The organism is Aliiroseovarius pelagivivens, assembly GCF_900302485.1.
Taxonomy (GTDB): domain Bacteria; phylum Pseudomonadota; class Alphaproteobacteria; order Rhodobacterales; family Rhodobacteraceae; genus Aliiroseovarius; species Aliiroseovarius pelagivivens.
This window is the reverse complement of sequence record NZ_OMOI01000001.1, coordinates 339665-396755: the sequence shown is the minus strand read 5'-3', so window position 1 is coordinate 396755 and position 57091 is coordinate 339665. Positions and strand designations below refer to the sequence as shown.

The following is a 57091-nucleotide window of genomic DNA, read 5'->3' as shown; positions in this document are numbered from 1 at the left end:
GGCTTCGATGCGCCAACGCTGTTCAGGCGCAAGCGCCGCCATTGCCCGCGACGACATCGCCAAGACGCGCCCGTCCCTGCCCTGCAATTCAATGGCATTTCCTGCAAAATCGGCGACCTGTTTTTGCGTCAAAGCGATCACTTCCCGCCCACCATGCGCAAGCCGATCGCGCACAACTTCGCGCCGCGCGGTATCAAGGATTGTGTCCAACCCGATCAGCGCCACATCCGTCCCGATGCACATCAGCACGTTGGTGTGATAGATCGGCACCCCGTCTGCATCATGGGCGTCAAACACCATCGGTTCATAGTTGAAATGGGTGCAGAACCTCTCCAGCAGCACCTCGCTGGTGCGTTTCGAACGCGCGGCATAGGCGACGCGCTCCACGTGATCCAGCACCATCGCACCGGTGCCTTCCAGAAACAGATCATCCTGCTCTAGCCCCGAATAGTCGATGATGTCTTGTACGCGATAACGTGCCTTGAGCATCTCAAGCACGTCTTGGCGGCGTTCGATCCGGCGGTTCTGGGAATACATCGGATAGACCGCCACATGGCCGCCAGGGTGGGTCGAAAACCAGTTGTTTGGAAAGACCGCATCAGGGCGATCATCACGGGGATCTTCGAACAAGTTCACCTCGATCCCTTCGCCGCGCAGCGCTTCGACCATGCCTGTCACTTCGTCATACGCACGCTTGGAAAGGTCGTGCGCCGAAGCGTCGACGGCTAAGGTCTGAAACCCATTATCTTGCGCCGTTTCCGTGTTTGGCTGGAAATTGCGTGGGCGGATCATAATGACGGCATCCGGTGCCTGAAGCGATGTCTGGGGCATGATTGGCTTTGTTCATGGTGGGTGTTCTGAACAGTTTAACAATCTCAATATTTTATAAACTAGGATACTATTGATCATTCAAGTCTATGATTTTTGACAATCTGATAAGTATTATCTATCATATTGCTATGCATATCTTTGACGACCTCGACCGCGAGCTGATTGCCATCCTACGAGAAGACGGACGCGCACCGATCTCGAAACTGGCCACGATCCTTGGCGTCTCGCGCGCCACAGTACAGTCCCGGCTGGACCGGCTTCAGGACAGTGGTGCCGTGCTTGGGTTCACCATCCGTGCCCGCGAGGATCACGGACCAGACGGGGTGCACGCCATCATGATGATCGAGGTTTCGGGCCGGTCGACCACGGCCGTGATCAAACGTCTGCGCGGCCTGCCCCAGCTGCGATCGCTGCATTCCACAAATGGCAAATGGGATCTGGTCGCACAGCTGACCGCAGACAGCCTGACGGATTTTGACCGCGTCCTGCGCGAGGTGCGTGTGGTCGAGGGGATCACCAATAGCGAAACCAGCATTCTTCTCAGCACCGTTTGATCTTGACCCGCAAGCACACAGATCACATATGCAAATTACAGAATATTAATGGAGCCCGTCATGTCCAATGCCCTGAAAGTGACCTGCCTGGAATGCAGTGCCGTGAATCGCGTACCGAAAGACAAATTGTCGGCGGGGCCAAAATGCGGGACCTGCGGATCCAAGCTGAATGACGGCAAGGTACGTCAACTGGATCCAGCCACACTGGCCAAAGCCCAGCGCAATGACGATACCCCGCTTCTGGTGGATTTCTGGGCACCGTGGTGCGGGCCTTGCCGGATGATGGCCCCTGCTTTCGAACAGGCTGCACGTTCGATTGCACCGCATGCCCGCTTTGCCAAGATCAACACGGAAGACCATCCCAATGTCTCGCGCAAGTTTGGCATTCGCGGCATTCCGGCGTTGATCCTGTTTCAGAATGGCAAAGAAGTTGCCCGCCAAGCAGGCGCCATTCCCGCCCCCGCCATCGAAAAATTTGTGCGGTCGAAGGCGCGTCTGTAACCCGCTATTTGCCCAGGTGCGCCAAAACCGCTTCAGCGGCCAGACGTGCGCCCAATGCATTGAAATGTGAATCCGCTGCATATGCGGATCTGGGCGATTTCTGGGCCTCGATCAACGGCACCAGATCGACAAAATCTAACCCTGCCTGATCTGCTGCGTTCCGCACTCGATTGCGCAACTCATCATAGACCGAGGCACTGGGCAACAGGCCCACGAAACGGTCCACCTGTGGGATATAGACCAGCGTCAGCTTGCCTTCCCACTGATCCACCGTTGAACGGGCTGCGTGCAGAATCTGTAGGTATTCCGGTTTCTCCACTGTGGCCTTGGGATAGTGAATTCCCATCACCAATGCCGATTGCTGGAGGGCAAAAAAGTTGCGGCGCCACGATCTGCGGCCCAGAAACCCTTCAAGCGATTGGCTTTGTTCGCCCCACCAACCGTCCAAGATCTGGTTGATGGCGTCGGGACTGTTCACGGCGCTGGCCACAGGCCCCACAGGCTTCGACGGATCCAGCGCGTCGGTTAGAAAAGGAAACGTCAGCTCTTTCTTGATATTCTGCCAATCATTTCCTTCGAAGAAAAAGATGACGGTGTGTTCAGGACGTAGCTTCATGCCCCAACGGCGCAGCACAGCAAGTTCGTAGAGCGGCCCAGCCCCGCGCGTCCCAGTGTTCACCATGGCAGGTTCTTCGGCGCGGATTTGGCTGGCAATGTCCTCGCCCTCGGGAAGGCAAATGCCTTCAGTGAAGGAATCGCCCAGAAGCAACAGTTCGACCGGCGCGTCATGCACGTCGTCCGGGTTCCTCAACCCATAACGATCCGCGACATAGGAAACCGGCTGCCCGTCCCGTGTGCACAACAGCACCTCTTTCCCTGGGATGGCACCCATCTGCATCTCGGCCAGGCTGGGCACGCCCAGATCACGGTTCAGCGCCTTCAGCGTGTAGGTCGGCGGAAGGGTCTGCTGATAGCGTTCATACGAGGTGTCTTCGCCTTGGATAAACCCAGCAAGCCCAATCGACCCCTGAATGGACCGCCATGTCAGAAAAGCCTCGAATGCAAACAGCGCAACCAAGGTTGAAAAAGCATAGATCCCAATCAGAAGTCTCCGGTCGCTTTTTACAAAAAGCGCAACCAGCAGAAAAATCAGTCCAATGGCGCCCGGTGCAATCACATAGCGCATCACTCGCGCCGTCCCCACCGCATAGCTTGACGCGTTCATCAGGGCGTAGCCTGCGGTCGCCAGAAAATACCCTGCGACCATGATGCACAGAACTGATCCAATCCGCGTAATCATATCAAGACACCTTTTCCTTCACACCTGCGCATCCTCAATCCAGCTCGTATTTCGATGTGTAGTCCTCTTTCAGCGCGGGATCCTGAACGGGCTTTCGCAGGATCACATTGCCGATGGCCAACACATCCATCTCGGTCCCCATGAAGCAGCGAAACGCATCCTCGGGCGTACAAACAATCGGCTCGCCCCGCACATTGAACGAGGTATTCACCACGACCGGGCACCCGGTTAGCTGTTTGAACCGCGAAATCAACTGGTGATAGAGCGGGTTGGTCTCGGCATGAACCGTCTGAACGCGTGCCGAGTAATCCACGTGCGTGACCGCTGGAATCTCGGACCGCGGGACGTTCAGCTTGTCGATCCCAAAGAGCGCCTCTTCCTCGGCGCTCATGGGTTTTTTGTGCTCTTCAGCCACATCCGCGACGATCAGCATATAGGGGCTGTCGTCCTCTAGCTGGAACCAGTCACTGACATCTTCACGCAAAACGGATGGGGCGAAGGGTCGGAAGCTTTCGCGGTATTTCACCTTTAGGTTCAGGGTTTTCTGCATCTCGGACGACCTTGGATCGCCAAGGATCGACCGCCCACCCAAGGCACGCGGCCCGAACTCCATCCGTCCCTGAAACCATCCAACAGCCTTTCCATTGGCAATGGCAGCGGCGGTTTCTGCGATCATCTCGTCTTGGGACATTTTGGTATAGACCGCGCCCAGCTTGTCCAATTCGGCACAGATCTGGTCCGTGTCGTAGGACGGTCCAAGATAGGACCCCTTCATCCGATCCCCTTCATGGGACAGGCTGGGCTCGCCAAGTTCCTGATGCCACGCGGCCAGAGCCGTTCCGACAGCCCCGCCGGCGTCCCCTGCGGCGGGTTGAACCCACAGCCGCTTGAATGCGCCGTCACGCAGGATCTTGCCGTTTGCCACGCAGTTCAGCGCGACACCGCCCGCCATGCACAGGTTGTCGATCCCGTATTCCTTCGCCGCCGCACGGGTCATGCGCAGGACAATTTCTTCCGTGACCGCTTGGATCGAGGCCGCGATGTCCATGTGGAACTGCGTCAGCTGGTCGGTTTCTGGCGCACGATGGGGTTCGCCAAACACCTTGGCAAAGGCGTTGTTGGTCATCGTCAGACCGGCGGTATAGTTGAAATAGGTCTGGTCCAGCTTGAACGACCCATCCTCTTTCACATCCACCAGCGTCTCGAGGATCAGATCCTTGTACTGCGGCACGCCATAAGGCGCCAATCCCATCACCTTGTATTCGCCCGAGTTCACCTTGAACCCGGCGTAGTGGGTGAAGGCCGAGTACAGCAGGCCCAAGGAATGCGGAAAATGGATTTCCTTCAGGATCTCCAGTTCGCTTCCGCGTCCGATGCCCAAAGTTGTCGTCGCCCATTCGCCCACGCCATCAATGGTCAACACCACCGCTTCGTCAAACGGAGACGGATAGTACGCGCTGGCTGCGTGGCTGATATGGTGCTCGGAAAACAAAAGCTGTGACATGTCGAAATCAGGTGACAGTTTTTGCAGCTCTTTCACCAAGAAGCGGCGCAAAAACAGCTTTTCCTTCAGCCAGATTGGCATCGCAACGCGGAACGAGGCAAACCCCCTTGGGGCGGTCGCCACATAGGTTTCCAACAGCCGTTCGAACTTCAAGAAAGGCTTGTCGTAGAACGCCACGTGATCGACGTCGGACAGGCTGATGCCCGCCTCGTCCAACACGTACCGTATCGCGCTTTCGGGAAACCGCGCGTCGTGTTTTTGTCGTGTAAACCGCTCTTCCTGCGCCGCCGCCAAAATGTCGCCATCACGGATCAGGGCCGCAGCACTGTCGTGATAAAGCCCCGAGATGCCAAGGATATACGTCATGCTACTCCTAGAACAGAGGATACAGGAACGGTGCAATCGCCGAGCCTTGGCTCAGCACGATCAAGCCCCCGAAGATCACAAGGATCAGAAAAACCGGCGCCAGCCAAAACTTCTTTCTGGCCCGCAAGAACGACCAAAGCTCTCCTAAAAATGACATTGTTTCCCCTCCACCCATTGAAACAATCTGCGTTAATACTGCCGGGACATACTCTCCGGTTTGGTTGTCCGAGGCTTCCAATATGTCTGTGCCGAACGATCGAGCTGCCGCTCCAAGGGATCAGTGCCCTTCAGCCGGAAAACCAACGCGATCGGTACGAAAGCAATCACAAAGACCAGAAACATCACCACCGGCGAGATGATCGAATGCAGCAGAAGGCCGAATCTGAACCACAACTTGTTCAGCGGATTCAGAAGCGCGGGGCGGACAAACGCCAACGCAAAAAAGCCAACAGCCAGCAACGCGGTGATCGGCCAATAAGACCCACCTCGGATCAGCAAATACAAGGTGATTAGCCCGGTGGCTCCCCCAAAGACCAAGCCAAAGCTCTTATCGGACCCCATGGTCACGTTTGTTTTCGAAATATGTTCAGACATAAAAAATTGCCTCGTAATCTGGATCGAGCGTAAACCATTTCTTTGAAATAGCAAAATCCCACTCGAAGATGTGTTTTACCCGCCTCTCGCACCTAAAGTCAGAGTATTTTAGTCAACTACTTTACCTCACCTTCATGACCTCCTAGAACGTCTGCGAAATAGGAGCGGATTCGATGCGCGTTGCGGCATTCCTTGTGGCATTGACGATAACAGCCGGCACACCCACTTTGGCGGATGATCTTGGCCCCTGGGGCGAGCCGCACCTGACCCTAACACCCCGCACCGAAGCCGAACGTGTGCGCATCCAGACCGTCCTTGCACCGCCCAGCGATTTCTCGGTCCCAAACACGTTCGAGCCCCGTAGCGCCGGGGCGGCCACGCAGATAGACCCACAAACGCGCGCACTGTTTTCCACGCCATTCCCCAACCTTCCCGCAGATCAAAAGCTGGATTTCGCATTGGGCGAGGCCTTGTTCGAGAAGTTCTGGGTGCAGGCTCCGGCCTCGACGATTTCTTCAGATGGACTTGGACCGCTCTATAACACGCGCGCCTGTTCGGCCTGTCATGTGCAAGACGGTCGGGGCATGGTGGTCGGCCCGGATGAGCACACCGGCTTGGTGCTTCGACTGTCCATCCCCGGAGATGGGATGCAGCCCGAACCGAACTATGGGTTCCAATTGCAAGACCGCGCGATCTCGGGCCATCAGGCCGAGGGGAAGCTAGGCATCACCTATAAGGACAGGCCTGTCACGCTTGGCGATGGGGCTATCATCACCCTCCGCGCCCCGCGGTATTCGGTTCAGGACGGCACCCAAGGCGATCTGGCAGAGGGTACTATGACTTCACCACGGATCGCGCCGCAGATGATTGGACTGGGTCTGTTGGAAGCCATCCCAGAGGCTGACATTCTGGCGCTGGCCGACCCCAACGATGTGGATGGTGATGGAATCTCGGGCCGCCCCAATGTGGTCTGGTCGCGCGAGTTCGACCGCCCCATGCTGGGCCGTTTCGGCCACAAGGCAGGCAACCCGACCCTGCGCCAGCAATCTGCCGACGCGGCAAACGGGGATATCGGCCTGTCCTCGACCCTCTTCCCGGCCCATTGGGGCGACTGCACGAAGGCGCAAACCGATTGCCGCGATGAACGCCACGGCGGGACCGAGGCTCAGGACAGGGTTGAACTGGGTGACAAAGCACTCGACCTGCTGACCACCTATGTCGCCGCACTGGCCCCGCCCGCCCGCCACAACGCGAACGAGCCACAGGTTCTGCACGGCAAGGAACTGTTCCACCATTCAGGCTGCACCGCCTGCCATACGCCCGCCTTTGTCACCCATCGCCTGCCCAGCGATCCTGCACGCTCGTTCCAACTGATCTGGCCCTATAGCGACATGTTGTTGCACGACATGGGGGAGGATCTGGCGGATCAGCGCCCCGAGTGGCAAGCTTCGGGACAAGAGTGGCGCACGCCGCCTTTGTGGGGCATCGGCCTGACTGCCGAGGTTAGCGGCCAGACCAGTTTTCTTCACGACGGGCGCGCCCGCACATTACTTGAAGCCATCTTGTGGCATGGCGGAGAAGCCTTCAGCGCACGCGAAACCGTGCGCAGGATGGATGCGCCCGATCGTGCCGCGTTGATTACATTTCTGGAGTCACTCTGATGCGTCTATTCTCATTTGTTGCCAGCTGCTTGCTGCCTGCTCACATTCTAACCGCACAGACTGCACATCCCGTGGATCATTCCGAAATTTCGGACCGCGTTCTGGCCGTGATCGAAAACCAGTTCAGTGCATTTCGGAATGAAAGCGCCACACTTGCGCAGACTGCGACGGATCTTTGTGACGGCGGTGCCCGCGACCCGGTGCTCGATGCGCTGGAAGCGACTTGGCTGGCTTGGGCGCCGCTGGACGCCTATCAGTTTGGCCCCATCGAACAACAGGCGGCAGCCCTGACTGTGAACTTCTTCCCTGACAAGAAGAATTTCACGGGGCGCGCCCTGTACCAGCACCTGAAACGGCCCGAGGCGGAACAGGGTGACCCGGCCGTCGTCGCAAGCTCGTCCGCCGCTTTGCAGGGGCTGCCGGCCATCGAGCGTCTGTTGTTTGAAGACCTACCCACGTGCCCGTCACTTGTCGGCATCACCGGAAATCTGGCCCATATATCTCAAAGCCTCTATGACGGCTGGTTCGCGGCAGACGGCTGGGCTGATCTGGTGCGTGGGGCGGGACCAGACAATCCGGTTTATCTGTCGGGCGGCGAATTTACCAAACAGGCCCTTACGGCGATTGATTTTTCGATCCTGCGGCTGAATGACCACCGCCTTGGACGCCCGCTTGGCACGTATGCGCGCGCCTTTCCGAAACGGGCTGAGGCATGGCGTTCCGGGCTAACCAACCAGATCATGATTGCGCAGCTCGAGGGTATAATTGTCCTCATTGATCATGGCTTTGCCGAAGCAATCTCAGAACCCGCGCGCGTTGAAGCGGTCAAAACCCTTAAGGAACTGCAAGCCCGGATTGACGCCATTGGGGCACCTCTGGCCGTGGCCGTCGAGGACCCTCTGATGCGCGTTCGGATCGAAGGCATCATGTCCAAACTCGACTATCTGAAAACGCATGTGGACGAGGAGTTTAGCCCGAATCTGGGCGTTCAATCCGGTTTCAGCGCAGGCGACGGGGACTGATCCGATGCAACGCCGCGATTTCTTTGGCAAAGTGTTGGCCGGGCTTAGCACAGCCACCCTGCCCCTTCCGGTTTGGGCCGACGCGGGCGCACCGGATTTTGTGACCGCTGGGAACAAACCAGACAACTCGACATGGCTTGTGGGGCTGAGTGTTGCGGCGGACGTACGCTTTCAGATCCCGATCCCCGGACGCGGTCACGCCGCGGCTCTGCACCCCACCCGGCCCGAAGCCGTGGCGTTTGCCCGCCGCCCGGGACGGTTTGCCGTCATCATTGATTGCACCACTGGCTCCGAGATCGCCCGTTTGGACAGTCCCGACGGGCGGCATTTCTATGGCCACGGGGCTTTTTCACCTGATGGTGCTCTGCTGTTCACCACGGAAAACGACTATGACGCACCGGCGGGTGTATTGGGCATCTGGGACGCCGCCGATGGATATAAGCGCATCGGAGAGATCACATCCGGCGGCATCGGCCCGCATGAGGTTCTAACCCTGCAGGACGGAGGGCTGGTCGTCGCAAATGGCGGCATTCAAACCCATCCCGACATGGGTCGCGCCAAACTGAACCTGCCGACCATGCAAACCAATCTGACCTATCTGGACACACACGGCGCGATCACCGAGCAGGTCGCGCTGACGGGTGGCATGCACCAGAATTCAATCCGTCACATCGCGCTGGATCATCGGGGCAACGTGGTCGCCGCATTGCAATGGCAAGGGTCGCCCACCCGCCAAGTGCCGCTGGTCCTGCGCCACGCGCGAGGCACAGCCCCAAGCTTCCTGCCTCATCCGGACGCGCAGCACCTGAAGCACTATGCCGGGTCCATCGCCACTTGCATCGAAAGCGGAGAGATTGCCGTGACCGGCCCCAAAGGCAGTCACGTGCTGTTTTTCAACGCCGATGGAACGCCAAACGGATCTGCCCGTCATGGGACCGCAGCCGGCGTCGCGCGATCCCCATCCGGAGGGCTGATGATCACCCGCGACGGTGGGCTTTTGCATCGCAAAAACGGGATTGAAAAGCTGATCCCCGTCGCCGGTGACTGGTCATGGGACAATCATCTGGTTCCCATCTCGTCCACCTGATCGACACCGTGCATCGGATACGGGTGGTTACGAAACCATCCTCTTTCCCCTTATGCGACTTCGGCTCTCACGCCATTCTGACCGCAACTTTTACAAGGAGAACGACATGTCCCTTTTGCAACTTCTTCAACAAGCTCAGAACGGTCAGGGCCTGTCGGCTTTGGCCGAAAAGGTCGGTTTGGACCAAGCCCAAGCCGGTGACCTGACGAACCTATTGGCCCCCGTGATCGGAAAAGCTGCCAAACAGCAGGCCGAAAGCGGTGGGCTGGAATCCATTTTGGGCGCGCTGAAAGGCGAAGCGCAGGCCGGAATGTTTGACGACGCGGCTCAGGCCGCCAGCCCAGAAGGCGCAGCACAAGGCGCAAGTTTTCTGAACGGCCTGTTGGGCGACAACGGCACCAACGCGCTGGCTGAACAAGCGGCTGAGCGCACCGGGATCGACATGAGCCAAATCATGGCCTTCCTTCCCGCACTTGGCGCCATGGCCCAAGGCGGTCTGCAAAAGCAGGTTCCCGACGCGTCCATTGACGCGCTGCAAGCGGTGCAGTCGCAAGGCGCTGGCGGCGGGCTGATGGGTCTTGTCGGCGGCCTTCTGGGCGGCGGAAAAGAGGGCGGGCCGGATTTGTCGGCGCTGACCTCGCTTCTGGATGCGGATGGTGATGGGTCCGTGGTGGACGACATCATGGCAAAGCTGACGAAGTAAAGCAGCTGGGGCACCGATCTGCCCCAAATGCTTAGTCCAAAAACTCCCAACTGTCCGCCCCGTCAAAGTGGCGGACAGTCAGCGCGTTCATCACCTCAAGCGGTGCCATGCGCAGGTTGACCGCAAACCGGTCTTGGTCCGCATTTTCCCCCGGCCCCCAGTGGGTGATGCAACCACATGTCTTGCAGGCGTGGAAATCGATCATGTGATCGCCCCAACTATAGATCTTGGTGTGATCCTGCCCGGTCAGGATCGCGCCTTCATTCGGCGGGCAATGGGCCCACAGCGCGCCATAGCGGCGGCACATCGAACAATTGCAGGACACCACAAATTTTGGTTGGCTCACTTCAAACGTGACAGCACCGCAGTGACACGCGCCTTGAATTTTCTCTGACATATGGGACCTCCGGCCCCGACACTTGCACAAAGAAAAAGGCCCCGCAATCGCGAGGCCTTTCCAAGTGTTCCGAACTGATCAGCCGTTCACGCGGATCGTTTCGTTTTTCGGATCATAGGGGCTGTCCACGGTGACCTCAGCGTCATAAAGCGCGCCCATGATTTTGACCTTCAGCTTTGTACCCGGCACAGTAAGCTCCGGCGGCAGATAGCCCATGCCGATCGACTTCTCGAACGCGACCGAGTAGCCACCCGAGGTCAGACGACCCACTTTCTTGCCATCCAAGAACAGCGCCTCGCGGCCCCACGGGTCGGCATCATCCGGACCGTCGATCAGAAGCGTGCAGCATTTCGAGCGCACACCGGTTGCCACCATGGCGTCCTTACCGTGGAAATCTTTCTCAAGATCGATAAAGCGCGGCAGATCGGCCTCGGCTGGGGTCGCGTCGCGGCCCAGCTCGGTGCCAAATGCACGATAGGATTTCTCCTGACGCAGCCAGTTTTGCGCACGGGCGCCAACCAGCTTCATGCCGTGCTTTTCGCCAGCGTTTACCAGCAGATCCCACAGATAGTTTTGCATCTCAATCGGGTGGTGAAGTTCCCAACCCAGCTCGCCGGTATAGGCCACACGGATCGCGTTGACCGGGCACATGCCCAGTTCGATCTGCTTGGCCGACAGCCACGGGAACGCTTTGTTGGTCAGCGCGTTTTCCGGGTCTGCATCAACGATGATCTCTTTCAGAACATCACGCGATTTCGGGCCTGCGATGGCGAAGACGCCCCACTGAGTGGTCACGTCCTGGATCTCGATATAGCCGAACTCGTCCATCTTGTCCTCGGCCGCCTTACTCAGGAAGTCGGCGTCATACTCGGTCCATGCACCGGCAGAGACGAGGTAGTAGTTGTTCTCGCCATTGCGCACGATGGTGTATTCGGTGCGGGTGGTGCCTGCGGAAGTCAGCGCATAGGTCAGATTGATCCGACCAACGCGCGGCAGTTTGTTACAGGTGAACCAGTCAAGGAACTGGGTCGCACCGGGGCCTTTGACGACGTGCTTGGTGAACGCGGTTGCGTCGATCAGGCCAACGCCTTCACGCACAGCTTTCGCTTCATCCACGGCATATTGCCACCAACCACCGCGACGGAACGAGCGGGTCTGTTCGTCAAAGTTCGAGGGCGCATCAAGCGGGCCGTAGTAGTTCGGACGTTCCCAACCGTTGACCCAGCCGAACTGTGCGCCTTTTTCTTTCTGGCGATCAAAGGCAGGCGATGTGCGCAGCGGGCGTGCCGCAGGGCGCTCTTCGTCCGGGTGGTGCAGGATATAGACGTGCTCGTAGCACTCTTCGTTCTTGCGCGCGGCGAACTCGGTGGTCATCCAGTTCGACGAGTAACGCTTGGGGTCCAGCGATGCCATGTCGATTTCGGCTTCGCCATCGACCATCATCTGAGCAAGGTAATAGCCGGTGCCGCCAGCGGCGGTGATCCCGAAGCTAAAGCCTTCTGCCAGCCACATGTTGCGCAGGCCGGGGGCCGGGCCAACCAGCGGGTTACCGTCTGGGGTATAGCAGATCGGGCCGTTGAAATCGTCTTTCAGGCCGCTTTCGGCACAGGACGGCACGCGCTCGGCCATCGCCATGTACTGATCCGCGATGCGGTCCAGATCCAGCGGGAACAGGTCGGCGCGGAAGCTGTCCGGTACGCCGTGTTCAAAGCGGGCCGGTGCGCCGCGTTCGTAGATGCCAAGGATCCAGCCGCCACGCTCTTCACGGGCGTAGCTCTCGTTGTCGGCGTCGCGCACAACGGGGTGCTCGGGGTTGCCAGCTTCGCGCCATTTGACCAGCTCGGGGTCTTTATCCATGACGATGAAGGTGTGCTCGACCGGAATGGCGGGCATCTTGATGCCCAGCATCTTGGCGGTGCGCTGTGCGTGGTTGCCCGAGGCAGTCACGACGTGTTCGGCGGTGATCACCACCTTCTCGTCGCTCTCGATCAGGTTGCCGCCTTTTTCCACCATCTTGGTGCAGGTGACTTCCCAGTGGGTACCGGTCCAGTGGAAGTCGTCCGCCTGCATTTTACGCACGATCTCAACGCCGCGCTGACGGGCGCCTTTGGCCATCGCCTGCGTTACGTCTGCCGGGTTAATATAGCCGTCTTCGGTGTGATAGAGCGCGCCCTTCAGGTCCGAGGTTTCAATCAGAGGCCAACGCTCTTTGATCTGATCCGGGGACAGGAATTCGTAGTTGATGCCGACGGTATCTGCGGTCGAGGCGTACAGCTGGTATTCGTCCATACGCTCGTCGGTCTGCGCCATGCGCAGATTGCCCACAACGGCGAAGCCCGCGTTCAGACCGGTTTCGGCCTCAAGCTCTTTGTAGAACTTGACCGAGTAGTCGTGGATGTGGGTCGTCGCGTAGGACATGTTGAACAGCGGCAGAAGACCGGCAGCATGCCAGGTCGAGCCCGAGGTCAGCTCGTCACGCTCGATCAGCATCACATCATCCCAGCCAGCTTTGGCCAGGTGATAGGCGATCGACGTACCGACGGCACCACCGCCGACGACAAGCGCTTTTACATTGGTTTTCATGGGGCGACTCCCTTGGGAAAAATCTGTTGCATCATAGATGCCGAAAGGCGGGGCCAAGGTCCGAACCTGCCCGACCTTACACAGATTGAAAACGACATACCTGCCGGAATCAACGCCCCAGCGCATCCGCAAGTTGGCCCACAGGGATCACCGGCGCGATCAAAGCTTCAAGCTCTTTGCGGCGCGGATGATCGGGGACGAACAGCGTCATGCACATATAGTCTTCGACCAAAGCCGCCTGCGCTTCGAAATTGTAGGACAGATAGGCGCCGGGCTCGCGTCCCGGCCAGTAATAGGGATCACCCGGCTGAAAGCTCTCGGCCCCTGATTTGAAAGGCGTATATCCCGTGCGGTCGCGGTTTTGCCACTGCCAGACATGCACGAGCTCGTGCGCCATCAGAAGCGCGTGTGGCATGGGCAGGCTTTCGGGCCAGCCGTCGAACATATCATCGCGATAAAACTCGCGCTTCAGGTAGATCTGATTCCACAGAACGAATCCCGCCGGGTAGGTCCATTTTTGATCGGGTTGGGGCACGCGATCGCACACGGTTTTTGGAATGTCCCGCGGTGCGGCCTTCGCAACGTCTTCTGGAATCGGATCGGGATTCGGAAGTGGCAGAGCACCGACCCCGGCACGCAAGCGGACCTTGCTGGTATCGAGAGTATCGCCAAACAAGGTCTGCGACATCTGAACCTCGTTCTCGGACAGGGGCCGCGAGCATGCAGCTAGACAGACCAAGACGACAAGGGCGACGTGTTTCAGCATGCTATTGCCCCTCAGAGGGCGCCTCGAAAGCTTTCCGACGTGCTGCGCGCACTTGCGCGCCAACATAGATCAGCCCGACCACCAACCCGATCATCCCCGCCGTATACGAAGTGTCATGCAGCATCGCTGCGCGCCCGTATCCGATCGGATCCTTGGCAGCAGTGGGCACCGGAATATGCTCCATCGGCGGATCAAAGGCCAAGCTGACCAATCCCAGCGCAAGCGTGATTGCAACCACCAGCACTGCTGCCTGAAGAAACACGCGCCGCGCCTGTTTGGGGGACGGGATGCCCAAAGACATGACTGCAATCGGAATGCCGATCACCAACCCCATCCACCAGCTGGCTTGCCAGCCGACATAGGCCGCGCCAACGCGGCTTTGCAAAAGCTCAGGGATACGGAACTGCGGAAACTTCAGCGCATAGAAATAGTCCGGCCCGACTGTAAAACTGATCTGGTTGTGTACAACGCCATAGACCCCGGCCAGCACACAGGCAAAGCCAATCATTATGGGAAGGGCCAGAAGGCGGCGCATGGCAGATCAGAGCATTCCGGGCACGACCTGATCGGGCGGACGGTGGCCGTCGGCGAAGGTCTTGATGTTGATCAGAACCTTCTCGCCCATCTCGATGCGCCCTTCAAAAGTCGCCGAGCCCATATGCGGCAAAGCAACCACGTTGGGCAGATCACGCAGGCGGGGATTGATTTCATTCCCGTGCTCGTAAACGTCCAGACCGGCACCGGAGATTTCGCCTGCGCGCAGCATGCGGGTCAGTGCGTTTTCGTCGATCACTTCGCCACGCGAGGTGTTCACGATCACCGCTTCTGGCTTCATCAGCTTCAGGCGGCGCGCGTTCATCAGGTGGAAGGTCGACGGCGTGTGCGGACAGTTGATCGAGATGACGTCCATCCGTGCGACCATCTGGTCAAGGCTTTCCCAAAAGGTCGCCTCGTACTGCTCTTCGATCTGCGGATGCAGACGTCGACGGTTGTGATAGTGGACTTGCATGCCAAAAGCGCGCGCACGGGCAGCGACGGCCTGACCGATGCGGCCCATACCCAGAATACCCACTCGGCGACCCTGAATGCGGTGCCCCAGCAAGGCGGTCGGCGACCAGCCCTGCCATTCGCCCGAGGCCATAGTGCGGATACCTTCCGGGAAGCGACGGGTGACGGCAAGAATCAGGGCAATGGCCATGTCCGCTGTGTCATCGGCAGATACGCCCGGCGTATTGGACACCAAAATGCCTCGCTGACGCGCGGAACCGACATCAATGTGGTCCACACCTGCGCCATAGTTGGCGATCAGGCGCAAGCGTTCGCCCGCACCTGCCAGCATATTGGCATCAATCCTGTCATTAATTGTTGGGACCAGCACATCGCAACGCTTCATCGCGTCTGCAAGCTCGGCCTGGCTCATCGGTCGGTCATCGTCCCGAAGCTCGACATCGAACAATTCCATCATCCGGGTCTCGACAACCTCGGGCAACCGTCGCGTCACGACAACACTTAGACGTTCAGCACTCATGCCAGCTCTCCCTGCGGGTTTTCTTTTGCGCGTGTCCCTGACAAAGTGACAAGGAACGAGGCAAGGTACAAGCTCTCTCCGGATCGCAGACGAAATAAAATTGCGCGGACGGTGTCGAGCAGCAGGAGATCGGCGTGAAGAATCGATTTGGCATCCGTTTTGCGGCATCCATATTGGCTGCAGTTCTGACTGTGCAGATCAGTTATGCACAGACTGATGCAGAACCCGGGACCCGCGTGGAACGCGGTGCGGTCACCAACCTGCCGATTCCGCGTTTTGTGTCTTTGAAAGGGTCCGAAGGCAACGTGCGCCGTGGCCCTTCGCTGCGCCATCGGATCGACTGGGTGTACAAGCAGCGCGGGATGCCACTGCGCGTCATTGGAGAGTTCGAGCACTGGCGGCAGGTACAAGACCGTGACGGCGTTGGCGGCTGGGTCCATTACTCGCTTCTGTCCGGCGCACGTACGGCGATTGTGGATCAGGATCTGATGCCGCTTTACAGCCGCGCGGACCCGGAAAGCCAGATCAACGCCTATCTGGAAGCTGGCGTGATTGCGCGGATCGAAAGCTGCGGACCGGTTTGGTGCCGCCTGAAAGCCGACGGCATTCGAGGCTGGACCACGAAAGAAATGATCTGGGGCGTTGGCCCGGATGAAGAGATCAAATAGCCACCAAAACTTGCGCCCCCAGCCCCTGTGAGCTAGCCCAGAACCATGAGCAGACCCGAGAACACCAGACTGAACCTGTCCGCAGGCGCCGCCTCGGCGCTTGTTGCGGTGATGCTTGTGGCGTTGAAGCTGTGGGCGTTGGGCGAAACGCAGGCGCTGTCGGTGGCAGCCTCGCTGGCCGACAGTGCGATGGATCTGATGGTGTCACTTGGGGCGTTGGCTGCGATTTGGTACGCTTCACGCCCCGCAGATGAAGATCACGCCTTCGGGCATTCCTCGGCCGAGGATTTGGCAGCACTGGGGCAGAGCCTATTCATTCTCGTATCCGCCGGGATCATCGCGTGGGCGGCTGTTGCGCGTCTTCTTTCAGGCGAGCCGGCACCGATCATGTCCCATGAAAGCGGCATCTTCGTCATGGTCGTGTCCATCGTGCTGACACTGGCGCTGGTGTTGTGGCAGCGCCACGTAGCAACCCGCACCGGGTCTGCGGTGGTGAAGGCCGACAGCCTGCATTATCTGGGCGACCTCATCCCCAATATCGGCGCAATCCTATCCCTATGGGCCGCCGCGTGGTTCGGGATGGAGCAAATCGACAGTGTCGTCGCCATCGGTGCCGCGATCATGCTGGCAGTCGGGGCCTTGCGCATCTTCAAGACCGCATGGGACGCGCTGATGGACCGCGCCGCAGATCCAGCCGTGATCGAAGGGGTCGAGGCCATCGCCCGCGACCATCCCGGCATCCACGGCTTTCACGATCTGAAGACCCGTCGGGCGGGCTCGATCACCTTTATCAACCTGCATATCGAGCTGGACGGCACACAAACGCTGGACGAGGCGCATGCGATCGGCGCCAGCCTGCGCCGCGCCATTCTGCGGGCCTTTCCGAACACAGATGTGTTGATCCACAAGGATCCGGTGGGGGTCGAAACGCATCCGGACGACCCCCAGAAAGCTTAAGCCAACCCGCGCCCTTTCAGAAGCGGATCAACGCCGGGCAACCGACCCCGGAACGCGGTGTACAGGTCTGCGGCATCCACCGATCCGCCTTTCGACAGGATATGCTCTTCCAGTTTCACGGCCATTGCCGGGTCGAAGGCGTCGCCCGTTTCCGTGAAGGCGTCAAAAGCATCGGCGTCCATGACCTCGGACCACATGTAGCTGTAGTAGCCCGACGAGTATCCGTCGCCCGCGAAGACATGGGCGAAATGCGGTGTGGCGTGGCGCATTCGAATGGCCGAGGGCATGCCAATTCGTTCCAATGTCGCCGCCTGCGCCTCCATCGGGTCGGCAGGCGCAGCCCCGTCATGGAAATCCAGATCGACAATGGCCGAGGACAGGAATTCAACTGTCTGGAACCCGGTGTCATGGGTCGACGCAGCCAGCAGCTTGTCCAAAAGCGCCTTCGGCATCGCCTCGCCGGTTCTGGCGTGGGTGGCGAACTTGCCCAGCACTTCGGGCACTTCCAGCCAGTGTTCGTAAAGCTGGCTAGGCAGCTCGACGAAATCACGCGCGACCGAGGTGCCGGAAATCGACGAATAGGTCACATCGGACAACATCTGATGCAGCGCGTGGCCAAATTCGTGGAACAGCGTGCGGGCGTCATCCCAAGACAGCAAGCCGGGCTGGCCGTCTTCCGGTTTGGCGAAGTTGCAGACATTCACCACGATGGGGCGGATGTCCCCGGCCAGCTTCTGCTGGCTGCGCATCGCCGAACACCACGCGCCGGATCGTTTCGAGCCTCGGGCAAAATAGTCGCCGACGAAGACCGCGACATGCTGGCCATCGCGTGTGACCTCCCACGCGCGCGCGTCAGGGTGATAGAGCGTCACATCCAAGGGCGCGAATTCCAGCCCGAACAGGCGGTTTGCAGTGTCAAACGATGCCTCGATCATGCGGTCGAGTTGCAGGAACGGCTTGATCTCGGCCTCGTCCAGATCATGCTCGGCCTCGCGCCGGCGTTCCGCGTAAAAGTGCCAATCCCACGGTTCCAGTTCACCATTGTGACCGTCCGCGTGCAGCATCTCGGTCATACGGACCGCATCCTTATTGGCGGCCTCGCGGGCGGGTTCCCAGACCTGCATCAGCAAATCACGCACCCGGTCGGGGGTGCCCGCCATCTCGGTTTCCAACTTGAAAGCGGCGAAGCTGTCATACCCCAACAGACGCGCGCGTTCTTCCCGCAGAGACAACGTTTCGGCAGCAATTGCGCGGTTGTCCGTGTCGCCGCCATTCGCGCCACGCGCGGTATAGGCCTCGTACGCTTTCCGGCGCAGATCGCGGCGGGTGGAATGCTGCAAGAACGGCGTGATAACGGACCGAGACAGCGTCACGGCAGGCCCGTCCACGCCCTTTTCCGTCCCGGCGGCACGGGCGGCATCGGTTACAAATTCAGGCAAACCGTCCAAGTCGCCTTCGGCCAGAGGCATGAACCAACTGCGTTCGTCCGCCAGAAGGTTCTGGGTGAACTCGGTCCCCAATGAAGCAAGACGTTCCAACACTTCTTTCAACCGATCCCGATCCGCACCCTCCAAAAGCGCGCCAGAGCGCACGAACCGGCGACGGGTCAGCATCAGCACGCGCGCCTGTTCATCGGTCAATCCCAGCGTATCGCGCGCCTGCCACAGCGCTTCAATCCGCTGAAACAGATCCGCATTCATCGTCACCTCGGACGAGAACGCCGCAAGCAAGGGCGAGAACATGCGCTGCAATTCCTCGCGCGCAGGCGTGCTGTCCGAACCCGCCACGTTGTAGAAAACACCCAACACCCGGTCGAGCGGCGCGTCTGCAAGCTCCAACGCCTCGACCGTATTGGCGAATGTGGGCGCGTCCGGGGTGTCGGTGATCGCCGCAATCGCCGCGCGGGTGTCGTCTAATGCGGCATGAAAGGCCGGTTCGAAATCGGCGTCCGTGATCCGGTCAAACGGCGGCAGCTCAAAGGGCGTGTCCCAAGCGGACAGAAGCGGGTTGGTCATGGGGGTCTCCTTTGAGGGGAAGCTAGGGGGAGAGGGTGGGGAATGGAAGGGGGGTCAGCTTTGCGACATTTCCCTTAAGGCGTTCATGGCGTCCTGCTCGCGCCCATCCGGCACAAACAAGTGGTCGTGAAAGAATCCAGAGACGGGATTTACGCCCATGTCGCGCTTTGCAAGCTCAGTGGCAATTCGTGCCATGAAGCCAACCGCGTCAAGCGACGAGTGAATATTTAGAGTGATCATTCGGCACGGAAATTCATAGGCCAACCCAAGCTTGTCCGCTTCGGATTTCAATAAGATAAAAGTGGTGCCTTCCGACTCTCTAAAAATCATTCGAGGTTCGATGTCGGGAAGTGGTTGATCCGATTGGACAGTTGCAAACACATACAATCCTTCAGCAAGAACTGCCGAAAGGGATCTGATCAGTTCGTCCAGATTGGTCTCTCCGCTCATTCTGAACTACCTCCGTTTATTTGATTTGGTACTAACAGTAGCGGATTAACGGGCGCGTCGGACGGCATGGCGGTCGCTATTGAGATCAATTCTATGGTGCTCACCACAAACACTGTCTCCCCCGGAAACGCCGGCAGGCATCACAAGCTCGCTCCTCCACAACACTCACACCCCTCGCGCCGCTTGGTCTTGATCACCCGCGTTTCCGCATACATCGCGTCATAGATCAGCATCCGGCCACGCAGGCCCTCGCCCGCGCCGGTGATCTCTTTCACAGCTTCAGTCGCCATGATGCCGCCGATGATAGCAGGCAACGGGCCGACGACGCCGGCCTCGGAACAGCTCGGGGCCAGGCCCGGTGCGGGGGCTTTGGGGAAAATGCATTGATAGCAGGGCGCGCCGCGCGCGGGATCGAAAGTCGAGACCTGCCCCTCCCACTGGCTGAGCGCGCCGCCGATGACGGGTTTGCCCAACTTGGTGGCGACGCTGTTCACCAGATATCGCGTTTCGAAATTGTCCGAGCCTTCAAGGATCAGGTCATACTCGGACAGCAGCTCGTCCGCGACGTCGTCGGTCAGACGACGGTGATAGGGGCGGACCTCGATGGCAGGGTTTTGCGCGCGCATGGCGGCTTCGGCCGAGAACACTTTGGGCACACCAATATCGGCATCACGGTGGATCACTTGTCGTTGCAGGTTCGAATTATCCACCACGTCGTCGTCAATCACGCCAATGGTGCCAACGCCCGCCGCCGCCAGATAGAGCAGCACCGGCGAACCAAGCCCACCTGCGCCAACAACCAGCACCTTGGCGTTCTTCAAAGCGACCTGCCCCGGCCCGCCGATTTCCCGCAACACGATGTGGCGGGCATAGCGATCCAGTTCAGTATCCGTGAAGGGGCCATCATCCGCGTCAGACGTCGGGGCGTCAGACACGCGGGACTTCAGCCACACCAGCCCGCGCCCGTAAAGCGCGGCCAAACCGATCGCTACAAAAAACACCGCCCAGATGGTGAAGTTTCCGCCCAGACCGGCAGTGATGGGGTTGCCCGCAGGCAGGACAGCAAAACTCAGCAGAACGACGGCGGCCAACAGTCCGGTCAGATACCAGCGTTGCGATCTAGTGAACCGCAGATAAGCGCCGCCCAACCAGATCAGAGCCAATGTCAGCAGAACCCAAGACATCTTAGCCGCGCCCCGTAGACCCGAAGCCACCTTCACCGCGCGTGGTGCCACCAAGCGCGTCCACCTGCACATAGTCCGCCTGCACCACAGGAGCGATCACAGCCTGCGCGATGCGCTCGCCATGGCCGACGGTGAAGGGATCGGCTCCAAGATTGATCAGGATCACCCCAAGCGGCCCACGATAGTCGCTGTCGATGGTGCCCGGCGCATTGGCCAGCGTCACACCCTGCTTTGCCGCCAAACCAGACCGAGGCCTGATTTGCATCTCGTATCCCTCGGGGATTTCGACGCGCAGACCAGTGGGCACGATACGACGTTCCATCGGGGCCAGAACCCAACCCTCGGCGCGATCCCCATCGGGCAGGTTGGCGCGCAAATCGGCACCCGCAGCCCCGGACGTTTCATAGGATGGCAACGCCACGGACGCATCTGAGCCCTCTTCGCGAACGACATTGATCTGTGGCATCGGCCCTCTCATTTTCTTACTTCAAATATCCCTGCCGGAGGCATGAACTCTATTGCACCAACGCGTCCGCAATCCGTGCGGCCAGTTGACGGGCAACGTCATCCTTGCCCATGCGCGGCCAAACATCCGCGCCGCCTTCGGAAATCAGCGTCACGGCATTTTCAGTCCCGCCCATGATCCCGGTTTCCGGGCTGACATCATTGGCCACGATCCAGTCACAGCCCTTGCGTGCGCGCTTGGCGGTGGCATTGGCCATGACGTCATCCGTTTCGGCGGCAAATCCCACAACCAGCGGGGGCCGACCTTTCTTCATCTGGCTGACGGTCGCAAGGATGTCTGGGTTCTCGGCGAATTTCAGCACCGGCAGGCTGCCCTTAGCGTCTTTCTTAATTTTGCTGTTCGACGCCGAAGCGACACGCCAGTCGGCCACGGCGGCGGCAAAGACGGCAGCATCGGCGGGCAATGCAGCTTTCACGGCTTTCAGCATCTCTTGCGCAGATTGCACCTTCACCACGTTCACGCCGTCAGGCGGGGGCACATCCGCAGGCCCGGTGACAAAGGTCACATCCGCCCCAAGCGCAGCCAAGGCGCTGCCCAGCGCCGTGCCTTGCGCCCCAGATGACCGGTTAGCGATATAGCGCACCGGATCAATCGGTTCGTGCGTCGGGCCCGAGGTTACAAGCACATGCTTACCCTTCAAGGGACCGTCCATCAAAGCGGCTTCGACGGCGGATACGATCTCAAGCGGCTCGGACATGCGGCCCGGGCCGAACTCGCCACAGGCCATTGCGCCTTCGTTTGGGCCGACGAACAGAACGCCGTCACCTTTCAACGTTTCCACATTGCGCTGACAGGCCGGATGTTCCCACATGCGCACATTCATCGCGGGCGCGACCAATACGCGCTTGTCCGTCGCCATCAACAGGGTCGAGGCCAAATCGTTCGCAAGCCCCCCCGCCATCTTGCCCAAAAGGTCCGCGGTTGCAGGCGCAACCACCACCAGATCGGCAGCGCGCGACAGCTCGATATGGCCCATCTCGGCTTCGTCCGTCAGGTCAAACAGGTCCGTATAGACCTTGTTCGCCGCCAACCCGGACGCAGACAGAGGCGTCACGAACTCTTGCCCGGCTTTGGTGATCACGGGCGTGACCTCGGCCCCGCGTTCGCGCAGGCGACGGATCAGGTCCAAGGATTTGAAGGCCGCGATGCCGCCGCCGATGATCAGAAGGATGTGTTTGCCAGCCAGCATGGGGATCCCCTTTGAAGTACAATCAAACAGTTACGGGAGCACGGCCTGCCTTTCAATGGGCAGGTTCTATTTGAACTGCGCACACGGATCAGGGCGATCTGGCGATAGAGCATCCAAAACGATGTCGAACCCGCCTTCAGGCGGCACACCATCCTCGCCCTGTCCGACCGAAATCACCGTCAATTCCGGCGCAACCCGCGCCAGATAGGCAGGCACGCCCCAGTCTTTACGTGCGTGGCCATTTCCGGTGATGACCACCACCGACCCGTCCGCGTCGGCGACGGCCTGAACCACACCTGCCGCCAGCGTGGCGTCGCGCAGCCGCTGCACCTCGATCATGCCGCCCATCATCTCGCGCGGCATGGCTTCGCAATGGGCCTGAAACTGAAGCTCGACCCTTTGGGCTTGCTGATCCTCTGGCAATGCATCGGTCAAGCCATAGGCCACCGCATTCCCCTGAAAATGCGCCTCAACCCCGTCCGCATAGGTCGCGCGTGCCACATCACGGGGGACCGCTGCGCCAATGATCGGGCCGTCATGCGCCTGAAAGATCGGCAAATACATCCGGAAGTCGGGCCAGCCGGTTGCTGCCCAACGATCCGCAAACCCTGCGGGATCAGCGGCCAACGCTTCGGCATCCTCCTGCCCCAACATCTCAATCACAAGTGCGACCGGAGCCACGGCTTCTACGATCTGAGATTGCGTCGCGTGATGGGTCGGATTGTCGTGTACCTCGCCCACTATGATCACATCGGCAGCCTTCAGACGTGTCAGGTCGGCCGAGGTCAGCGTGGCCTGCTGCGCAAAGGCGGGTGCGGCAATCAGGGTCAGGGCAAGCAACAATTGTTTCATGGGGCGAGGCTAGGACGGGCGGGCAAGCGCCTCAAGCGCTTTCGCCTTGACGCGTCATAGGTCACAATGCCACGTCAGAGGGATGAGCATGACACTTCCCCCTTTGACCCTCGTGCTGGGCGGCGCGGCATCCGGCAAGTCGGATTATGCCGAACGGCTGGTCACGGCCACCGAGCGTCCGATGCTGTATATCGCCACGGCGCAATCTTTTGACGCGGAAATGGACGACAAGATCGCCCGCCACCAAGCGCGGCGGGGGGACGGTTGGCGCACAATCGAAGCACATTTGGAAGCCGCTGACGCCTTTACCTGCGCGCGGGAAGACGAGGTCGTTCTGTTCGACTGCGCAACCATGTGGCTGTCGAACCAATTGTTTGCCGAGACAAATCTGGGTGACGCCGAAGTCACCCTATTTAAAGCTATGTCTGATTGCGTGGCCCCGGTCGTCGTCGTCTCGAACGAAGTCGGCGCGGGCATCGTACCGGAAAACGCACTTGCGCGGCGATTTCGCCAGGCGCAGGGCGAGCTGAACCAGCGCATCGCCCAGCGTGCAGATCTGGTCGTCACTGTGATGGCTGGGCTGCCCCTGCCGTTAAAAGGACACCTGCCCGAGGGCGCTCCATGAGCACTCCGGTAACTTGGTGGTGGGTGCGTCACGGCCCGACCCATGCCAAGAATATGGTGGGTTGGCGAGATCTGCCGGCGGACCTGTCGGACACAGCGGCCTTGGCGCGGTTATCAAATCATCTGCCGGATAGCGCAGCGGTTATCTCAAGCGATCTGATCCGTGCCTCGGCTACGGCAGACGCGATAGGGGATGGGCGGACACGGCTGCCGCATCACCCCGACCTGCGCGAGTTTCATTTCGGAGAGTGGGATGGTCTGGGCTGGCAGGAGGTCTCGGATCGCGATCCAGACCTGTCGCGCGCCTTTTGGGAAACGCCGGGGGATCATATGGCGCCGAAGGGCGAAAGCTGGAACCAATTGGCGGCGCGGGTGTCGGGCGTGGTGGACGGACTGAACGGCGCGGGTCACAGCAACATCATCGCGGTGGCCCATTTCGGTGTAATCCTGACCCAGATTGCGCGGGCGGGTGGTATGACGGCCTATCAGGCGCTTGGTCACAAGATCGACAACCTGTCGGTCACGCGACTTCTTTGGGACGGGACGGCTTGGTCGGTCGGGGATATCAATCACCTGCCGTGAACAGCAGCGTCACAAATTGGAAATTGCGCGCGGGTCACGTCACGTTAATCTAAGCGCATGAGTTATGATCTTTATATCGGCGACCAGACATTTTCGAGCTGGTCCCTGCGCGGATGGCTGATGTTCGAAGCGTTCAACATCCCCTTCCGCACCCATTTGGCTGGCCTCTATAGCGGCACGTTGAAAGAAGATTTGGCAGAACTGGCCCCGGCGCGGTTCGTGCCAGTCATGAAGACACCGGACGGCATTCCGGTGGGCGACACTCTGGCGATGGCCGAGACTTTGGCCGAGCGTCACCCCGATGCTGGTCTTTGGCCCGAAGCCCCCGCCGCCCGTGCGCTGGCGCGGTGGCTGGTGGCCGAGATGCACTCTGGCTTTGGCGCGTTGCGCAGCGATTGCCCGATGCAGCTTCTAGGCGTGGTCGAGGGATTTGAGCCGTCCGAGGCGGTTTTGGCCGATCTGACCCGCATCGAAGAACTCTGGTCGATTGCACGTGCAAAATCTGGTCGTGACAACAGCCCGTGGCTGTTCGGGGACTATTCGCTGGCGGATGTGTTCTATGCCCCCGTCGCCGCGCGGATTGCCGGGTTTGGCCTGCCGGTCGGCACGGATGCGCAGGCCTATGTGGCGGCGCATTTGGCAGATCCGGCCTTTCGCCGCTGGCGTGCGATGGGGCTTTTGAAATCCTATGATCCCGTGCCCTATATCGACGGGTTGCCTCTGTCGACTTGGCCCGGCCCCGCCCCCTTGGCGGCCGTCGCCTGTGATGGCCCATCGCTTAACGACACCTGCCCCTATTCCGGCGATCTGGTCACGGATTTTCTGAAGCTGGACGGCCAGGTCTGGGGCTTCTGCAATCCGGGGTGCCGCGACAAGACGGTGAACGACCCCGAAGCATGGCCTGCCTTCATGGACATGGTCGCGACACACAACGGTTAGCCCCGCGATTAACCTTTTGCTAACCATGCCGGTCTAGCCTGCCTGAAAAGGGGCAGGCTAGATCATGGTGGCACGCATCAGCACGGTGGCGTTCGAAGGCATCGACGCCAAAATCGTCGAGGTCGAATGCGCCCTCTCGCCCGGTTTACCCGGCTTTGCCATCGTGGGTTTGCCGGACAAAGCCGTGTCCGAAGCGCGTGAACGGGTGCGCGCAGCACTAGCGTCGATGTCCGTCGCCCTGCCCCCACGCAAGATCACCATCAACATGTCGCCTGCGGATATGCCCAAGGAAGGCTCACATTTCGATCTGCCCATCGCGCTGGCTCTTTTGGCCGAGGCCGGGTTGGTCAGTCGCGAGGAATTGGCGGGGACAATGGCCATTGGCGAGCTATCGTTAGATGGATCGCTAATCCCGGTTCTGGGAGCGCTACCCGCAGCTTTGGCCGCAGCCGAACACGAATTGGATTTGATCTGCCCAAAAGCCTGTGGAGCCGAGGCCGCGTGGATCGACGCGACCAAAGTGCTTGCGGCAGACAGCCTTGCTGGTGTGCTTCAACATTTCACCGGACAATCGCCCATCGTGCCGGCCACCGCCGGACAGGTCACAACCGAGACCACTTCCAAAGATTTAGCCGAGGTGAAAGGGCAAGAACGGGCCAAACGCGCGCTAGAGATCGCCGCCGCCGGGCGTCACCACCTGCTGATGGTCGGCCCTCCCGGATCAGGCAAGTCGATGTTGGCCGCACGCCTTCCGGGGATTCTTCCCCCCCTATCGGCACGCGAAGCGCTGGAAACCTCGATGATCCATTCCGTGTCCGGCTTGTTGGATGCGGGTGGAATTTCGCAGACGCGACCTTTTCGCGCGCCACACCACACGGCTTCGATGGCCGCAATTGTCGGCGGTGGGCGTGGTGCGAAACCCGGAGAGATCAGCCTTGCCCACAACGGCATCTTGTTCATGGACGAATTCCCCGAGTTCAACCGCCAGACGTTGGAAACCTTGCGCCAGCCGCTAGAGACCGGCGATGTGACCGTGGCGCGCGCAAACGCCCATCTGCGCTATCCCAGCCGCTTCCTGCTGGTGGCCGCCGCCAACCCTTGCAAGTGTGGGTATCTGACCGACGCCGGACGCGCCTGCAACCGAGCACCCAATTGCGGGGCGGACTATATGAGCAAGATCTCGGGACCCTTGCTAGATAGGTTCGACCTGCGGCTCGAAGTGCCTCCGGTCAGCTTCCAAGATCTTGACCTGCCCGCGACGGGCGAGCCGTCATCCGCCATCGCCGCCCGCGTGGCCGATGCCCGCGCGCGTCAGACGGAACGCTATGCCCACCAGCCCGAGGTCACGACGAACTGCGATATCGAAGGGGATTTGTTGGCACAGGTGGCCACCCCCGATCAAGAGGGACGCGAGATTCTGAACAAGGCAGCTGATCGCTTTGGCCTGACTGCACGCGGATATCACCGCGTGCTACGCGTGGCGCGTACGATTGCGGATTTGGACGGGGCCGATCACCTAGGCCGCAGCCATGTGGCCGAGGCGCTGGGATACCGGTTGGCTGGTCAAGCTGCGTGATCCGCAAGCGCCTGTGTGATGGCCTTTGCAATGCGGCGTATAGATTGATTGGCCTCGGGCAATTGCCCTGCGAACATCTGCCAAACATGGGGCAGGCCGTCAGCCTCTTGCAGATCAACGGACACGCCCTGATCGCCTAAAGCTTTTGCCATACGCTGGGCATCATCCAGAAAAATCTCGGACCGGCTGACGGTAATCAGAACAGATGTCGCCCCTTTAAAATCAGCAAAAAGCGGACTGGCGCGGGGATCGCGGGGATCAGCACCGTCAAGATAGTATTTGGCAAGCTCGTTCATTCGTTCTGCCGGCAACACCACTTCGGTCGCGTCATTGTCACGGATCGAGGCACCGCTGGTGGTCAAATCGGTTAGCGGCGAAAGGGCGATGGTGAGCGCAGGTTTCGGAAGCTCCAACAACACAATCTGCGACAGCAGCACCAACGCGAGACCACCACCCGCGCTGTCTCCACCCAGAATGATGGGGCGTCCAGGATAGGTCGCGATCACGTCCCTGTAGACGGCAAGCGCATCGTCAGGGGCCGCGGGAAATGGGCGCTCGGGCGCCAGCCCATAGACGGGCAGAAGCGCCCGCACCCCAGAAGCCCGTGCAATACGCCCAACCATATTGCGCACGGTATTAGGAGAGCCGAAAAAATAGCCGCCACCGTGGAAATACAGCAAAATAGGTGCGTCATCGGCCACGCCGGGATCAATCTCCATCACCGGGCGGGCCATGTCATGCCATGCGTATCGCAACCCTCGTGGAGGATGCAGCGACAGGCGCGTCACCCGTTCGAACCTTCTGCGCACGCGATCCACTGTCTGGGGCGTAGCGCGAGTCAGCGCCGGACGTTCAGTCAGGCGCAGCCAAAGGTTCAGCGGACGACGCAGCCAGCTCATGCGTGGCGGGCTTCGATGGCCTGCCAGATCTTCTCGGCGACATTGGTGCCGTCAAAACGCTCCAACTCTTGAATGCCGGTGGGCGAGGTCACGTTGATCTCGGTCAGATAGTCGCCGATCACGTCGATGCCGACGAAAATCTGGCCTTTCTCACGCAGAAGCGGGCCGATGGCAGCGCAAATCTCAAGGTCGCGGTCGGTCAGGCCGACCTTCTCGGGACGACCGCCCACATGCATATTCGAACGCGTTTCGCCCGCCGCAGGCACGCGGTTGATCGCGCCGACGGGTTCCCCATCCACAAGGATGACACGTTTGTCGCCGTTTGACACATCAGGCAGGAATTTCTGCGCGATCAGCGGCTCGCGATTGATGCCGGCAAAAAGCTCGTGCAGCGAGGCAAGGTTGCGGTCGTTTTCGTCCAGACGGAACACGCCCGCACCGCCATTGCCGTAAAGCGGCTTCAGGATGATGTCACCATGAGCGTGTTTGAACGACTTCAGGGTTTCGAAATCGCGGGCGATCATGGTGGGGGGTGTCAGGTCGGGGAACTCCAGAACCAGAAGCTTCTCGGGGTAGTTCCGCACCCAAAACGGGTCATTAACCACCAGAGTATCCGGATGGACCATGTCCAGGATATGGGTCGTGGTGATATAGCCCATGTCAAATGGCGGATCTTGGCGCAGCCAGACCACGTCCATCTCGGCCAGGTCCATGTCTTGAAGTTCACCCAAGGTGAAATGGTTGCCTTGTTCCCGACGAACAGTCAGTGGCCAACCGCGCGCGATGACGCGACCTTCACGATAAGACAGCTGGTCAGGCGTATAATAAAACAGGCTATGCCCGCGCGCCTGCGCTTCTTCCGCAATGCGAAAAGAACTGTCGGCGTTGATGTCGACATGGTCGATCGGGTCCATTTGAATGGCAACTTTAAGCGACATGGGGGGCTCCGTCTGAATTCAGTCCCCCATAAATGGGGCAGAGCGGCCCGTGGCGCAATGGGGTCAGTCCCCCATTTCAATAGCCCAGCGCATTTTCAAGGATTTGGATTTCGCCTGCCCCATTCACCAAGGCCACGTCAAAACGGCTGGGCGTAAGATCCCCTTTGGGCTCACCGCACAGGAATTCCGCGGCTGTTTGATAAAGCCGCTTAATCTGCGCTTTGGACAGTGCTTCGCCGGCGCGGAGGAAATCGCTGGATTTCTTCACCTCGACAAAGATCACTTCATCGCGATCGCGCACGATCAAATCAATCTCGCCGCGTTTACCCCGCCAACGACGAAACGCTACCTGCCGCCCGTTCTGCTGATAGGCGCGGGCCACACTGTCTTCGGCGGCGATGCCGGACAGATAGGATACCATCCCGCTCAAGCGTCGCGCTCCATGGCCAGAGCAGCCTGATATACTTTGCGTCGCGGCAGACCAGTGGCCTGTGTCACCATGGCCACGGCATCTTTCATGGTCATGTCCTTCAAGGCATTGCCCAGCATCTGTTCAAGATCCACTTCTTCCTCGCCCGCTTCGGCCTGCCCCAACACAAGGGCGATTTCGCCCTTCAAAGTCATATCCGCAATCTGATCGCTTAGTTCCTGCACCGTTCCGCGCCGGATCTCTTCGAATTTCTTGGTCAGTTCCCGACATACGGCAGCAGAGCGGGATTTCGCCTCAGTCGAACACAATTCGGCTAACAGACGGTTAATACGTTTGGGGCTTTCGTAGATGATCAGAGTTGCGGGGATCGCCAGAAGCTCGGTCAGCCATTTCTGACGTGCACCTTTGGCCGAGGGGGCAAAACCTGCAAAGCAGAACCTATCGGACGGCAGACCTGAAAGGCTGAGTGCTGTGATAGCGGCGGTTGCCCCAGGCAGTGCCGTCACGAAGCCACCGTCTTGTGCGGCATCCCGCGCCAGAGCAAAGCCGGGATCCGCGACCAGAGGGCTGCCTGCTTCGCTGGCATAGGCCACAGATTTACCTTGCCCAATCAGCTTCATGATCCCATCGCGACCTGCCTGCCCCGAGTGGTCGTGATAGGCAATCAGCTTGCGGTCCCCCAGCGAAATCCCGTGAATCTCAAGCAGTTTGCGCGTCGTCCGAGTGTCTTCTGCAGCGATCACGTCAGCCGAGGCCAATACATCCAGTGCGCGCAGCGTAATATCGCGTGCATTTCCGATGGGAGTCGCGACCAGATAAAGTCCGGGATCAAGGGGAGTAATCAAGGGTTTCACACTGGACCTGTCTGTTCTGAGGGTTATTATGTAGCGGTCTGTCGGGGGGCGTTCTGCCTCGCCCGGGAAAGGATATTGTATGTTTGCCGTTTTCTCACGCACCCGCAAGGCGCTGGGTGCCCTTACCATCGTTGCGTCTCTTTCCGCCCTCGTTGCATGTACCCCCACCGGATCGCAAGTGGGGCAGAACATCAACACCTCGAAGCCCGTACCCGTTGCCCTTCTGGTACCGTCGGGATCGGGATCGGCCAATGACGCAAGCCTTGCGCAATCGCTGGAAAACGCTGCCCGTCTGGCCATGTCAGAATTGTCGGGGGTCACAATCGACCTACGTGTCTATAGCACCGCCGGCAATGCGAATCAGGCGGCCTCGATGGCGACGAAGGCGGTGAATGATGGCGCGAAAATCATCCTTGGCCCGGTCTTTGCGCAAAGCGCCAATGCTGCCGGGATCGCCGTGTCCCGCCGTAACGTGAATGTGCTGAGCTTCTCGAACAATCCCAGCATCGCGGGCGGCAACGTTTTCATTCTGGGCAACACGTTTCAAAATACCGCCGACCGCCTGACACGCTATGCCACACGTCAGGGCAAGGGCCACATCATGATCCTGAACGGAAATGATCAGGCCGAGGTGCAGGGGCGCGCAGCGATCGAAGCTGCCATCCAGAATTCTGGCGCCACGCTGGCGGGGACATCTACATTTGAGCTGTCACAAAATGGTATCGTGAACGCCCTGCCGGGCATCAGCTCGCAAGTGCGCAGCTCGGGTGCCCAGTCGGTCTTCCTGACCTCGGGCACGTCGGGCGCGCTGCCCTTCTTGGCGGGTCTGATGCCGGAAAACGGCGTTGATCCTGCCAGCACGCAGTATATCGGCCTGCAACGCTGGGACATCCCGGCCAACGCTCTGTCGCTGCCTGGCTTGCAAGGCGGTTGGTTCGCTATCCCGGACCCAGCACTGAGCAGCCGTTTCTCGGGTCGCTATCATGCCAAATATGGCGCCACACCGCATCCGATTTCGGGGCTGGCCTATGATGGCATCGCCGCCATCGGCGCGCTGGTTAAAGCCGGCAAAGCCAACGCATTGACCACCACCGCACTGACACAGCCACAGGGCTTTGTGGGTGTAAACGGCATCTTCCGCCTGCGCGGCAATGGCACGAACGAGCGTGGCCTAGCCATCGCTCAGATCCAGAACGGTCAGGTCGTGATCATCGACCCCGCACCCAGAAGCTTTGCCGGTGCCGGATTCTAAGGTCGACCGGCCTGAGCCGGATCAATTGGTGGGGCAGCTTGTTTGCCCTGCCGAAGAAATTCTCGATGAACAGGCCCTTTGGCAGCGGCTTGAGCTGGCGTTTGAAGATGCCAAGGATGCCGCAGCCATCCGCAAGCTGACCGTCACTGAGCTGCGCGGCGCCATGAAATCGGGCCGTGCAAAAATCGCCGACGCTCTGTCGCAAGCCCCGCTTGACGCCCACCCCGCCATTGCCGCCTATAGCCATCTGACCGATTGCGTGGTGCGCTGCGTGCATCGGGTCGCGACCGAACGCCTGCACCCCCTGCCCGTCCCCACCACCTCCGAGAGGATCGCCGTGATCGCGGTGGGCGGCTATGGACGCGGAGAAATGGCCCCGCAATCCGATGTGGATTTGCTGTTTCTGACGCCCTACAAAATCACCGCTTGGGCGGAAAGCGTCATTGAAAGCATGCTTTATATGCTGTGGGATCTGCGGCTGAAGGTGGGCCATGCCTCGCGCACGATCGACGACTGTCTGCGATTGGGGCGCGAGGATTACACCATCCGCACCGCCCTGCTGGAGCAACGCCCCGTTTGCGGTGACGCCGAACTGGCCCACGAACTGGATGATCGCCTGTGGGCAGATCTGTTCGACGGCACTTTGGCAGAGTTCATCGAAGCCAAGCTGGCCGAGCGTGACACGCGCCATATCAAACAGGGGCAGCGCTATGTGGTCGAGCCCAATGTGAAAGAGGGTAAGGGCGGTCTGCGTGACCTTCAGACGCTCTTTTGGGTCGCAAAGTACCAGCACCGTGTGGCGCATCCCTCGGAACTTGTGTCCAAAGGTGTCTTCACCGAGGACGAGTTCGAAACCTTCCGCGACGCCGAAAGCTTCCTGTGGGCTGTGCGCTGCCAGTTGCACCTTTTGACCAATCGCCCCTCGGACCAGCTGTCGTTTGACCTTCAAGTCGAGGTCGCAGACCGCTTGGGCTTCAAGGACACTGAAGGCCGTCGCGCGGTCGAGCATTTCATGCAGGTCTTTTTCCGCCACGCCACGCAGGTGGGCGACCTGACGCGGATCGTGTTGACGGCATTGGAAGCACAGCATCTAAAGCAAGTGCCGCGCCTGATGCGCCTTTTGAAACGTCGCCGCAAACTGAAGCATGGCTTCGTGGAGCAACAGGGCCGCCTTGATGTCCCGGACGAGACCGCGTTCCTGTCCGACAAGCTGAACCTCTTGCGCATCTTCGAAGAAGGTCTGCGCACGGGCATGTTGATCCATCCCCATGCCATGCGATTGGTTTCGCATAATCTGCATCTGATCGACGACGAGGTGCGCGAAAACAAGGAAGCCATCCGCATCTTCCTTGATCTGCTGTTGAAACACGGCAACCCGGAACGCGCTCTGCGCCGAATGAACGAGCTGGGCGTCTTGTCCGCCTTCATCCCTGAATTCGAGCCCATCGTGGCGATGATGCAGTTCAACATGTACCACTCGTACACGGTGGACGAACACACGATCCAGGTGATCTCGAACTTCGCACAGATCGAACGGCACGAGCTGGAAGTTGAGCTTCCGATCAGCTCGGAGATCATCAGCAAAGGGATCAATCGCAAAACCCTGATGGTGGCAATGCTCTTGCATGATATTGGCAAAGGGCGGCCGCAGGATCACTCGGTTCTTGGGGCGAAAATTGCCCGCAAAGTCGCCCCCCGGCTGGGGCTGACCGCGAAGGAATGCGAGACGGTCGAATGGCTGGTGCGCTATCACCTGCTGATGTCTGATATGGCGCAGAAACGTGACATCTCTGACCCGCGCACCGTGCAGGATTTTGCCAAGGCGGTGCGGTCTGTCCGGCGTTTGGATCTGCTGACGGTCCTAACCGTCTGTGACATTCGCGGCGTCGGACCGGACACGTGGAACAACTGGAAAGCCACGCTGATCCGCACGCTTTACAACCAAACGCGCCGGGTCTTGGAAGACGGAACCGAGGCCCTGAACCGCGAAAGCCGTGGGGCTGACAGCAAGCGCGCCTTGCGCAAAGAGCTGGCAGACTGGACACCCAAGAATCTGAAGACCGAAACCGCCCGGCACTATGATGCCTATTGGCAGGGGCTTCATGTCTCGGCCCACGCGGTCTTTGCACGGCTTCTGCGCGACATTCAGGACAACGAAGTCCGGATTGAACTGGAACCGGATCAGGACCGCGACGTCACACGTGTCTATTTTGTGTTGGCCGACCACCCCGGCATCTTCTCGCGCCTTGCGGGCGCACTGACGTCGGTTGGGGCCAACATCGTGGATGCACGTACCTATACGTCGAAGGACGGCTATGCGACGGCGTGTTTCTGGGTACAGGACGCAGATGGCAGTCCGTTTGACGTGGCCAAGCAAAAACGCCTGACCCAGATGACCCACAAAATCCTGAAGGGCGAAGTCGTCGCGCGAGATGCCATTGCCGGACGCGACAAGATCAAGAAACGCGAACGCGCTTTCAAGGTGCCCACCACGATCACCTTCGACAATGAAGGGTCCGAGATCTATACGATCATCGAAGTCGACACCCGCGACCGTCCAGGCCTTCTTTATGACCTGACGCGCACGTTGGCCGACGCGAATGTCTATATTGCGTCCGCTGTGATTGCGACCTATGGCGAACAGGTGGTCGACAGCTTTTACGTCAAGGATATGTTTGGCCTGAAATTCTATGCCGAGCACAAGCAGGATCTGCTGGCAAACAAGCTGCGCACGGCAATCGAAAAGGGCGTGGAAAGGGCGACCACATAATGGCATCACGATTGGCCAGGGGCTTCATGACCGTCGGGGGCTGGACCATGGCCAGCCGCATCCTTGGGTTCGTGCGCGACATTATGATCGGCGCGTTCCTTGGATCCTCTGCCGTGGCCGAGGCATTCCTGATCGCCTTTTCCCTGCCCAATATGTTCCGCCGCTTCTTTGCGGAAGGAACGCTGAACGTGGCCTTTGTGCCAATGTTCGCCAAGAAACACGAGAGCGGAGACGGTGCGCTGGAATTCGCGCGCGATGCGTTTGCGGGGCTCGCATTCATCCTTGTGATCTTCTCGATCATCGCACAGATCTTCATGCCCGCGCTGGTTTATGCCATGGCGTCCGGCTTTACCGAAGACAATCGCTTTGATCTGGCCGTCACCTATGGACGGATCGCCTTCCCCTATATCCTGTTCATCTCGCTGGCCGCACTTCTGTCAGGCGTTCTGAATGCCACCGGACGCTTCATGGCCGCTGCCGCCGCCCCGGTGCTTTTGAACGTGATTTTCATCGCCGCCATGCTGATCGCTGACCTGATGGGTGGCGACATCGGCTTGGCCATGACATGGACCGTGCCTGTCGCCGGTATTGCGCAGGTGGTTCTGGTCTGGATCGCTGCCAGCCGAGCTGGATATCGCCTGATCCCGCGTATGCCGCATATGACGCCCGAATTGAAACGGCTCGCCATCATCGCAGCCCCTGCTGCACTGGCGGGAGGTGTGACCCAGATCAATCTTCTGGTGGGCCGTCAGGTTGCTAGCTTCTTTGAGGGCGCCGTGGCGTGGCTTTACTATGCGGATCGCCTCTATCAACTGCCATTGGGCGTGGTCGGCATCGCCATCGGCATCGTGCTTCTGCCCGAACTGTCGCGCAACCTGCGCGCAGGCGACATGGCCGCCAGCCGCGATGCACTCAGCCGCGCGGGCGAGATGTCGCTGGCCCTGACCATCCCCGCCGCAGTCGCGCTGGTGGTGATCCCGCTCCCGCTGATCGAAGTGCTTTTCCAACGTGGCGCGTTTACAATCGATGATGCGAAATGGACCGCACTGGCCACGGCAATCTACGGCGCGGGCCTGCCAGCCTTCGTGTTGCAAAAAGTGCTCTCATCTGTGTATTTCGCCCGTGAAAACACCAAAGCCCCCTTCCATTTCGCCCTTGTTGGCATGGTGGTAAACGCAGCCATTGCCATCGGCCTAAGCTACCATCTGGGCTTCATCGCTGCTGCGATTGGGACAACGCTGGCAGGCTGGACCATCACCACACTGACATGGATCGGCGCTGTCCGCATGGGCGAGGAAACCCGCTTTGACGCGCGCTTCTGGTCACGCCTTTGGCGCATCATCGCCGCGAGCGCCGTCATGGGTGCCGCCCTTGTGGCGATGGCCTTCATCATGGCCCCGCTCTTCGCCATCTCGGGCGTCAAAATCGCGGCACTTGCCGTGCTTGTTCTGGGCGGGATCGCAATCTACGGGCTGGCCGGACAAATGCTCGGCGCGTTCCACATGTCGGAAATCAAGTCCGCCTTCCGCCGAGGCTAACCCCGCACGCGTTTTCTTGTCTCAAGTATCTTGGGGTGAAGCGCGCAGCGCTGAGGGGCAAGGCCCCTTAAGGCTCATGAAATGAGCCGCCGAAAGCCTCTACCGCTGACGCAACCGCTGCACCACGCGCGACCAGCCGCCCGGGCTGACCAGAAAGCTCAGCCCGAAGCCCGCGACAAAGCCCGAAACCTCACTGACCCAGTTCAGCCCTGCCCCAAACAGCAGGCTGAAGATCAGCTGAATGCCAAGAAGAAACGCGATGATCCGGAAGGCAGACAGCTGGTTACCACCAGTTGCACCCAGCTCCGCCCACAGGATGAACGTGTAGGCTCCGATCAGGCCATAGACCGCCGGATAGCCTCCGAACAGCACGACGCCCGTGTCCCAAACCAGCCAATAGACCAACGCGCCGACAATGGCCGAGCCGAAGAAGACCACCAGAAAGGCAAAGGTCGAAAAGACCTCGCCCACCATTTTTCCAAGTGCCAGAAGGAAGACGAGCACGAACAGAAGATGGGTGAAGCTGATATGCAGGAACGGATAGGTGAAAAACCGCGCCATGTCCTTCAAGGGGAAGCGTCCGTTTTCAACCATCCACGCGAAAAGCGGTTCGCGAAAGCCCCAGTTCTCGATCGTGGCAATGCGCCAGCCTGCGGCCTCGGGCCCGCCGATCAGCCCTTTGCTTCCGACCCAGAACACCAGCTCGATCCCGACGAGAAATACCGAAAGGGCAATAACCACTGGTGGCAGAGGGTTGACGGGACTTTCATCATGCGGATGGGTCATGCACTGCTCCTTCGCCGTCTTGTCGACGGGCTTTCCTTGACGCTGTCTGCCCAGCTAGGTAATCGACATGGGCACAGAATTCCAGACGGAGTAAACACATGACCAATCACACGCCGCGCGTATTTTCGGGGATCAAACCCTCGGGCGGGCTGACGCTGGGCAACTACCTTGGCGCCATCAAGCGTTTCGTGGACATGCAGGCACAGGATTTCGAGACGGTTTACTGCGTCGTCGACCTGCATGCCATCACCGTCTGGCAAGACCCGAAAGAGCTGACCGACGCGACCCGCGAAGTGGCCGCCGGGTTCCTGGCCGCGGGCATTGATCCCAGCCAGTCGATCCTGTTCAACCAAAGCCAAGTTCCTGCACATGCCGAACTCGCGTGGCTGTTCAATTGCGTGGCGCGCGTAGGTTGGATGAACCGGATGACCCAGTTCAAAGACAAGGCTGGCAAGAATGCCGAGCAAAGCTCGCTTGGGCTTTATGCTTACCCGTCGCTGATGGCCGCTGACATTCTGCTCTATCACGCGACCCACGTGCCTGTGGGCGAGGATCAGAAGCAGCATGTGGAACTGACGCGCGACATCGCCGCGAAGTTCAACCACGACTTCAAGGCCGAAGGTTTCTTCCCGCAGCCCGAGCCGATCATCGAAGGCCCGGCGACCCGCGTGATGAACCTGCGTGACGGTACCAAGAAGATGTCGAAATCGGGTGAAAGCGACATGGAACGCATCAACATGACCGATGATGCCGACAAGATCGCCAAGAAGTTCAAGAAGGCAAAGACCGATCCAGAGCCTCTGCCCGAGACGCTGGAAGGTCTGAAGGATCGCCCCGAGGCAAAGAACCTAGTGGACATTTATGCGGGTCTGTCAGGTCTGACAAACGAACAGGTAATCACGGAATACGCAGGCGCTGGCTGGGGCCGTTTCAAGCCTGCACTTGCGGATCTGGCAGTCGAGAAGCTGGCACCGATCTCGGAAGAGATGTCGCGCCTGATGAACGACAAAGCCGAGATCGACCGCATTCTGGGCGAAGGCGCCGACAAGGCCGAGGCGATTGCCCAGCCCATTCTGGATCGCGCCTATGACATCACAGGCTTCCTGCGTTCGCGTAAGCGCTAAGTCGGACCGGGGCCAGCCCCGGACCCCGGGATACTTTTAGTAAGAAAATGAGAGGCGCCCGATCGTGGGCGCCTTTTTTCGTGATTTTGTGTTTTTGCGAGGCTGGGCTAGGCTGAACTTGGTCAGCCAAGGAGCCAGCTATGAAACGTAAAGAGTACACCGGTGAAGACATTACGGTCACCTTTGACCTGAAGCGCTGCATCCACGCGCGTAATTGCTTCCTTCAGTTGCCCGAGGTGTTTGACCCATCGAAGCGGCCATGGGTGCAGCCCGACAATGCCAGCGCCGAGGAAGTGGCCGCGATGATCCGCACCTGCCCGTCGGGGGCTTTGGCGTTTCGGCGCAACTCGGGCGTGGAAGAGCGCGCGCCGAAGATCAATCGGTTGGCGGTTCTGGAAAACGGACCATTGGTTCTGGCGGGCGATGTCTGCGTCGAAGGCGACGACCGCGAAACCCGCGTTGCGCTTTGTCGCTGTGGGCTATCGAAGAACAAACCTTATTGCGACTACAGCCATGTGGAAGGCGGGTTTGAGGCCACCGGAGAGCCCACCCCGACCACGCCCTCGGAAACCGAGGATGCAGGCGGTCCGGCGGAGGTTTCGCGCCGTCCTGATGGACCGATTGTGGTGGATGGAAATCTTGAAGTCTGTTCTGGAACCGGGCGACGGATCGGAACCGTCGGCAAGGCATTTCTGTGCCGTTGCGGGTCATCGAAAAACAAGCCCTTCTGCGATGGCAGTCACAAGGCGGCGGGATTTTCTGATCCGGTCGATCCGGCGTCATGACCTGGTTCAGCGACGAGACTCTGTCGTTTCTTCGCGACCTATCTGACAACAACAGCCGCGATTGGTTTCAGGTAAACAAGCCGCGATATGAGGCTCATGTCAAAGACGCCACCGCACACTTTACCAATGCGTTGAACCAAAGGCTTGCGGCCACTTATGCAACAGACGTGAAGTCACGCATCTTTCGGATGCATCGCGATCTGCGGTTCTCAAAAGACAAAACACCCTACAACACACACATTCACATCGGCATTGCGGATGCGCAAACCGGGGCCAGCTGGATGGTGGGATTGCAGACCGATCACCTTGTGGTGGGGTACGGAATATTCGCCTTCGAACACGAAGCGCTGGATCATTGGCGCGAGACCGTGGCGGGACCACAGGGCGAGATACTGCTGGAGTTGAACGCGCATGCAGTATCGGCAGGGCTGCGCATCTCGGACCCCGAGCTGAAACGTATCCCATTGGCGTGGGATGCGGATCATCCCTCCGGAGAGCTTTTGCGCCGCAAAGGGATCGTTTGGTGGAATGATCACGTCCCGCAGAACGAGATCATGGGACCGGACGCGCCGGACATTATCGCCAGCGAGCTGAAACCCATGGAGCCGCTGCGCGGCTGGATGAAACTGGCCTTGGGAGCACCCGTTTAAGACTGAAGACCCAGTTTCCCGGTCAATGCCGCAAGGGTCGCGCGCGTCGCCTCGTTCCAATCCGCATTGCGCGACTTGAACAGGGTGGCTTGCGATTTGTGCACGGGTTTGCCCGCCAGGATCTTCAAGTGGTTGGCGCGCAGAGTTTCCCCGGTCGAGGTAATGTCGGCCACGGCCTCGGCGGTTTCGTTCTTCACGGTGCCTTCAGTCGCGCCTTGGCTATCCACCAGCTGATAATCCGCCACACCGTGATCGCGCAGGTGATCGCGGATCAGACGGTGGAATTTGGTGGCGATGCGCAGACGGAAGCCGTGCTGCGCGCGGAAGGCAGCGGCCGCTGCGTCCAGATCATCCAGAGTGTTTACATCAACCCAGCATTTGGGCACCGCGATGATCAGATCCGCGTGGCCAAATCCCATCAGCGCCAGTTCCGCCACTTTGTCCTGCCAGCTGCCCAGCTTTTCGCGCACAAGATCCGAACCTGTTACGCCCAGATGAATGCGACCGGCCGCTAGTTCGCGCGGGATTTCACCTGCGGACAGCAAGACCAGCTCGATTCCGTCAATTCCGTTGACCGCGGCTGCATATTCGCGGTCCGATCCGGTGCGGGCCAGTTCCACGCCACGGGCGCCGAACCAGTCAAAGGTCTTCTCCATCAGACGGCCCTTCGAGGGCACACCAATCTTCAGGGTCATTTTGCGCCCCCTGCGGTCAGTTCCAACACAATTTCGGGGCGGATGACGCCGCCGACGGCGGGGATTTCATGCCCCTTGGCGCGCCCAAGAACACGGGTCAACGCATCATAGCGCCCGCCAGTAGCCACCGGGGCCAGATCGGGTCGGGTTTCCGCGTAGAAGCCAAAAACGAACCCGTCATAATATTCCATCGAGGTGCGGCCATAGCTGCCTTCGAAGTCCAGCTTGGTCACGTCCACACCGCGCTTGGCCAAAGCCTCGGCGCGGGCTTCCAGACGGTCCACTGCATCCGCGATGGCAGGCATGTCGACGGCGATGTCGCGCAGATGCTCCAGCACGTTTACGGTGGTTTCGCGCAAGGCCAGAAGATCGTCCAACAGCTCGACTTCCTGCGTCGAGATCGGAGCAGCGGCAGCGTCTTCGCGCAAAGCCGCGATACGGTCAGCGATTTCAGCCGCCGAGCGCAAACCAATCTGAGGGCCCGCATCCTGCATGGGATCTTCTTTGGCCAAAAGTGCCTCGCGCCCTTCGGGCACAGGCGCGCGTCCGGCGAACCGGTCCAGCAACGCGCGGAAACGGCGTGGACGCCAGATGTGGCGCAGCAGGGCTGCCTTGCGGCGATCGGTGGTTTTCAATCCGCGCACGGCCGCCAGAAGTAGGCCCATATCGCCGGTTGCTGCGCGCAGCGACAGGGGCGACAGTGCGTCTTGGATCAAGGCGAACACCTCGGCGTCCGCTTCGATTGGGGCGTCGCGGTCAAAGACCTCGTACCCAACCTGAAAGTTCTCGGACGCACGGTGAGCGGCCTCTTCCTGGGCGCGGAACACCTCGCCCATATAGGTATAACGGGCGGGTTCTGCACCATCGGACATGTGCATTTGCACGACCGGCACGGTAAAGTCAGGGCGCAGCATCGATTCACCCCGGATCGGGTCATGGGTCACGAAAGCGCGGCCCCGGATGTCTTCCCCATAAAGGTCCAGAAGCGTGCCGGCAGGTTGCAGAATGTCCGCTTCGACCGCAGTGGCCCCCTTGGCTTCAAAGAACGCCATCAGGCGGGCGGCTTCAGCCCGGATCTGTGCCTTGTCAGTCATCAGACGCCTCGATGATTTCGCGGACTTTGGCGACCATGTCAGCGCGGTCGCATTCGAACTGGCTGGGGCGTTCTTTCCATTCTTCAAGCGTGGCGCTTTCGGCGATCTTTGCGCCCAACACCAGATCCTTGATCTGCACTTTACCCGCGTCGAATTCATCTGACCCGGCGATCACTGCGACGGGCGAGTTGCGCTTGTCCGCATACTTCAGCTGGTTGCCGAAGTTTTTGGGGTTGCCCAGATAGACCTCGGCCCGAATGCCCGCCTGGCGCAGTTCAGTGACCATCGACTGGTAATCCGCCAGTCGCGATTTATCCATGACGGTGACGACGACTGGGCCAACGGCCTTGCCACCCATCCGGCCCTTGGCGCGGAGCGCGGCCAGCAGACGGTCAACACCGATCGAAATGCCCGTGGCCGGGACGGCCTGCCCGGTAAAGCGCTTGACCAGATCGTCATAGCGGCCACCGCCAGCAACGGACCCGAACTGGCGCGGACGGCCTTTTTCGTCTTGGATTTCGAAAGTCAGCTCGGCCTCGAAGACGGGGCCGGTGTAATAGCCAAGACCGCGCACGACGGACGGGTCGATCTCGATCCGGTCGGGGCCATAGCCCTGAGCGGCCAAAAGATCCGCGATCTGCTCCAGCTCGGCGATACCTTCCGCACCAACGGCGCTTTCGCCAACAGCGGCGCGCAGGTTCGTCAGGGTCTCGTCAGCCGTCGCCCCTTTCGAAGTCAGGAACGCTATCACCGGTTCAGCTTGTTCATCCGACAGACCTACGCCGTCGATGTAAGCACCGGACGCATCCAGTCGCCCCTTGCCCAACAGCTCGCGCACGCCGGCCTCGCCTACTTTGTCGAACTTGTCGATGGTGCGCAGAACGGCTTCACGTTCGGGGCCTTCACCCACGCCCATGACTTCCAGCACACCGTTCATGACTTTGCGGTTGTTCACCCGCACCAAATAGTCGCCGCGCGGAATGCCGACGGTTTCAAGCGTGTCGGCCAACATGGCGCAAATCTCGGCATCTGCGGCCATCGAGGCCGTACCAACCGTGTCCGCATCACATTGATAGAACTGACGAAAACGCCCCGGACCGGGCTTTTCGTTGCGCCAAACGGGGCCCATCGCATAGCGACGATAGGGCGTCGGCAGATCGTTGCGGTGCTGCGCATAGACGCGAGCCAAGGGCGCGGTCAGGTCATAGCGCAGGGCCATCCAGTCGCCATTGTCTTTCTCGTCGAACTCTTGCCAGGCGAAGACGCCTTCGTTCGGGCGATCCACATCGGGCAGGAATTTGCCCAGCGCCTCGACCGTTTCCACAGCCGAGCTTTCCAGCGCGTCAAAGCCATAGCGATGATACACCGCCGCAATCTGGTCGAGCATATGTTTACGCTCGTCCACTTCCGCTCCGAAATAGTCGCGAAATCCCTTGGGCGTGATTGCCTTGGGGCGGGGCTGTTTTTTCTGCTTGGCCATGTCTGGTCCCGGTTCACAATGGTGTCGCGGGCGGTCTAGCGGATGGGGGCGGTGGGGGCAAGGAAAGCCTGTGTTTCTTCACAATTTACCGCATGTCGCAAAAATCGCTGGGTCTTGTCTGATAGACAGGTTATCACGCCGCCATGACCGAAGATCGCATCACCCAGCTTGAAGAAACCATCGCGCATCTGACCCTTGTGGTCGATGACTTGAACGAGGTTGTCACCAAACAGGACGCGGAACTTGCCCGCGTGTCGCATCTTGTGCGTATCCTGACCGAGCGCGAGGCCGAACGCGAACAAGGCAATTCCGGCGGGGTCGTTTTGGGGGACGAACGTCCGCCGCACTACTAAGCTTCACTAAGCTTCTTTGACGCCGCGCGCTGCGCGCCAGCGGGGCCACCTCAACCTGATATGAGCTTCTGCGCCGGTTCAGGTCGGAGGCTAGACCTCTTCGACATCGATCACGTCATTCAACGATTTCAGCGCGCCTTTTATCTGTGGGTTCAGCGGGAAAGACTGGCCAAGGGTCATCTCGACCTCGCCCGGCAAGCTGGGGTCCATCAGGCAGACAGACACTTCGCCCGGGCGGGCATTTCGGGCTTGCTCGGCCGCGTTTTGCAGAACCGAGGCCACCTGTGCCAAGGCCGAGGCGTTTTCAAGGTAGAGCTTCAGGGCCATCCCCCCCACATCCGACACCACATTGTCGATGGGCGAGATTGAGCGGGCCAGAAGTTTCAGCTGATCTGCTTCCATCGTGGCTTCAACTGTGACGACGACATTGGCGCCCGTTTCCAGATGGTCGCGGCATTTCTCTAGAACGTCCGAGAAGATCGTGACCTCGTATTGTCCGGTCGGGTCGGTCAGCTGGGCAAAAGCAAATCGGTTGCCGCGCGCGGATTTACGTTCCTGACGGCCAGAAACTGTGCCTGCCAGCTTCGCCACCATCGCGCCACGTTCGGCTTTCTTTTCAAGCTCTTGCAAAGACAGAACCTGTTTGCGTTTCAACGCGGCCATATAGTCATCCAGCGGGTGGCCGGACAGATAGAAACCAATCGCTTTCTGTTCTTCCGCCAGACGTTCGCTGGGCAGCCAGTCACCCACAGGGGACAGGCGCGGTTCGGGCAAATCGTCGCCCGCCTCGCCAAACAAGGACACCTGATTTGAGGCGCGTTGTTCGTGAATGGCCGCCGAATAGCTGACCAGCCCATCAAGACTGTCGAAGATGCGGCGGCGGTTTTTATCAAGCTGATCGAAGGCACCTGCACGGACCAGCATCTCCATCGGGCGCTTTCCGACACGTTTCAGATCGACCCGACGGGCGACGTCAAAGAGCGTTGCGAAGGGTTTGTCGACACCGTCCACTTTGCGCCCCTCGACCACCAGCTTCATCGCCTCGATCCCGACATTCTTTAGCGCGCCAAGACCATACACGACCTTGCCGTCCTTCACGCTGAAGGTTTCAAGCGAGCGGTTCACACAGGGCGGCACAATCTCGATGTCCATCCCACGGCGGATCTCGTTGGCGTAGGTCGCCAGCTTGTCTGTCAGATGAATATCGCAGTTCATCACGCCGGCCATGAACTCGACCGGATGGTTCGCTTTCAGCCACGCGGTTTGATAGCTGACCACGGCATAGGCGGCGGCGTGGGATTTGTTGAAGCCATAGTTCGCAAACTTTTCCAGAAGGTCGAAAACTTCCGACGCTTTCTTGGCAGGTACGCCATTTTCCGCAGCGCCCTTTTCGAACTTGGGACGCTCGGCGTCCATCGCCTCTTTGATCTTCTTACCCATCGCGCGGCGAAGCAGGTCGGCGCCACCAAGCGAGTAACCCGCCATGACCTGCGCGATCTGCATAACCTGTTCCTGATAAACGATAATACCCTGAGTTTCCTCAAGAATATGGTCGATCAGGGGATGGACGGATTCGATTTCTTTCAGCCCATTCTTGACCTCGCAATAGGTCGGGATGTTCTCCATCGGGCCGGGACGATACAGCGCCACCAGCGCCACGATGTCCTCGATACAGGTGGGTTTCATGCGCCGAAGCGCATCCATCATGCCGGTACTTTCCACCTGGAACACGGCGACGGTTTTCGCAGCGGCGTACAGTTTATAGGTCGGTTCGTCATCCAGAGGGATGGCGTTGATTTCATTCACCGCACCCTCGGGGGGGTCGTACAGCGTATCACCATTCGGTCCCGTATGGAGGTCACGCCCCTGCCCCCGGATCAAGTCGACAGCGTTTTGAATGACGGTCAGGGTTTTCAGACCCAGAAAGTCAAACTTCACGAGGCCCGCCTGCTCGACCCATTTCATATTGAACTGGGTGGCGGGCATATCCGAGCGCGGATCTTGATAGAGCGGCACCAGCGCGTCCAGCGGACGGTCGCCAATCACAACGCCCGCGGCGTGGGTCGAGGCATTGCGCAGCAGACCTTCAAGCTGCTGGCCATATTTCAGAAGACGGTCGACGACCTCTTCCGCGCGGGCTTCTTCGCGCAGACGCGGTTCATCCGCCAAGGCTTTCTCGATCGAGACAGGTTTCACCCCCTCGACCGGGATCATCTTGGACAGGCGGTCCACCTGCCCGTACGGCATTTGCAGCACCCGGCCCACATCGCGCACGGCGGCTTTCGACAGCAGCGCACCGAAGGTGATGATCTGGCCGACCTTGTCGCGGCCGTACTTCTCTTGCACGTAACGGATAACTTCCTCGCGGCGATCCATGCAGAAGTCGATGTCGAAGTCGGGCATCGACACACGTTCGGGGTTCAGGAAGCGTTCGAACAGAAGCGAATAGCGCAGGGGATCAAGGTCGGTAATCAATAGGGCATAAGCAACAAGGCTGCCCGCACCCGAACCACGGCCCGGCCCCACCGGGATGCCCTTGTCTTTGCTCCACTTAATGAAGTCCGCCACAATCAGGAAATAGCCCGGAAAGCCCATCCCTTCGATGATGCCCAGCTCGAAATCGAGCCGTTTCTTGTATTCCTCAACGCTGACGGCGTGAGGGATCATCGAAAGGCGGTATTCCAGACCTGCCTCGGCCTGTCGCCGCAATTCTGCGACCTCGTCATCAGCGAATTTTGGCAGGATCGGGTCGCGGCGATAGGCCATAAAGGCGCAGCGCTTGGCAATTTCCACCGTGTTTTCAATTGCCTCGGGAAGATCGGCGAACAGCGCAATCATCTCTTCGGGCGATTTGAAATAGTGCTGAGGGGTCAGGCGGCGGCGGCCGTCCTGCTGGTCGACATATGCGCCTTCCTTGATGCAAATCAGCGCATCATGGGCTTCATAAAGCTTTTGGGCTGGGAAGTAGACATCGTTGGTGGCGACCAGCGGGATGCCCATCGCATAGGCCATTTCAACAAAGCCACGCTCGGTCAGACGCTCGGGCTCGGTAGGCTGACCACCCTCGCCCGGATGGCGCTGAAGCTCGATATACAGACGGTCGCCAAAAGCCGCATGCAGGCGACGCATCAAGGTCTCAGCTTTGTCGCGCTGACCGTTTTGCAGGAACTGACCCACCGGGCCTTCAGCCCCTCCGGTCAGGCAAATCACGCCCTCGGCATTGGCTTCCAAATCCTCCAGCGTGACCTGAGGCAGCGCGCCGTTTTTGTCCACGTAGAGGCAGGTATTCAGGCGCATCAGCCCTTCGTAGCCTTCCTCCGTCTGGGCCAAAAGCACCACAGCAGCGGGGGCTTTTGGGGCCTCGCCCTGCGCAGGGGGCTCAAAGCACACATCCACCTGACAGCCGATGATCGGCTGCACGCCTGCGTCCGCGGCGGTCACGGAAAACTCCAATGCAGCGAACATGTTATTCGTGTCGGTCATGGCGACAGCAGGCATGTCATGCGCAGCACAAAGACCGGGCAATTTCTTGACCGGAACTGCCCCTTCCAGAAGCGAGTATTGCGTATGGGTGCGAAGGTGGATGAATCGGGGTTGGCTGCTCATCCGGCCAAGTTAGACCAGCGCCCGACCATACGAAAGGGCACCGGGCGCCGACCGACAAGTTTTTGCCACGGGGCTTGACCTAAACCCCGTTCCCGGCTTTCCTGTGGTGAATAAAAATATAAACCCGCGCGTTTTCTACGCCGCATCGAGGACGCGGATATCGGGGCCACCAACAGGGTAAGGCGGCTGGACGATCCAATGAACATCACCTTTCTTCTGAACGGAGAGAGCGTGACCCTGCGCGATGTTGACCCCACGCAATCCACGCTGAACTGGCTGCGCGACACGCGTGGCCTGACGGGTACGAAAGAAGGCTGCAACGAAGGCGATTGCGGCGCCTGTACCGTTATGCTGCGCGACGCGGATGGCGCGCGGGCGGTGAATGCCTGCATCCTGTTTCTGGGACAGCTCGATGGGAAATCCGTCACCACGGTCGAGGCACTGGCGGACGCGGGCACTTTGCATCCGGTGCAACAGGCCTTGGTTGAAGAACACGGATCGCAATGCGGGTTCTGCACGCCGGGAATCGCGGTATCTTTGGCCACGGCGCATCTGAACGGTGATCGGGCACATGATGATGTGTTGGCAGGAAACCTATGTCGCTGCACCGGTTATGCGCCCATTATCCGCGCGGCCGAACGGGCAACAGAGGCTCCTGCACCCGAGGCATTTGCACAGATACCTTCATTGCCGGAGCCGAGCGACGATCCGATGCATCCACAAAGCTCGGACGCGTTGGCGCAAGCATTGATGAAGCATCCCCACGCCACTCTGGTCGCTGGCGCGACAGATGTCGGCCTGTGGTCGACCAAAGCCCTGCGCGACATTCGTCCGGCGATTTTCCTGAATGGCGTTTCGGATCTGAAACAGGTCGAAGTGACCGACACCCATATCCATATCGGTGCGGGCGTCAGCATCGAGGCGCTGCGCCATCTGATGCAGGATCACCACCCGCAGTTTGCCGAAATGCTGCGCCGGTTTGCCTCGACCCAAGTGCGGAATGTGGCCACCATCGGTGGGAACATCGCCAATGGCTCGCCCATCGGGGACGGGCCGCCGCCGCTGATCGCGCTGGAAGCAGTGCTGCATTTGCGGCGCGGCGATGTAAGACGGCAGGTCGCGCTTGAGGACTTCTTCATCGACTATGGCAAACAGGACCGGCAGCCGGGCGAATTTGTCGAGGCAATCTCGCTCCCACGCCGACCGGATCATCTGCGTGTCTACAAGCTGTCGAAACGGTTCGATCAGGACATCTCGGCCGTGCTGGGCGCATTTAGTATTGTGATCGAAGGCGGCAAAGTCGCCTCGGCACGCATTGCGTTCGGCGGCATGGCGGGAACGCCCAAGCGTGCCACTCATGTCGAAGAAGCACTAACCGGGCAACCGTGGGAATTGGCGGCGGTTGAGAGTGCTGCACAAGAATTTTCCAAAGACTATGCACCGATGACAGACATGCGCGCCTCGGCGGACTATCGGTTGCGCACCTGCCAGAACATGCTGATCCGCTGCTTCCATGAGGATACCGGGGCCAAGACCTCGGTGCTGGAGGTGTCGGTATGAGCGCCGGAATCTCGCTGCCCCATGACGCCGCCGCCCTGCACGTGACCGGGGCCGCACGCTATGTAGATGACATCCCGATGCCGGCGAATTGCCTACATCTGGCGTTCGGCTTAAGCGGCGTCGCACGCGGGGCAATCACGCATGCGGATTTGTCGAAAGTCCGCGAGGCAGACGGCGTCGTCGCCGTACTGACCGCCGCTGACCTGCCGTTTGAAAACGACGTCTCGCCGTCCATCCATGATGAGCCTTTACTGGCGCAGGGCGAGGTCTTCTATCACGGCCAACCGATCTTTTTGGTCGTCGCCACAAGCCATCTGGCCGCGCGCAAAGCCGCGCGGTTGGGGCAGATCACCATCGACCCGTGCCCGGCGATACTGACCATCGACGATGCAATGTCCGCAGGCAGTCGCTTTGAAAACGGACCCGTCATTTGGGCACGTGGCGATGCGAACAGGGCGATGGACACCGCGCCTCATATCATCGAAGGCCAGTTCGAAATGGGCGGGCAGGAACATTTCTATCTGGAAGGACAAGCCGCACTGGCGGTGCCGCAGGATGACGGGGACATGCTGGTCCACAGTTCGACCCAGCACCCGACAGAAATCCAACATAAGGTGGCCCATGCGATCGGAGCCCCCATGAACGCTGTGCGGGTCGAGACCCGCCGGATGGGGGGCGGCTTTGGCGGCAAGGAAAGCCAGGGCAACGCGCTGGCCGTGGCCTGTGCGATTGCCGCGCGCCAAACCGGACGTCCCTGCAAAATGCGATACGACCGCGATGACGACATGGTCATCACCGGCAAGCGGCATGATTTCCGCATCGCGTACCGCGCAGGTGTGGATGATGACGGACGGCTGGTTGCGCTGGACCTCACACAACTTGCGCGCTGCGGATGGGCGCAGGATCTATCGCTGCCCGTGGCAGACCGTGCAATGCTGCATGCGGACAACGCCTATTTCCTGCCGGATGTGCGGATTGAAAGCCACCGTTTGAAGACAAACACGGCATCCGCCACCGCGTTTCGTGGATTCGGCGGCCCGCAGGGCGTCTTCGGGATCGAGCGGATCTTGGACCATGTGGCGCAGGAGCGCGGGCTGGATCCGATAGACGTGCGGCGAGTGAATTATTACCGCGACGGGCAAACCACCCACTACGGGCAAGAGATCAATGGCTTCCATATCCCTGCCATGACCGACGCGCTGCTGGAACGGGCTGATTATGCTCAGCGCCGCGACGACATTGCGGCCTTCAACGCGGAAAACCCGCTGCTGAAGAAGGGCCTGGCCTTGTCGCCCGTGAAATTCGGGATCAGCTTCACGCTGACACATCTGAACCAAGCGGGTGCGCTGGTGCATGTGTATCAGGACGGCTCGATCCAGATGAACCACGGCGGGACCGAGATGGGGCAAGGCCTGTTCCAGAAGGTCGCACAGGTGGCCGCGCGCAGCTTTGGCGTGCCAATGGAGTTGGTGAAGATCACCGCGACAGATACAGGGAAAGTGCCCAACACCTCGGCCACGGCGGCGTCATCGGGCTCGGACCTGAACGGGATGGCGGTGCAGAAGGCCTGCCTAGCCATACGCAATCGTATGGCCGAGCACATGGCCCAGATCTGGCAATGCACGCCCGCAGAAATCACATTCACCGATGGTCAGGTACACGGTCCGGCGCAAAGTATTTCGTTCCAAGAGGCTGCAAAGACGGCCTACGAGGCGCGGGTCAGCTTGTCGGCCACCGGGTTCTACAAAACACCCGAGATCACATGGGACCGTGTCAAAGGACAAGGGCGACCCTTCTTCTATTTCGCCCACGGTGTTGCCCTGACCGAAGTGGTGATCGACACGCTGACAGGCGAAAACCGCGTGTTGCGGGCCGATATTCTGCATGATGCAGGCACCAGCCTGAACCCGGCCTTGGATATTGGGCAGGTGGAAGGCGGATACGTGCAGGGCGTCGGCTGGCTGACAACCGAAGAACTCGTCTGGGACGACAAAGGCGTTCTGCGCACCCATGCGCCATCGACCTACAAGATCCCGGCCTGCTCGGACCGTCCGCGCGTGTTCAACGTCGACCTGTGGGATCAGCCCAATCACGAAGACACGATCTTCCGCTCGAAAGCAGTGGGCGAGCCGCCTTTCATGCTGGGCATCTCGGCGTGGCTTGCGCTGGCCGACGCGGTTGCCGCCTGTGGCGACGGGTTCCACGACATGAACGCACCTGCAACAGCCGAAGAGGTTCTGGGCGCTGTCGAAAGGGTCCGCGATGGCGATTGATCTGCCCCAGCTTGAGCGCGCGATCGCGGCGCACGGTCCTGTGGTGCGCGTCGTTGTGGCGGCCACCGCGGGCTCGACCCCGCGCGAGGTCGGTGCCGCGATGCTGGTCTGGAACGGCGGCCAATCCGGCACGATTGGCGGTGGCGAACTGGAGTACCGTGCGGCGCACGACGCGCGCGCGCAGTTGGAACGCGGACAGGCTGTCAGTATGACCCGCCTGCCCCTTGGCCCCGCGCTGGGGCAATGCTGTGGCGGTGCCGTGACGCTTGTGACCGAGATCTACCGCGCCGAGGACGTGAAACGTCTGTCAGGCGCGCCCATTCACGCGCGTTCAGCCACGGGGGAAGTGGATGTGCCTCTCGCCGTTAGCCGCGTCATTGCGAATGAACGAAATCAAGGCGTGACCCCGGAACCTGCGCTGACCCAAGGCTGGATGATCGAGCCCATCATCCGCCCGCAGACCCCAATCTGGATCTATGGCGCAGGCCATGTGGGACGCGCGCTGGTCCAAACGCTCGCGCCTCTGCCCGATCTGGCGATCACTTGGGTCGACGTGGACCTTTCGCGGTTTCCGGATCAGGTGCCCGAGGGCGTCACCTGCCTGCCTGCCCCCGACCCGGCCAAGGCCGTGGCCCTTGCGCCCACCGACGCCCATCACCTTGTGCTGACCTATAGCCACGTGATGGATCTTGAGATCTGCCATGCGATTCTTTCGCATACATTTGCAAGCGCCGGCGTAATCGGCTCGGCCACCAAATGGGCGCGTTTCAGAAAACGATTGGCTGCTTTGGGACATGGCTGCACAGAAATTGATCAAATCAACTGCCCAATTGGTGATCCCAGCTTGGGAAAACACCCTCAGGCCATTGCTCTGGGGGTTGGGACCGCGCTACTTAAGAGCGTCGCATATAACAATAATCTCGACAGGGGAGTGTTAGCTAAGTGACAGGGGATATGCGCCAAAATGATGCGCTGATGACGTTAGAGGGGCTGACCAAGGCCTATCCCGGCGTCGTGGCCAATGATCAGGTTTCTTTTTCACTGCTGCCCGGCGAAGTGCACGCACTTCTGGGAGAGAATGGCGCGGGGAAGTCAACGCTTGTTAAAATGATCTATGGGCTGGTCAAGCCGGATGCAGGGCAGATGACCTTGAACGGCGAGACCTTCACGCCCCAAAACCCTGCCGCAGCGCGTGCCGCTGGTGTCGCCATGGTGTTTCAACATTTCAGCCTGTTTGACGCGCTGTCAGTGGCTGAAAACATCGCACTTGGCATGGACAATCCGCCCAACACGCGCGAACTGGCCGGCCGCATTCGCGAGGTCAGCCAAGCCTACGGCCTGCCTTTGGACCCTGACCGGATCGTGGGCGATCTGTCCGCGGGCGAGCGTCAACGGGTCGAGATCATTCGCTGCCTGCTTCAGAACCCGAAGCTTCTGATCATGGATGAACCGACCAGCGTTCTGACCCCGCAAGAAGTTGAGATCCTTTTTGAAACCCTACGCAAACTGACGTCCGAGGGGACCTCGATCCTGTATATCTCGCATAAGCTGGAAGAAATTCGAGCGCTGTGCGAACACGCGACGATCTTGCGTCTTGGTGTTGTGGTCGACACTTGCGACCCGCGCGAAAAATCGGCGCGCGAGCTGGCCGAACTGATGGTGGGCGACACGTTGCATGTGCCCTCACGCGAACCGGCAGAGCTGGGCGAGGTGGCTTTGTCCCTCTCTGGCGTGTCGATGCCGTCGCCCAGCGAGTTTGGCACCGATCTACGCAATGTCTCGCTTGAGGTGCGCAAGGGCGAAGTGCTGGGGATCGGCGGCGTTGCGGGCAACGGGCAGGACGAGCTTCTGGCCGTTATGTCGGGTGAAGCGCGAGCGCGCGAAGGCTCGATCACGCTGGCCGGAGACGAGATAAACACGCTATCGCCCGGCGCACGCCGTGCGCGCGGATTGCTGACGGCGCCTGAAGAACGACTGGGCCATTCTGCGGCGCCCGAAATGAGCCTGACCGAAAATGCGCTTCTGACCGGATCGGTGCGCGAAAAGCTGGTGGAACGCGGGTTCCTGCGCTGGAACAAGACCGAGAAATTCGCCCGCCGCATCATCGAAGCCTTCGATGTGCGCACACCGGGCCCGGACAACGCTGCCGGATCTCTATCGGGTGGAAATTTGCAGAAATTCGTCATTGGACGCGAGGTCTTGCAAGACCCGGATGTCTTGGTGGTGAACCAGCCCACATGGGGCGTTGATGCCGCTGCGGCGGCCTCGATCCGGCAATCGTTGCTGGATTTGGCGCACAAGGGGGCGGCCGTTATCGTGATCTCTCAGGATTTGGATGAGCTGATGGAAATTTCAGACCGCTTCACGGCACTGAACGAAGGTCGTCTGGCCCGTCCGGTGTCCACGCAAGGGCTGAGTGTCGAGGAAATTGGCCTAATGATGGGTGGTGCTGAAGGTGATGAGGTGGCCGCATGATCCGTTTGGAAAAACGTCCGCAGCCGTCCAAGCTCTGGGGTGCTCTCACGCCAGTTCTGGCCGTGATCGCGACGATGATCGCGGGTGGCATCCTGTTCTGGATGCTAGGAAAAGACCCGCTTGAGGCCATTCGCACGATCTTTTGGGATCCGCTGTTCCACGAGACATTCGGTCCCTATTCTCGTCCTCAGTTGATGGTGAAAGCCGGCCCCCTGATCCTGATCGCCATCGGCCTGTCCTTGGGCTTTCGCGCCGGGATCTGGAACATCGGGGCCGAAGGTCAGTACATCATGGGTGCCATCTGTGGGGCCGCAGTCGGGCTGGCCTTCTACCCGTCAGAAAGTATCCTGATCTTCCCAGCCATGGTGCTGGCAGGGGCAATGGGGGGCTGGGCGTGGGCGATGATCCCCGGCGTCTTGAAGGTCAAGTTTGGTACCAACGAAATTTTGGTCAGCTTGATGCTGGTCTATGTGGCCGAGAACATCTTGGCGTCTGTCAGTCAGGGGCTTTTGAAAAACCCCGACGGGATGGGCTTTCCCGGATCGCGCAACTTCCGCGACTTCCCGGCGGCGTATAACACCGACCTGATCGAAGGCACCGGGATGCATTGGGGCGTCGCAGCAGCGTTCATCGCCGTGATCTTGGCGTATATCCTGCTGACCCGCCACATGCTGGGCTTTCAGGTGCGCCTGACGGGCGAAGCACCGCGCGCGGCAAAGTTTGCTGGCGTGAACCCGACGCGACTGATCCTGTTCTGCCTTGGCACGTCTGGCGCACTGGCGGGGCTGGCGGGGCTGTTCGAGGTGTCCGGACCGTCCGGACAGATCTCGATTGATTTCAACGCGGGCTATGGGTTTACCGCGATCATCGTGGCCTTTCTGGGCCGCCTGCATCCGATTGGTATTTTGCTGGCGGGGCTGTTGATGGCCTTGACCTACATCGGCGGAGAGCTGGCGCAGTTGATGCTGGGCCTACCCGGTGCTGCAATCCAGATGTTCCAGGGGATGCTGATGTTCTTCCTTCTGGCGATGGATGTACTGTCACATTACCGCGTGCGGTGGAAAACCCCGGTGGCTGGGTAAGAAAGGGCGACAAGATGGACCTAGGACAGATTAACCCGCTTCTACTTCTGGCCTCCTTGATGGTGGCCGCAACGCCGATCCTTCTGGCCGCTATTGGCGAAGCCGTGGTCGAGAAATCAGGCGTGCTGAACCTGGGCGTGGAAGGCATGATGATCACCGGTGCTGTGGTCGGCTTCGCCATCGGCGTAAACACCGGCGCGCCCTCCATTGGCTTTATCGCGGCGGCCTGCGCTGGGGCCGCGCTGTCGATGCTGTTTGGTGTGCTCGTCCTGTATTTGAAGTCGAACCAAGTGGCGACCGGTCTGGGCCTGACGCTGTTCGGATTGGGACTGTCTGCCCTGATCGGCAAGCCTTACGAGGGCATCAAAGCCCCCACGATGGCCAAATGGGAAATCCCGCTTCTGTCCGACATTCCCGTGCTGGGGCCGATCATGTTTCGCCATGACCCGATGGTCTATGTCAGCCTGATCATTGTGGCCCTCACATGGTTCGTGCTGACACGCACCCGGGCGGGCCTGATCCTGCGCGGCGTTGGTGAAAACCACAACGCTGCTCATGCACTGGGTTATAAAGTTATCCGTGTTCGTCTGATGGCAATTGCCTTCGGGGGTGCCTGTGCTGGTCTGGGCGGGGCCTACATCAGCCTTGTGCGCGTGCCCCAGTGGGTCGAAGGCATGACGGCGGGTGCGGGCTGGATTGCCCTTGCCATCGTGGTCTTCGCAAGCTGGCGGCCTTGGCGCGTGCTGTTGGGGGCATATCTCTTTGGCGGGATCTCGGTTCTGCAGCTAAACCTTCAGGCTGCGGGCGTCCCGATCCCGGTCGAAATTCTTGCAATGAGCCCCTATCTGATCACCATTATGGTGCTGGTCGTGATCTCGCTTCGCGGCAATCACGGGGCGCCCGGATCCTTGGGGCGCGAGTTCCACGCAACCCATTAACCCAGCAGGCCCACTAATGAACAAAGCCGACATTCACGACATTCTGGACGGGCACAAGCCCTTAGGAGGGGTGAATGTCGCGCGGGTTATGGATGTGTTGATCCTGCTGTCGGCAATCGCCATCGCCCTAGAGACCATGCCCGAGCTGCCCGACCACCTGCGCGGACTTCTGTTCAATTTCGAAGTGCTGCTGCTGGTAATCTTCGCGGCCGAGTATGTCTTGCGGTTGGTCACCTCTCCGCGCCCGCTTCGCTATGCGTTCAGTTTCTGGGGGCTGGTCGATTTTCTAGCCTTCGCCCCGGCAATGGCCCTTCTGACCCCCCAATGGCAGGTGGTGCGCGCCTTCCGACTGCTGCGGCTCGTCCGGCTTTTGAAACTGTTTCGCGGATCCCACGCGATGGAGCGCCTTGTGGTCGCCTTCCGTCAGGTCCGGGGCGAGCTTCTGATCTTTGGCATCATCGCCGCACTTATGCTTTATGTTTCGGCCGTAGGAATCTATATCTTCGAGCATGAAGCCCAACCTGAAGTTTTCTCGTCTATTCCCAACAGCCTGTGGTGGGCCGTGGCCAGCTTTACCACCGTGGGATACGGCGACATGTTCCCCATCACAGCCGGAGGACGGATCTTCACCACCTTCGTTCTGTTCATCGGATTGGGCGTGATTGCGGTGCCATCAGCCATTATCACAACCGCGCTTTTGGAAAGCGAAACGAACATCCAGCGGCGGCTGCGCGAAGCCCGCGAAGAGGCCGCTAATGAAATCAATAATTCTGCTCAAGACACCAAGGGAGATTAACATGCGTGTATTGAAATCACTTCTGGCGACGGCGGCTTTGGCCACCGGTCTGGCCGGAGCTGCTGTAGCCGAAGACAAAACCAAGGTCGGCTTCATTTATGTCGGCCCCGTGGGCGACGGCGGCTGGACCTATGAACATGATCAGGGTCGTAAAGCTGTTGAAGCCGCTTTTGGCGACAAGGTTGAAACCGTCTATGTCGAAAGCGTATCGGAATCGAACGCTGAAGGCCCGATCACACAGATGGCCCTGTCGGGTGCTGACGTGATCTTCACCACCTCGTTTGGCTTCATGGACGCGACCCTGGCCGTGGCCGAGAAGTTCCCGAATGTGAAATTCGAGCACGCCACCGGCTACAAGCAGGCTGACAACGTGTCGGTCTATTCGGCCCGTTTCTATGAAGGTCGCGCCGTGCAGGGTCACATCGCAGGCAAGATGACCAAGTCGAACACCATCGGCTACATCGCCTCGTTCCCGATCCCGGAAGTTATCCGTGGCATCAACTCGGCCTATATCCACGCCAAGAAAGTAAACCCGGACGTTCAGTTCAAAATCATCTGGGCCTACACGTGGTTTGATCCGGCCAAGGAAGCCGACGCCGCCAAAGCTCTGATCGAGCAAGGTGCAGACGTTATCCTGCAGCACACCGACTCGACCGCACCGCAGGCGGCTGCCAAAGAAGCTGGCAACGTCGTCACCTTCGGTCAGGCCTCGGATATGGGCGAATACGCCCCCTTCCCGCGCGTCTCGTCGATCATTGACGATTGGGCACCGTACTATGTCGCCCGCACTCAGGCCGTTATGGACGGCACCTGGGAAAGCGTTTCGACCTGGGACGGCATTGGCGCTGGCATGGTTGGCATTGGCGAAATCTCGGACGCAGTTCCGGCTGACGTGAAGGCCGAAGCAGAAGCTCTGCGTGACGCACTTGCTTCGGGCGAATACCACGCCTTCACCGGTCCGCTGAACAAACAGGACGGCACCCCGTGGCTGGCAGAAGGTGAAACCGCTGCCGACTATGGCGACAACGGTCTGGCCAGCATGGGCTTCTATGTTGAAGGCATCGAAGCCGAAATCCCGTCGAACTAATCGACCGATATCAAACACCAAAATGCCCTGCCGAAAGGTGGGGCATTTTTTTATGCAAAAAGCGCGACGGAAACAGCATCGTATTCCGTTATACGAATATAGGGACAACAAACGGAGCGTAACGATGCGCAAGACAACACCTTTTCTGGCCACTGCGGCACTTGTAATTGCACTGCCTGCACTGGCTCAAAACCAACCCGGCGCCCATTTCATCGAGATGTGGGATCTGGACGAGAACGGCTCGGTTTCGATCGAGGAAGCTCGTGAACGCCGTGGAGATATTTTCACCACTTTCGACGCCGATGATGACGGCGTACTGAGCGCCGAGGACTATGTTCTGTTCGACGAGGCCCGCGAGGCCGACATGAAAGAACACGGGATCGGCCAAGGTCAAGGCGGTGGCCAAGGCCAGGGTCAGGGACAAGGCAAAGGTCAAGGCCAGGGACAAGGTAAAGGTCATGGCCAGGGACAAGGTAAAGGTCATGGCCAAGGCAAAGGTCAGGGTATGGGCGAACACAGCGCTGCCATGTCCATGACCCGCGAGAACGCGGACATTAATGGCGATGGCCAAGTCACCCGCGAGGAATTCATCGCAGGCGTTGATGCCTGGTTCCCGAAACAGGATCGCAATGGCGACGGCGTCATCTCGCAAGAGGATTTCGGGCGG

53 protein-coding genes (2 of these 53 cut by a window edge) are annotated in these 57091 nt (G+C 59.8%); 28 read left to right on the top strand and 25 right to left on the bottom strand.

What is annotated here, in order from left to right; genetic code table 11:
• Window positions 1–831 carry the 5' portion of a citrulline utilization hydrolase CtlX gene (ctlX, locus tag ALP8811_RS01950; protein ID WP_108855512.1) on the bottom strand. 120 nt of this gene lie to the left of the window's left edge, so 831 of the gene's 951 nt are visible here — the first part of the coding sequence; it begins with the start codon at window positions 829–831; the stop codon falls past the left edge of the window.
• Window positions 832–959: 128 nt separating this feature from the next.
• Between ctlX and ALP8811_RS01945 the strand changes: the two genes are divergently transcribed.
• Both ALP8811_RS01945 and trxC read left to right on the top strand, forming a co-directional pair.
• On the top strand, window positions 960–1385 hold the full coding sequence (locus ALP8811_RS01945) for an Lrp/AsnC family transcriptional regulator (RefSeq protein ID WP_108857383.1): 426 nt from the start codon (window positions 960–962) through the stop codon (window positions 1383–1385).
• A 60-nt stretch (window positions 1386–1445) separates the two neighbouring features.
• Window positions 1446–1886, top strand: coding sequence for a thioredoxin TrxC (gene trxC / locus ALP8811_RS01940; RefSeq protein WP_108855511.1), 441 nt, complete (start codon window positions 1446–1448; stop codon window positions 1884–1886).
• A gap of 4 nt (window positions 1887–1890) precedes the next feature.
• Here trxC and ALP8811_RS01935 read toward each other — a convergent pair whose 3' ends face one another.
• The 4 genes from ALP8811_RS01935 to ALP8811_RS01925 are packed head-to-tail and all read right to left on the bottom strand — an operon-like array spanning window position 1891 to window position 5650.
• Complete coding sequence (locus ALP8811_RS01935) at window positions 1891–3186, bottom strand: GDSL-type esterase/lipase family protein (RefSeq protein WP_108855510.1); 1296 nt, start codon at window positions 3184–3186, stop codon at window positions 1891–1893.
• A gap of 34 nt (window positions 3187–3220) precedes the next feature.
• Window positions 3221–5056 carry a carbamoyltransferase family protein gene (locus tag ALP8811_RS01930; protein WP_108855509.1) on the bottom strand — a complete coding sequence of 612 codons (1836 nt, stop codon included), beginning with the start codon at window positions 5054–5056 and terminating at the stop codon, window positions 3221–3223.
• Between the two features lie 7 nt (window positions 5057–5063).
• Window positions 5064–5213, bottom strand: a complete 150-nt coding sequence (locus ALP8811_RS16285; RefSeq protein ID WP_181363670.1) for a DUF5989 family protein — start codon at window positions 5211–5213, stop codon at window positions 5064–5066.
• Between the two features lie 32 nt (window positions 5214–5245).
• Entirely contained in the window at window positions 5246–5650 is a 405-nt protein-coding gene (locus ALP8811_RS01925) for an SxtJ family membrane protein (RefSeq protein ID WP_108855508.1), read from the bottom strand.
• 173 nt (window positions 5651–5823) lie between these two features.
• Here ALP8811_RS01925 and ALP8811_RS01920 point away from each other — a divergent pair, with 173 nt between their 5' ends.
• The 4 genes from ALP8811_RS01920 (at window position 5824) to ALP8811_RS01905 (ending at window position 10123) form a co-directional block, all read left to right on the top strand.
• The gene (locus tag ALP8811_RS01920) at window positions 5824–7311 is read left to right on the top strand and encodes a di-heme oxidoreductase family protein (protein WP_108855507.1); all 1488 of its coding nucleotides are present in this window, start codon (window positions 5824–5826) and stop codon (window positions 7309–7311) included.
• A complete protein-coding gene (locus tag ALP8811_RS01915; RefSeq protein WP_108855506.1) occupies window positions 7311–8333 on the top strand; it encodes an imelysin family protein in 1023 nt (340 codons plus the stop codon). Before ALP8811_RS01920 ends, ALP8811_RS01915 begins: the two co-directional genes overlap by 1 nt.
• A 4-nt stretch (window positions 8334–8337) precedes the next feature.
• On the top strand, window positions 8338–9420 hold the full coding sequence (locus ALP8811_RS01910) for a DUF1513 domain-containing protein (RefSeq protein ID WP_181363669.1): 1083 nt from the start codon (window positions 8338–8340) through the stop codon (window positions 9418–9420).
• A 106-nt stretch (window positions 9421–9526) separates the two neighbouring features.
• The gene (locus ALP8811_RS01905; RefSeq protein ID WP_108855504.1) at window positions 9527–10123 is read left to right on the top strand and encodes a DUF937 domain-containing protein; all 597 of its coding nucleotides are present in this window, start codon (window positions 9527–9529) and stop codon (window positions 10121–10123) included.
• A 31-nt stretch (window positions 10124–10154) separates the two neighbouring features.
• Here ALP8811_RS01905 and ALP8811_RS01900 read toward each other — a convergent pair whose 3' ends face one another.
• The 5 genes from ALP8811_RS01900 to ALP8811_RS01880 form a co-directional block, all read right to left on the bottom strand.
• On the bottom strand, window positions 10155–10520 hold the full coding sequence (locus ALP8811_RS01900; RefSeq protein WP_108855503.1) for a GFA family protein: 366 nt from the start codon (window positions 10518–10520) through the stop codon (window positions 10155–10157).
• Between the two features lie 78 nt (window positions 10521–10598).
• Window positions 10599–13103, bottom strand: coding sequence for a GcvT family protein (locus ALP8811_RS01895; protein ID WP_108855502.1), 2505 nt, complete (start codon window positions 13101–13103; stop codon window positions 10599–10601).
• A 109-nt stretch (window positions 13104–13212) separates the two neighbouring features.
• Complete coding sequence (locus ALP8811_RS01890) at window positions 13213–13869, bottom strand: hypothetical protein (protein WP_108855501.1); 657 nt, start codon at window positions 13867–13869, stop codon at window positions 13213–13215.
• Window position 13870: 1 nt separating this feature from the next.
• Window positions 13871–14404, bottom strand: a complete 534-nt coding sequence (locus ALP8811_RS01885; RefSeq protein WP_108855500.1) for a hypothetical protein — start codon at window positions 14402–14404, stop codon at window positions 13871–13873.
• Between the two features lie 6 nt (window positions 14405–14410).
• Complete coding sequence (locus tag ALP8811_RS01880; protein WP_108855499.1) at window positions 14411–15397, bottom strand: 2-hydroxyacid dehydrogenase; 987 nt, start codon at window positions 15395–15397, stop codon at window positions 14411–14413.
• 134 nt (window positions 15398–15531) lie between these two features.
• On the opposite strand from ALP8811_RS01880, the gene ALP8811_RS01875 reads away from it, so the two are divergent.
• Window positions 15532–16065, top strand: coding sequence for an SH3 domain-containing protein (locus ALP8811_RS01875; RefSeq protein ID WP_370738865.1), 534 nt, complete (start codon window positions 15532–15534; stop codon window positions 16063–16065).
• Between the two features lie 45 nt (window positions 16066–16110).
• Window positions 16111–17022 (top strand): cation diffusion facilitator family transporter, encoded by a 912-nt coding sequence (locus tag ALP8811_RS01870; RefSeq protein WP_108855498.1) that lies wholly within the window; start codon window positions 16111–16113, stop codon window positions 17020–17022.
• Here ALP8811_RS01870 and ALP8811_RS01865 read toward each other — a convergent pair.
• From ALP8811_RS01865 to ALP8811_RS01840, 6 genes are all read right to left on the bottom strand, one after another.
• On the bottom strand, window positions 17019–19037 hold the full coding sequence (locus tag ALP8811_RS01865; protein WP_108855497.1) for a M3 family metallopeptidase: 2019 nt from the start codon (window positions 19035–19037) through the stop codon (window positions 17019–17021). The genes ALP8811_RS01870 and ALP8811_RS01865 overlap by 4 nt on opposite strands.
• Before the next feature lie 54 nt (window positions 19038–19091).
• Window positions 19092–19487, bottom strand: a complete 396-nt coding sequence (locus tag ALP8811_RS01860) for an ACT domain-containing protein (RefSeq protein ID WP_108855496.1) — start codon at window positions 19485–19487, stop codon at window positions 19092–19094.
• Between the two features lie 140 nt (window positions 19488–19627).
• Window positions 19628–20671: a HesA/MoeB/ThiF family protein gene (locus tag ALP8811_RS01855; RefSeq protein ID WP_108855495.1), complete on the bottom strand. Its 1044-nt coding sequence runs from the start codon at window positions 20669–20671 to the stop codon at window positions 19628–19630.
• Between the two features lies 1 nt (window position 20672).
• A complete protein-coding gene (gene dut / locus ALP8811_RS01850; RefSeq protein ID WP_108855494.1) occupies window positions 20673–21137 on the bottom strand; it encodes a dUTP diphosphatase in 465 nt (154 codons plus the stop codon).
• A gap of 49 nt (window positions 21138–21186) precedes the next feature.
• Window positions 21187–22386, bottom strand: coding sequence for a bifunctional phosphopantothenoylcysteine decarboxylase/phosphopantothenate--cysteine ligase CoaBC (gene coaBC / locus ALP8811_RS01845; protein ID WP_108855493.1), 1200 nt, complete (start codon window positions 22384–22386; stop codon window positions 21187–21189).
• A gap of 66 nt (window positions 22387–22452) precedes the next feature.
• On the bottom strand, window positions 22453–23238 hold the full coding sequence (locus ALP8811_RS01840) for a ChaN family lipoprotein (RefSeq protein ID WP_108855492.1): 786 nt from the start codon (window positions 23236–23238) through the stop codon (window positions 22453–22455).
• Between the two features lie 82 nt (window positions 23239–23320).
• Between ALP8811_RS01840 and cobU the strand changes: the two genes are divergently transcribed.
• From cobU to ALP8811_RS01820, 4 genes are all read left to right on the top strand, one after another.
• Window positions 23321–23863: a bifunctional adenosylcobinamide kinase/adenosylcobinamide-phosphate guanylyltransferase gene (cobU, locus tag ALP8811_RS01835; RefSeq protein WP_108855491.1), complete on the top strand. Its 543-nt coding sequence runs from the start codon at window positions 23321–23323 to the stop codon at window positions 23861–23863.
• On the top strand, window positions 23860–24444 hold the full coding sequence (locus ALP8811_RS01830; protein WP_108855490.1) for a histidine phosphatase family protein: 585 nt from the start codon (window positions 23860–23862) through the stop codon (window positions 24442–24444). Before cobU ends, ALP8811_RS01830 begins: the two co-directional genes overlap by 4 nt.
• 57 nt (window positions 24445–24501) lie before the next feature.
• A complete protein-coding gene (locus tag ALP8811_RS01825) occupies window positions 24502–25383 on the top strand; it encodes a glutathione S-transferase (RefSeq protein ID WP_108855489.1) in 882 nt (293 codons plus the stop codon).
• A 64-nt stretch (window positions 25384–25447) separates the two neighbouring features.
• Window positions 25448–26959: a YifB family Mg chelatase-like AAA ATPase gene (locus ALP8811_RS01820; RefSeq protein WP_108855488.1), complete on the top strand. Its 1512-nt coding sequence runs from the start codon at window positions 25448–25450 to the stop codon at window positions 26957–26959.
• On the opposite strand, the gene ALP8811_RS01815 is transcribed toward ALP8811_RS01820, so the two are convergent.
• The 4 genes from ALP8811_RS01815 to rsmI form a co-directional block, all read right to left on the bottom strand.
• Window positions 26947–27858, bottom strand: a complete 912-nt coding sequence (locus ALP8811_RS01815) for an alpha/beta hydrolase (RefSeq protein ID WP_108855487.1) — start codon at window positions 27856–27858, stop codon at window positions 26947–26949. The two genes, ALP8811_RS01820 and ALP8811_RS01815, sit on opposite strands and share 13 nt — an antisense overlap.
• A complete protein-coding gene (gene gshB, locus ALP8811_RS01810) occupies window positions 27855–28796 on the bottom strand; it encodes a glutathione synthase (protein WP_108855486.1) in 942 nt (313 codons plus the stop codon). Before gshB ends, ALP8811_RS01815 begins: the two co-directional genes overlap by 4 nt.
• A gap of 76 nt (window positions 28797–28872) precedes the next feature.
• Window positions 28873–29226 carry a YraN family protein gene (locus ALP8811_RS01805; RefSeq protein ID WP_181363668.1) on the bottom strand — a complete coding sequence of 118 codons (354 nt, stop codon included), beginning with the start codon at window positions 29224–29226 and terminating at the stop codon, window positions 28873–28875.
• Window positions 29223–30080 (bottom strand): 16S rRNA (cytidine(1402)-2'-O)-methyltransferase, encoded by an 858-nt coding sequence (gene rsmI, locus ALP8811_RS01800; protein ID WP_370738863.1) that lies wholly within the window; start codon window positions 30078–30080, stop codon window positions 29223–29225. The genes ALP8811_RS01805 and rsmI overlap by 4 nt, the downstream gene beginning before the upstream one ends.
• 79 nt (window positions 30081–30159) lie before the next feature.
• On the opposite strand from rsmI, the gene ALP8811_RS01795 reads away from it, so the two are divergent.
• From ALP8811_RS01795 to murJ, 3 genes are read left to right on the top strand one after another with little or no spacing between them, the layout of a single operon-like run.
• Window positions 30160–31332: a penicillin-binding protein activator gene (locus ALP8811_RS01795; RefSeq protein WP_108855484.1), complete on the top strand. Its 1173-nt coding sequence runs from the start codon at window positions 30160–30162 to the stop codon at window positions 31330–31332.
• Complete coding sequence (locus ALP8811_RS01790; RefSeq protein ID WP_442319887.1) at window positions 31319–34102, top strand: [protein-PII] uridylyltransferase; 2784 nt, start codon at window positions 31319–31321, stop codon at window positions 34100–34102. Before ALP8811_RS01795 ends, ALP8811_RS01790 begins: the two co-directional genes overlap by 14 nt.
• Complete coding sequence (murJ, locus tag ALP8811_RS01785; protein WP_245924507.1) at window positions 34102–35640, top strand: murein biosynthesis integral membrane protein MurJ; 1539 nt, start codon at window positions 34102–34104, stop codon at window positions 35638–35640. Before ALP8811_RS01790 ends, murJ begins: the two co-directional genes overlap by 1 nt.
• Window positions 35641–35739: 99 nt before the next feature.
• Here the strand turns inward: murJ and ALP8811_RS01780 are convergent, their stop codons facing one another.
• Window positions 35740–36426 carry a rhomboid family intramembrane serine protease gene (locus ALP8811_RS01780; RefSeq protein WP_108855482.1) on the bottom strand — a complete coding sequence of 229 codons (687 nt, stop codon included), beginning with the start codon at window positions 36424–36426 and terminating at the stop codon, window positions 35740–35742.
• A 98-nt stretch (window positions 36427–36524) separates the two neighbouring features.
• Between ALP8811_RS01780 and trpS the strand changes: the two genes are divergently transcribed.
• The 3 genes from trpS (at window position 36525) to ALP8811_RS01765 (ending at window position 38985) form a co-directional block, all read left to right on the top strand.
• Window positions 36525–37550, top strand: coding sequence for a tryptophan--tRNA ligase (trpS, locus tag ALP8811_RS01775; protein ID WP_108855481.1), 1026 nt, complete (start codon window positions 36525–36527; stop codon window positions 37548–37550).
• A 140-nt stretch (window positions 37551–37690) separates the two neighbouring features.
• The gene (locus ALP8811_RS01770; protein ID WP_108855480.1) at window positions 37691–38335 is read left to right on the top strand and encodes a CDGSH iron-sulfur domain-containing protein; all 645 of its coding nucleotides are present in this window, start codon (window positions 37691–37693) and stop codon (window positions 38333–38335) included.
• Window positions 38332–38985 carry a TIGR02453 family protein gene (locus tag ALP8811_RS01765; RefSeq protein WP_108855479.1) on the top strand — a complete coding sequence of 218 codons (654 nt, stop codon included), beginning with the start codon at window positions 38332–38334 and terminating at the stop codon, window positions 38983–38985. Before ALP8811_RS01770 ends, ALP8811_RS01765 begins: the two co-directional genes overlap by 4 nt.
• Here the strand turns inward: ALP8811_RS01765 and hisG are convergent.
• Genes hisG through hisS form a run of 3 tightly spaced genes read right to left on the bottom strand, consistent with a single transcriptional unit; the run spans window position 38982 to window position 42254 of the window.
• Window positions 38982–39680 carry an ATP phosphoribosyltransferase gene (gene hisG, locus ALP8811_RS01760; protein ID WP_108855478.1) on the bottom strand — a complete coding sequence of 233 codons (699 nt, stop codon included), beginning with the start codon at window positions 39678–39680 and terminating at the stop codon, window positions 38982–38984. The genes ALP8811_RS01765 and hisG overlap by 4 nt on opposite strands.
• Window positions 39677–40774 (bottom strand): ATP phosphoribosyltransferase regulatory subunit, encoded by a 1098-nt coding sequence (locus tag ALP8811_RS01755; RefSeq protein WP_108855477.1) that lies wholly within the window; start codon window positions 40772–40774, stop codon window positions 39677–39679. The genes hisG and ALP8811_RS01755 overlap by 4 nt, the downstream gene beginning before the upstream one ends.
• Window positions 40767–42254, bottom strand: a complete 1488-nt coding sequence (gene hisS / locus ALP8811_RS01750; RefSeq protein WP_108855476.1) for a histidine--tRNA ligase — start codon at window positions 42252–42254, stop codon at window positions 40767–40769. The genes ALP8811_RS01755 and hisS overlap by 8 nt, the downstream gene beginning before the upstream one ends.
• Window positions 42255–42397: 143 nt before the next feature.
• On the opposite strand from hisS, the gene ALP8811_RS01745 reads away from it, so the two are divergent.
• Window positions 42398–42607, top strand: coding sequence for a SlyX family protein (locus ALP8811_RS01745; protein WP_245924505.1), 210 nt, complete (start codon window positions 42398–42400; stop codon window positions 42605–42607).
• A gap of 90 nt (window positions 42608–42697) precedes the next feature.
• Here ALP8811_RS01745 and dnaE read toward each other — a convergent pair whose 3' ends face one another.
• The gene (gene dnaE, locus ALP8811_RS01740; protein WP_108855475.1) at window positions 42698–46213 is read right to left on the bottom strand and encodes a DNA polymerase III subunit alpha; all 3516 of its coding nucleotides are present in this window, start codon (window positions 46211–46213) and stop codon (window positions 42698–42700) included.
• Window positions 46214–46411: 198 nt separating this feature from the next.
• Between dnaE and xdhA the strand changes: the two genes are divergently transcribed.
• The 9 genes from xdhA to ALP8811_RS01695 all read left to right on the top strand — a co-directional run.
• Window positions 46412–47773, top strand: a complete 1362-nt coding sequence (xdhA, locus tag ALP8811_RS01735) for a xanthine dehydrogenase small subunit (RefSeq protein WP_108855474.1) — start codon at window positions 46412–46414, stop codon at window positions 47771–47773.
• Window positions 47770–50046 (top strand): xanthine dehydrogenase molybdopterin binding subunit, encoded by a 2277-nt coding sequence (gene xdhB / locus ALP8811_RS01730; protein WP_108855473.1) that lies wholly within the window; start codon window positions 47770–47772, stop codon window positions 50044–50046. The genes xdhA and xdhB overlap by 4 nt, the downstream gene beginning before the upstream one ends.
• Window positions 50036–50992, top strand: coding sequence for a xanthine dehydrogenase accessory protein XdhC (xdhC, locus tag ALP8811_RS01725; RefSeq protein WP_108855472.1), 957 nt, complete (start codon window positions 50036–50038; stop codon window positions 50990–50992). Before xdhB ends, xdhC begins: the two co-directional genes overlap by 11 nt.
• An 8-nt stretch (window positions 50993–51000) precedes the next feature.
• Window positions 51001–52521 carry an ABC transporter ATP-binding protein gene (locus ALP8811_RS01720; protein ID WP_245924502.1) on the top strand — a complete coding sequence of 507 codons (1521 nt, stop codon included), beginning with the start codon at window positions 51001–51003 and terminating at the stop codon, window positions 52519–52521.
• A complete protein-coding gene (locus ALP8811_RS01715; protein WP_108855471.1) occupies window positions 52518–53603 on the top strand; it encodes an ABC transporter permease in 1086 nt (361 codons plus the stop codon). The genes ALP8811_RS01720 and ALP8811_RS01715 overlap by 4 nt, the downstream gene beginning before the upstream one ends.
• A 14-nt stretch (window positions 53604–53617) precedes the next feature.
• Complete coding sequence (locus tag ALP8811_RS01710; RefSeq protein WP_108855470.1) at window positions 53618–54541, top strand: ABC transporter permease; 924 nt, start codon at window positions 53618–53620, stop codon at window positions 54539–54541.
• A 16-nt stretch (window positions 54542–54557) separates the two neighbouring features.
• A complete protein-coding gene (locus ALP8811_RS01705; protein WP_108855469.1) occupies window positions 54558–55337 on the top strand; it encodes an ion transporter in 780 nt (259 codons plus the stop codon).
• A gap of 1 nt (window position 55338) precedes the next feature.
• Entirely contained in the window at window positions 55339–56424 is a 1086-nt protein-coding gene (locus ALP8811_RS01700) for a BMP family ABC transporter substrate-binding protein (RefSeq protein WP_108855468.1), read from the top strand.
• Between the two features lie 124 nt (window positions 56425–56548).
• Window positions 56549–57091: the 5' portion of an EF-hand domain-containing protein gene (locus tag ALP8811_RS01695; RefSeq protein WP_108855467.1), read on the top strand. It continues 6 nt past the right edge of the window; only the first 543 of its 549 coding nucleotides appear in the window; the start codon lies at window positions 56549–56551; its stop codon lies off the right edge, out of view.

What these genes read in the sequence shown, in the direction of transcription:
- ALP8811_RS01935 (WP_108855510.1), bottom strand. Translation starts at nt 3,186, where the DNA reads ATGATTACGCGGATTGGATCAGTTCTGTGCATCATGGTCGCAGGGTAT.
- ALP8811_RS01915 (WP_108855506.1), top strand. Translation starts at nt 7,311, where the DNA reads ATGCGTCTATTCTCATTTGTTGCCAGCTGCTTGCTGCCTGCTCACATT.
- ALP8811_RS01860 (WP_108855496.1), bottom strand. Translation starts at nt 19,487, where the DNA reads ATGAGCGGAGAGACCAATCTGGACGAACTGATCAGATCCCTTTCGGCA.
- murJ (WP_245924507.1), top strand. Translation starts at nt 34,102, where the DNA reads ATGGCATCACGATTGGCCAGGGGCTTCATGACCGTCGGGGGCTGGACC.
- trpS (WP_108855481.1), top strand. Translation starts at nt 36,525, where the DNA reads ATGACCAATCACACGCCGCGCGTATTTTCGGGGATCAAACCCTCGGGC.
- cobU (WP_108855491.1), top strand. Translation starts at nt 23,321, where the DNA reads ATGAGCATGACACTTCCCCCTTTGACCCTCGTGCTGGGCGGCGCGGCA.
- ALP8811_RS01830 (WP_108855490.1), top strand. Translation starts at nt 23,860, where the DNA reads ATGAGCACTCCGGTAACTTGGTGGTGGGTGCGTCACGGCCCGACCCAT.
- xdhB (WP_108855473.1), top strand. Translation starts at nt 47,770, where the DNA reads ATGAGCGCCGGAATCTCGCTGCCCCATGACGCCGCCGCCCTGCACGTG.
- ALP8811_RS01755 (WP_108855477.1), bottom strand. Translation starts at nt 40,774, where the DNA reads ATGACTGACAAGGCACAGATCCGGGCTGAAGCCGCCCGCCTGATGGCG.
- ALP8811_RS01840 (WP_108855492.1), bottom strand. Translation starts at nt 23,238, where the DNA reads ATGAAACAATTGTTGCTTGCCCTGACCCTGATTGCCGCACCCGCCTTT.
- ALP8811_RS01700 (WP_108855468.1), top strand. Translation starts at nt 55,339, where the DNA reads ATGCGTGTATTGAAATCACTTCTGGCGACGGCGGCTTTGGCCACCGGT.
- ALP8811_RS01895 (WP_108855502.1), bottom strand. Translation starts at nt 13,103, where the DNA reads ATGAAAACCAATGTAAAAGCGCTTGTCGTCGGCGGTGGTGCCGTCGGT.
- dut (WP_108855494.1), bottom strand. Translation starts at nt 21,137, where the DNA reads ATGCCACAGATCAATGTCGTTCGCGAAGAGGGCTCAGATGCGTCCGTG.
- ALP8811_RS01880 (WP_108855499.1), bottom strand. Translation starts at nt 15,397, where the DNA reads ATGAGTGCTGAACGTCTAAGTGTTGTCGTGACGCGACGGTTGCCCGAG.
- ALP8811_RS16285 (WP_181363670.1), bottom strand. Translation starts at nt 5,213, where the DNA reads ATGTCATTTTTAGGAGAGCTTTGGTCGTTCTTGCGGGCCAGAAAGAAG.
- ALP8811_RS01745 (WP_245924505.1), top strand. Translation starts at nt 42,398, where the DNA reads ATGACCGAAGATCGCATCACCCAGCTTGAAGAAACCATCGCGCATCTG.
- dnaE (WP_108855475.1), bottom strand. Translation starts at nt 46,213, where the DNA reads ATGAGCAGCCAACCCCGATTCATCCACCTTCGCACCCATACGCAATAC.
- ALP8811_RS01900 (WP_108855503.1), bottom strand. Translation starts at nt 10,520, where the DNA reads ATGTCAGAGAAAATTCAAGGCGCGTGTCACTGCGGTGCTGTCACGTTT.
- ALP8811_RS01905 (WP_108855504.1), top strand. Translation starts at nt 9,527, where the DNA reads ATGTCCCTTTTGCAACTTCTTCAACAAGCTCAGAACGGTCAGGGCCTG.
- ALP8811_RS01870 (WP_108855498.1), top strand. Translation starts at nt 16,111, where the DNA reads ATGAGCAGACCCGAGAACACCAGACTGAACCTGTCCGCAGGCGCCGCC.
- ALP8811_RS01865 (WP_108855497.1), bottom strand. Translation starts at nt 19,037, where the DNA reads ATGACCAACCCGCTTCTGTCCGCTTGGGACACGCCCTTTGAGCTGCCG.
- ALP8811_RS01885 (WP_108855500.1), bottom strand. Translation starts at nt 14,404, where the DNA reads ATGCGCCGCCTTCTGGCCCTTCCCATAATGATTGGCTTTGCCTGTGTG.
- ALP8811_RS01855 (WP_108855495.1), bottom strand. Translation starts at nt 20,671, where the DNA reads ATGTCTTGGGTTCTGCTGACATTGGCTCTGATCTGGTTGGGCGGCGCT.
- ALP8811_RS01910 (WP_181363669.1), top strand. Translation starts at nt 8,338, where the DNA reads ATGCAACGCCGCGATTTCTTTGGCAAAGTGTTGGCCGGGCTTAGCACA.
- ALP8811_RS01765 (WP_108855479.1), top strand. Translation starts at nt 38,332, where the DNA reads ATGACCTGGTTCAGCGACGAGACTCTGTCGTTTCTTCGCGACCTATCT.
- hisS (WP_108855476.1), bottom strand. Translation starts at nt 42,254, where the DNA reads ATGGCCAAGCAGAAAAAACAGCCCCGCCCCAAGGCAATCACGCCCAAG.
- ALP8811_RS01925 (WP_108855508.1), bottom strand. Translation starts at nt 5,650, where the DNA reads ATGTCTGAACATATTTCGAAAACAAACGTGACCATGGGGTCCGATAAG.
- hisG (WP_108855478.1), bottom strand. Translation starts at nt 39,680, where the DNA reads ATGACCCTGAAGATTGGTGTGCCCTCGAAGGGCCGTCTGATGGAGAAG.
- ALP8811_RS01820 (WP_108855488.1), top strand. Translation starts at nt 25,448, where the DNA reads ATGGTGGCACGCATCAGCACGGTGGCGTTCGAAGGCATCGACGCCAAA.
- ALP8811_RS01945 (WP_108857383.1), top strand. Translation starts at nt 960, where the DNA reads ATGCATATCTTTGACGACCTCGACCGCGAGCTGATTGCCATCCTACGA.
- ALP8811_RS01710 (WP_108855470.1), top strand. Translation starts at nt 53,618, where the DNA reads ATGGACCTAGGACAGATTAACCCGCTTCTACTTCTGGCCTCCTTGATG.
- xdhC (WP_108855472.1), top strand. Translation starts at nt 50,036, where the DNA reads ATGGCGATTGATCTGCCCCAGCTTGAGCGCGCGATCGCGGCGCACGGT.
- ALP8811_RS01720 (WP_245924502.1), top strand. Translation starts at nt 51,001, where the DNA reads ATGCGCCAAAATGATGCGCTGATGACGTTAGAGGGGCTGACCAAGGCC.
- ALP8811_RS01815 (WP_108855487.1), bottom strand. Translation starts at nt 27,858, where the DNA reads ATGAGCTGGCTGCGTCGTCCGCTGAACCTTTGGCTGCGCCTGACTGAA.
- ALP8811_RS01715 (WP_108855471.1), top strand. Translation starts at nt 52,518, where the DNA reads ATGATCCGTTTGGAAAAACGTCCGCAGCCGTCCAAGCTCTGGGGTGCT.
- gshB (WP_108855486.1), bottom strand. Translation starts at nt 28,796, where the DNA reads ATGTCGCTTAAAGTTGCCATTCAAATGGACCCGATCGACCATGTCGAC.
- ALP8811_RS01780 (WP_108855482.1), bottom strand. Translation starts at nt 36,426, where the DNA reads ATGACCCATCCGCATGATGAAAGTCCCGTCAACCCTCTGCCACCAGTG.
- coaBC (WP_108855493.1), bottom strand. Translation starts at nt 22,386, where the DNA reads ATGCTGGCTGGCAAACACATCCTTCTGATCATCGGCGGCGGCATCGCG.
- ALP8811_RS01825 (WP_108855489.1), top strand. Translation starts at nt 24,502, where the DNA reads ATGAGTTATGATCTTTATATCGGCGACCAGACATTTTCGAGCTGGTCC.
- trxC (WP_108855511.1), top strand. Translation starts at nt 1,446, where the DNA reads ATGTCCAATGCCCTGAAAGTGACCTGCCTGGAATGCAGTGCCGTGAAT.
- ALP8811_RS01920 (WP_108855507.1), top strand. Translation starts at nt 5,824, where the DNA reads ATGCGCGTTGCGGCATTCCTTGTGGCATTGACGATAACAGCCGGCACA.
- xdhA (WP_108855474.1), top strand. Translation starts at nt 46,412, where the DNA reads ATGAACATCACCTTTCTTCTGAACGGAGAGAGCGTGACCCTGCGCGAT.
- ALP8811_RS01795 (WP_108855484.1), top strand. Translation starts at nt 30,160, where the DNA reads ATGTTTGCCGTTTTCTCACGCACCCGCAAGGCGCTGGGTGCCCTTACC.
- ALP8811_RS01930 (WP_108855509.1), bottom strand. Translation starts at nt 5,056, where the DNA reads ATGACGTATATCCTTGGCATCTCGGGGCTTTATCACGACAGTGCTGCG.
- ALP8811_RS01890 (WP_108855501.1), bottom strand. Translation starts at nt 13,869, where the DNA reads ATGCTGAAACACGTCGCCCTTGTCGTCTTGGTCTGTCTAGCTGCATGC.
- ALP8811_RS01705 (WP_108855469.1), top strand. Translation starts at nt 54,558, where the DNA reads ATGAACAAAGCCGACATTCACGACATTCTGGACGGGCACAAGCCCTTA.
- ALP8811_RS01770 (WP_108855480.1), top strand. Translation starts at nt 37,691, where the DNA reads ATGAAACGTAAAGAGTACACCGGTGAAGACATTACGGTCACCTTTGAC.